Consider the following 57,671-nt stretch of genomic DNA (forward strand, 5'->3'; position numbering starts at 1 on the left):
CTAAAGTAAGAGCGCCACCTTCATATGACACTTTATTCTAGACATTAAAAAGCCCGAGACTAAGCTCGGGCTTTTTGATAACAATTAGCTAGGCTAATAATTACGCTTTGGACGTTACTACAACGCACCTACGCCTAAAGTAAGAGCGCCACCTTCATATGACACTTTATTATAGACATTAAAAAGCCCGAGACTAAGCTCGGGCTTTTTGGTAACAATTAGCTAGGCTAATAATTACGCTTTGAACGTTACTACAAAGCACCTACGCCTAAAGTAAGAGCGCCACCTTCATATGACACTTTATTCTAGACATTAAAAAGCCCGAGACTAAGCTCGGGCTTTTTGGTAACAATTAGCTAGGCTAATAATTACGCTACGATAGTTGCTACAACACCAGCACCTACAGTACGACCACCTTCACGGATAGCAAAACGAAGACCTTCATCCATCGCGATTGGTGCGATTAGAGTTACTGTCATCTTGATGTTATCACCAGGCATTACCATTTCTACGCCATCTGGTAACTGTACGTCACCAGTTACGTCAGTTGTACGGAAGTAGAACTGTGGACGGTAACCTTTGAAGAATGGAGTATGACGACCACCTTCATCTTTCGAAAGTACGTATACTTCTGAAGTGAATGTAGTATGTGGGTTGATTGAACCAGGCTTAGCTAGTACTTGACCACGTTCAACGTCTTCACGTTTAGTACCACGTAGAAGTGCGCCGATGTTTTCGCCAGCACGACCTTCGTCTAGAAGCTTACGGAACATTTCAACACCAGTACAAGTAGAACGAGTTGTATCATTGATACCAACAATTTCTACTTCGTCATTGATGCGGATGATACCAGCTTCAACACGACCAGTTACAACAGTACCACGACCCTGGATTGAGAAAACGTCTTCGATAGGCATGATGAATGGCTTATCGATGTCACGCTCTGGCTCTGGGATGTAAGTATCAAGTGCGTTTGCAAGCTCAACAATCTTATCTTCCCACTCTTTCTCGCCTTCTAACGCTTTAAGCGCAGAACCAGCAATTAGAGGTAAGTCATCACCTGGGAAATCGTATTCTGAAAGAAGTTCACGAACTTCCATTTCTACTAGTTCAAGTAGCTCTTCGTCATCTACCATGTCACATTTGTTCATGAACACGATGATGTAAGGAACGCCAACTTGACGAGAAAGAAGGATGTGCTCACGCGTTTGTGGCATAGGGCCATCAGTCGCAGCAACTACTAAGATCGCGCCGTCCATTTGAGCAGCACCAGTGATCATGTTTTTAACATAATCGGCGTGACCAGGACAATCTACGTGTGCGTAGTGACGTGAAGGAGTATCGTATTCAACGTGAGACGTTGAAATAGTGATACCACGTTCGCGCTCTTCAGGAGCGTTGTCGATTGATGCGAAATCTTTAGCAACACCGCCGTATACTTTTGCAAGTACGTTAGTGATTGCTGCAGTTAGTGTAGTTTTACCGTGGTCAACGTGGCCGATTGTACCAACGTTTACGTGCGGTTTTACGCGTTCAAACTTTTCTTTTGCCATCTTAAAAAATTCCTAATAAAGAAATTAAAGCCTGACTCACTATTGAGCCAGACAAGCTAAAATTATATAACAGCGCGAGCTGAAATTATTGTATCTGCAACGTTTTTAGAGGCTTCAGCGTACTTCACAAACTCCATAGAGTATGAGGCACGGCCCTGTGTTGCAGATCGTAAAGCAGTTGCATAACCAAACATTTCAGAAAGAGGAACCTGCGCATTAATTTGCTTAAGTCCACCTAATGCATCTTCCATGCCTTCGATTATGCCGCGGCGACGGTTTAAGTCGCCAACTACATCACCCATATTTGAATCAGGAGTGAGTACTTCAACCTTCATTACTGGCTCTAGTAGTACAGGGTTAGCTTTAAGCGCCCCATCTCTCATTGCCAGTGAACCTGCTATTTTAAATGCCATTTCATTCGAATCTACATCATGGAATGAACCATCATATAAAGTCGCTTTAACGCCAAGTAATGGGTAGCCTGCCAGTACACCTTGAGACATTTGCTCTTGGATACCTTTGTCTACCGCAGGGACGAACTCTTTAGGAACAGAACCACCTACGGTTTCGTTAACGAACTCGTAAATTGGTGACTCATCATCCGTAATATCCATCGGTTCAAGTTTAATCCAAACGTGACCATATTGACCACGACCACCTGACTGACGTATAAACTTCCCTTCAACCTTAACAGTTGAACGAATAGCTTCTCGGTATGAGACCTGCGGCTTACCAACGTTACATTCAACACTGAATTCACGTTTCATACGGTCGACGATGATATCTAGGTGAAGTTCACCCATGCCAGAGATTATAACCTGGCCTGATTCTTCGTCAGTTTGTACTCGAAAAGAAGGGTCTTCAGCAGCTAGTTTACCCAGCGCGATACCCATCTTATCTTGGTCAGCTATAGTGCGAGGCTCAACCGCAATAGAGATTACTGGTTCAGGGAATTCCATACGCTCAAGCGTAATAATAGAACTCGGATCACACAGTGTTTCACCTGTTGTTACGTCTTTAAGACCAATAGCTGCCGCGATGTCGCCTGCGAAAACTTCTTTGATCTCTTCACGAGAGTTTGAATGCATCTGTACGATACGGCCAAGTCGCTCACGCTTACTTTTTACTGGATTATATACCGTGTCACCCTGTTTAACAGTACCAGAGTAAACACGGAAAAAGGTCAAGGTTCCAACAAACGGGTCTGTTGCAATCTTAAAAGCGAGTGCAGCAAACGGCGCCTTATCATTAGCTGGACGTTCTTCCTCAGTACCATTTTCTAAGATACCTTGGATTTGTTTCACTTGCTCTGGTGAGGGCATATATTCAACAACGCAATCAAGCACAGCTTGAACACCTTTGTTTTTAAATGCGCTACCACAAGTAACTGGAACAATCTCATTAGCTAATGTTCGTTGGCGTAAAGCATTTTTAATTTCTGCTTCACTTAACTCTTCACCTTCTAAGTATTTATCCATTAGTTCTTCTGTTGCTTCAGCAGCGCTTTCAACTAAGTGAGAGCGCCATTCTTCAGCTAATTCCAGAAGTTCTGCCGGTATTGCCTCATAAGAGAAAGTCATACCCTGGTCCGCTTCGTTCCAGTTAATCACTTTCATTTTTATAAGGTCAATAACACCTTTAAAGTCGTCCTCAGCGCCTACAGGCAACTGAATTGGAACAGGCGTTGCTCCAAGACGAGATTTCACCTGGCTAACCACAGCTAAGAAGTCAGCGCCCGTGCGATCCATTTTATTTACGAAGATCATTCTCGGAACTTCGTATTTGTTCGCTTGACGCCAAACTGTCTCAGTTTGCGGCTGTACACCAGATGAAGCACAAAGAACAACTACCGCACCATCTAATACGCGTAAAGAACGCTCTACTTCGATAGTGAAATCTACGTGTCCTGGAGTATCAATAATATTGATACGATGGGCGTCAAATTGAGCGTCCATCCCTTTCCAAAAACACGTTGTTGCAGCAGAAGTGATTGTGATACCACGCTCTTGTTCCTGCTCCATCCAATCCATAGTTGCAGCGCCATCATGTACTTCACCGATCTTATGAGAAAGACCCGTGTAGAACAGAACACGTTCTGTTGTGGTGGTTTTGCCTGCATCTACGTGAGCGACAATACCTATATTACGATAGCGCTCAAGTGGAGTTGTACGTGCCATATGATCCTCTTAAAGGTTAAAGACAGATTACCAACGGTAATGAGCGAATGCTTTATTCGCTTCAGCCATACGGTGAACGTCTTCACGTTTCTTAACCGCAGTGCCTTTATTATCAGAAGCGTCAACGATTTCTTGAGCTAAACGTAAGCCCATAGATTTTTCGCCACGCTTACGTGCAGCGTCTACTAACCAACGCATACCTAATGCGTTACGACGAACTGGACGTACTTCAACTGGTACTTGATAAGTTGAACCACCAACACGGCGAGATTTAACTTCTACCTGTGGGCGGATGTTATCAAGTGCAGTTTCAAAGATTTCTAGGTGCGACTTGCCTGATTTCTCAGCAGCCACGTCTAGCGCACCATAAACAATTTTTTCAGCAGTAGATTTCTTGCCGTCTAACATCACGATGTTAACGAATTTAGCAAGAAGTTCCGATCCGAACTTAGGATCTGGAAGAATTTTACGTTGACCGATTACGCGTCTTCTAGGCATTTTGTATCTCCGGTTTATTCAGGTTTGCTCTTTCGAGTCAATCACCCAAAACAATAATTATAAATATTTAGTGCTTGGCCTTACTAACGGAAAACAATTAGCCTTTAGGGCGTTTTGCACCGTATTTAGAACGAGCTTGACGACGATCGCTAACGCCTGCACAGTCAAGTGCACCACGAACAGTGTGAAAACGCACACCTGGTAAATCTTTAACACGACCACCACGGATTAGGATTACACTATGCTCTTGAAGGTTATGACCTTCACCGCCAATGTATGAAGTTACTTCGAAACCGTTAGTTAAACGTACACGTGCTACTTTACGTAACGCCGAGTTTGGTTTCTTAGGTGTAGTTGTATATACGCGAGTACATACACCGCGCTTTTGCGGACACGCTTTTAGTGCAGCTGAGTTACTTTTCGTAACCTTGCTACGGCGTGGCTTACGCACTAGCTGGTTAATAGTTGCCATTTAAATAGCTCCTGAAATTAAAATTACTACTGAAAAAAATAAAAAATCCGCCCTTTATTTACGAGCCTGCATTAAGCACACAAGTAAATGGGTGGCGGAATTTTAATGAGCAAAGTTTAACCTGTCAACCTAAACTAACCGCAAGACAGCATATAACTGACTTGCGATCACTTAATCTATTGATTAAGAACAGTTTATTGATTTCCAGACAAATCAGCATTTAGAGCGTCTGTAAGTGCTTGAGTTGCCTCTTCTGCACTTACTGTTTGCTCTTCTACTACTACTTTGCTTTGTTTACGGCGAGCCATACGTTCTTGATGATACGCAAAACCGGTACCGGCTGGGATCAAACGACCCACAATTACGTTTTCTTTAAGACCGCGAAGCTCATCGCTCTTACCATTCACTGCCGCATCTGTAAGAACACGTGTTGTCTCTTGGAAAGACGCTGCAGAGATGAAAGATTCTGTTGCTAGTGATGCTTTTGTGATACCCATTAACTGGATTTCAAACTTAGCTGGTATCTTACCTTGTTTTTCAAGGTCACGGTTTGCGATATTAACGCGCGCCACTTCGATTTGTTCACCGGCTAAGAAGTCAGTATCACCGCCGTGCATAATGGTACATTTACGTAACATTTGACGGATAATTGTTTCAATGTGCTTGTCATTGATCTTAACGCCTTGCAAACGGTAAACCTCTTGCACTTCGTTAACGATATAGTTAGCAACATGAGTCACACCACGTAGGCGTAAGATGTCATGCGGTGATTCAGGACCATCGGCGATAACTTCACCTTTAGACACTTGCTCACCTTCAAACACGTTAAGTTGACGCCATTTAGGAATCATCTCTTCGTAATGATCACCTTCAGCTGGAGTAATAACTAAACGCTTCTTACCTTTAGTCTCTTTACCGAAGCTAATTGTACCAGTTACTTCAGCTAATATAGCTGGTTCTTTTGGCTTACGAGCTTCAAATAAGTCGGCTACGCGTGGTAGACCACCCGTGATATCACGAGTTTTCGAACCTTCTTGCGGAATACGTGCTAACACGTCACCTGGGTTTGCTGTAACGCCGTCAATAACTTCAATCGTCGTGAATGAAGGAAGACGTGTTTCTTGCAGACCGCGCTCTTCACTTTCGATGATAAGCTTTGGTTCTTTCGTATTTACTTTAGCAAGATCTTTTACAACTACACGGGTTAAACCAGTTAGCTCATCAGTCTGTGCTTCAGTATTTGAATCATCGATATCGCTGAACGATACTTTTGATTTATGCTCAAGAACGATTGGGTGACTATGCGGGTCCCAAGTAGCAACGATATCGTTACCTAGAACTTCAGCATTGTCTTGCACTGTTAATACCGCACCGTAAGGTACTTTATAACGCTCTTTCTCACGACCATGACTATCAATGATAGTAATTTCCGTAGAACGAGAGGTAATAACAATCTTACCGTCTGTGTTTAATACGTACTTAGAGTTATGAAGTTTTAATGTACCGTTAGTTTTAACTTGTACATTATTTTCTGCAGATGCTCTAGATGCCGCACCACCGATGTGGAAGGTACGCATTGTTAACTGTGTACCCGGCTCACCAATTGACTGTGCCGCGATAACACCCACTGATTCACCAGCGTTGATGATATGACCACGTGCTAGGTCACGACCATAACAGTTAGCACAAACACCAAAGTCATTATCACAAGTGATAACAGAACGTACACGAACTTCATCTACTGAATGCTCTTCTAAAAGATCACACAGTTTTTCGTCTAGCATGATATTACGTTCAACAAGCACTGTATTAGTACCTGGAATCACAATATCTTCAGCAACAACACGACCTAGAACACGTTCACGAAGTGCTTCTACAACATCACCACCTTCAATAAGCGGTTTCATTGTTAAGCCATCTTCTGTGCCACAGTCATCTTCATTGATTACCAAATCTTGTGCAACGTCTACTAGACGACGCGTTAGGTAACCCGAGTTTGCTGTTTTAAGTGCTGTATCGGCAAGACCTTTACGCGCACCATGCGTTGAGATGAAGTACTGAAGTACGTTTAGACCTTCACGGAAGTTAGCTGTGATTGGAGTCTCGATGATTGAACCATCTGGACGTGCCATTAGACCACGCATACCCGCCAACTGACGAATCTGTGCAGCACTACCACGAGCACCTGAGTCGGCCATCATAAACACTGAGTTAAATGACGGTTGCTCTACTTCTTCACCTTGTGCATTGATAACTGTGTCTTTCGACAAGTTAGACATCATCTCACGTGATAAGTTTTCGTTTACACGTGACCAGATATCGATAACTTTGTTGTACTTTTCACCAGCCGTTACAAGACCTGATTGGAATTGTTGGTTGATTTCAGTAACTTCAGCTTCAGCTGATTCAATTATCTGTGCTTTAACCGGTGGGATAACTAAGTCATCAATACCGATAGAAACACCTGACTTCATTGCATAATGGAAACCGGTGTACATAACTTGGTCAGCAAAGATAACTGTATCTTTAAGACCTAGACGACGGTAACACTCATTCAATAAGCCAGAAATCTGCTTTTTACCTAGCGGCTGGTTGATTGACGCAAACGGCATGCCTTTAGGTAAAATTAGAGACAGAATCGCACGACCAACAGTTGTATCGATAACAGTAATAGTATCTTCTACTACGCCGTCTTCGTTTTTAACTGATTGGCTAATACGTACTTTCACAATTGCGTGAAGGTCTGCATTGCCACTGCGGTATGCTTTTTCTGCTTCTTTTGGATCTTTAAATATCGCGCCTTCGCCTTTAGCGTTAATGCGGTCACGAGTCATGTAATAAAGACCCAATACAACATCCTGTGAAGGAACGATGATTGGCTCACCATTCGCAGGAGATAGAATGTTGTTTGTTGACATCATCAATGCACGAGCTTCAAGCTGCGCTTCGATTGTTAACGGTACGTGTACCGCCATTTGGTCACCATCGAAATCGGCGTTGTAAGCCGCACATACTAATGGATGCAAATGAATCGCTTTACCTTCGATAAGCACAGGCTCAAACGCTTGGATACCCAAACGGTGAAGTGTTGGTGCACGGTTAAGTAATACTGGATGTTCACGAATTACTTCGTCAAGTACATCCCATACTTCCGGAACTTCACGTTCAACCATCTTCTTAGCAGCTTTGATTGTCGTAGCCATGCCGCGACGTTCTAATTTGCCATAGATGAATGGTTTGAATAGCTCTAGTGCCATCTTCTTAGGAAGACCACATTGGTGAAGCTTAAGTGTAGGACCAACTGTGATTACAGAACGGCCTGAATAATCTACACGCTTACCAAGTAAGTTCTGACGGAAACGACCTTGCTTACCCTTGATCATATCAGCAAGAGATTTAAGAGGACGTTTGTTAGAACCTGTAATTGCACGACCACGACGACCGTTATCAAGTAGCGCATCTACCGCTTCTTGTAACATACGTTTTTCGTTACGTACAATAATGTCTGGTGCTGCTAAATCTAGTAGACGCTTAAGACGGTTATTACGGTTAATAACACGACGGTAAAGGTCATTTAGATCAGATGTCGCAAAACGACCACCGTCTAATGGTACTAATGGGCGTAGATCAGGTGGCAATACTGGAAGTACTGTCATGATCATCCACTCAGGGTTATTACCTGATTGGTGGAACGATTCCATTAACTTAAGACGTTTAGTGATTTTTTTACGCTTAGTTTCAGAATTAATTGTTGGTAACTCTTCACGCATCTCAGCAATTAATTGAGCAAGATCAAGTTCACGAAGCAAGTCTAAAACTGCTTCAGCACCCATCTTAGCTTCAAACTCATCACCGTGCTCTTCTAGTGAATCTAAGTATTCTTCTTCACCTAATAACTGACCACGCTCAAGCGTTGTCATACCAGGTTCAGTTACTACGAATGATTCGAAGTAAAGAACACGTTCAATATCACGAAGCGTCATATCTAGCATTAAGCCAATACGTGACGGTAATGATTTTAAAAACCATATATGTGCAACTGGGCTCGCAAGGTCGATATGACCCATACGATCGCGTCGCACTTTAGTGAGTGTTACTTCAACGCCACACTTTTCACAGATCACACCACGGTGTTTAAGGCGTTTATATTTACCACATAAACACTCATAATCTTTCACTGGGCCGAAAATACGGGCACAGAATAAGCCATCGCGCTCAGGCTTGAAAGTACGGTAGTTAATAGTCTCAGGTTTCTTTACTTCACCGTATGACCATGAACGAACCATGTCTGGTGAAGCAAGACCAATGCGAATTGCATCGAATTCTTCGGTCTTATTTTGTTGCTTCAGAAACTTAAGTAAGTCTTTCACCTTAGCTCTCCTGTCGGAGTTAATCTTGAGGACGGATAATCTCGTCCCTACATTCTATTCAGCCGTAACAGATGCTGCAGCGTTAACTGCAGCATCTAATTGGCTTAATTTTCTTCCAACTCGATGTTGATACCCAGTGAGCGGATTTCTTTCAACAATACGTTGAACGATTCTGGCATACCTGGTTCCATTTTATGGTTACCATCAACGATGTTTTTATACATCTTAGTACGACCGTTCACGTCATCCGATTTCACTGTTAGCATTTCTTGTAGAGTGTAAGCAGCACCATAAGCTTCAAGTGCCCATACTTCCATCTCACCAAAACGCTGGCCACCGAACTGTGCTTTACCACCCAGCGGCTGCTGAGTAACAAGGCTGTAAGAACCAGTAGAACGTGCGTGCATCTTATCGTCAACCAAGTGGTTAAGTTTAAGCATGTACATGTAACCAACAGTTACTTGACGTTCAAACTGATCGCCAGTACGGCCATCATAAAGTGTAACCTGACCACTACGAGGATAGCCCGCAAGCTCAAGCATGTCTTTGATTTCGCTTTCTTTCGCGCCATCAAATGCAGGAGTAGCTATTGGTAAACCACCTTTTAAGTTTTCAGCTAGACGACGAATTTCGTCATCAGTGAAGCTAGCAATATCTACAACTTGGCGAGATTCGCCAATTTCGTATGCTTGCTTGATGAAGTCACGTAGCTCATGAAGCTCACGTTGCTCTTTCATCATCTCTTCAATACGTTCACCGATACCACGTGCAGCAAGACCCATATGTGTTTCAAGGATCTGACCGATGTTCATACGTGATGGTACACCTAGTGGATTCAATACGATATCTACCGTACGACCTTTGTCATCGTAAGGCATATCTTCTACTGGTACGATAGTCGAGATAACACCTTTGTTACCATGACGACCCGCCATTTTATCACCCGGTTGGATACGACGTTTAACAGCTAGGTATACTTTAACAATCTTAAGTACGCCTGGTGCTAAGTCATCACCTTGGGTAATTTTACGACGTTTGTTTTCAAACTTCTTATCGTATTCAGCTTTAAGTTCATCGTACTGTGCAGCTAGTTGCTCAAGCTCAGCTTGCTTGTCTTCTTCAGCAAGGCTTTGCGTAAGTACTTTTTCAGCATTTAGAGATGCAAGTTTATCTTCATCAAAACCAGCAGCTATAAGTAGCTTACGTGCACGGTCTAAAACGCCTGCTTCTAAAATACGGAACTCTTCGTTGAAGTCTTTCTTCGCTTCGCGAAGCTGCATGTCTTCAACTTCTAACGCGCGTTTATCTTTTTCAACACCATCACGGGTGAAAACTTGCACGTCAATTACAGTACCAGTTACAGAATTTGGTACACGTAAAGAGCTGTCTTTAACGTCAGACGCTTTTTCGCCGAAGATAGCACGCAGTAGCTTCTCTTCAGGTGTAAGCTGTGTCTCGCCTTTAGGAGTCACTTTACCTACTAGGATATCGCCGCCTTTAACTTCAGCACCAATATATACAACGCCTGATTCATCAAGCTTGCCTAGCGCAGACTCACCCACATTCGGGATATCTGCAGTGATCTCTTCTGGACCTAATTTAGTATCACGGGCAACACACTGTAGTTCTTGAATATGGATAGTCGTTAGACGATCTTCTTCAACTACGCGCTCTGATAACAAGATTGAATCTTCGAAGTTATAACCGTTCCATGGCATGAATGCCACGCGAAGGTTTTGACCAAGGGCTAAGTCACCTAAGTCAGTCGAAGGACCATCTGCTAACACGTCACCACGAGTAACCGGTTCGCCAACCATACAAGTTGGTTTTTGGTTAATACATGTATTTTGGTTTGAACGTGTGTATTTGGTTAAGTTGTAGATGTCGATGCCCGCTTCACCAGGAATGCGTTCTTCTTCATGTACATTTACAACGATGCGACTTGCGTCAGCATACATTACTTCACCACCACGTTTAGCAACGATAGTTACACCAGAATCTTTCGCTAGTGTTAACTCAATACCAGTACCTACTAACGGCTTATCCGCTTTCAATGTTGGTACTGCTTGACGTTGCATGTTTGAACCCATCAATGCACGGTTAGCATCATCGTGTTCTAGGAACGGGATAAGTGCTGCCGCTACAGAGATCACCTGTTGTGGTGATACATCCATATACTGCTGGTCCATGCGACCCATAAAGGTAGATTCACCTTTGTGACGACATGGGATAAGTTCATCAACAAACTCATTGGTTTCAGTTAAGTTTGAGTTCGCCTGTGCGATAACAAACTGACCTTCTTCAATGGCTGATAAATAATCAACTTCATCAGTTACAACACCGTCTACCACTTTGCGGTAAGGTGTTTCTAAGAAACCGTAGTCATTTGTACGTGCGTACGTAGACAACGAGTTAATTAGACCGATATTTGGACCCTCAGGAGTCTCGATTGGACATACGCGACCATAGTGAGTTACGTGAACGTCACGTACTTCAAAGCCTGCGCGTTCACGAGTTAGACCGCCCGGACCTAATGCAGAGATACGACGTTTATGCGTAACTTCTGATAGTGGGTTATTTTGGTCCATAAACTGTGATAACTGAGACGAGCCGAAGAACTCTTTAACAGCTGCCGAAATAGGCTTAGCGTTAATAAGATCTTGTGGCATTATTGCGTCAAGGTCACCTAAGCTTAAACGCTCACGTACAGCACGTTCAACACGTACTAGACCAACACGGAATTGGTTCTCAGCCATTTCGCCAACACTACGTATACGACGGTTGCCTAAGTGATCGATATCATCAACATCGCCTTGACCGTTACGAATAGCAATTAATACTTTCATAACAGACACAATGTCTTCTTTGCTTAATGTGCCAGGGCCTGTGTCTGTATCGTAACCAACACGGCTATTGAACTTCATACGACCTACAGTAGATAAGTCATAACGTTCTTCAGAGAAGAACAAGTTCTGGAATAAGGCTTCAGCCGCGTCTTTCGTCGGTGGCTCGCCTGGGCGCATCATGCGGTAAATTTCTACTAGTGCTTCTAAACGGCTGCTTGCAGAGTCAATGTTTAATGTATTTGACATGTAAGCACCGCTGTCCACTTCATTGATATATAACGTATCAATTTTAGTGTAACCGGCTTTAACCAATTCAGCCATTAGCTCTAGAGTTAGCTCGTCATTTGCATTTGCAATAACTTCACCAGTTGACTCATCAACATAGTTTTTAGCTACAATACGGCCAATGATGTACTCATGTGGTACTTCTAATTGCTTAATGCCTTTCTTTTCGATGCTCTTGATGTGGCGAGCCGTAACACGACGACCGCTTTCAACAAATACTTCACCGTCTTCGCTCTTGATATCAAAAGCGGCAGTTTCACCACGTAAACGCGAAGGTACAAGTTCCATAAGAACTTTGCCATTCGTTACTTCAAACGTAGTGTTATCGAAGAACATATCTAGGATTTGTTCGCTAGAATACTCTAGTGCACGTAGGATGATAGACGCCGGTAATTTACGACGACGGTCAATACGTACATATAAGTTATCTTTTGCATCAAATTCGAAGTCTAACCATGAACCACGGTAAGGTATAACGCGTGCGTTATATAATACTTTACCCGATGAATGGGTTTTACCGCGGTCGTTATCAAAGAATACACCAGGGCTACGGTGTAGCTGAGAAACGATAACACGCTCTGTACCATTGATTACAAAAGTACCGGTATCTGTCATGAGCGGAATTTCGCCCATGTAAACTTCTTGCTCTTTAATGTCTTTAACTGTGCCTGGTGCTTCTTTGTCCATAACAACAAGACGCAGTTTCACGCGAAGTGGAGCAGAATAAGTCACACCGCGAATTTGACATTCTTTTACATCGAAAACTGGCTCACCAATACGGTAACTTACGTATTGAAGCTCAGAATTTCCCGAGTAGCTTTTAATAGGGAACACAGAACGGAAGGCAGCTTCCAAACCATGATCGCCATCAGCGTCCGGCACTAAGAATTTTTTAAACGATTCTAACTGTGTAGACAGTAAAAAAGGTATATCCAAAACTTGTGGACGTTTACCAAAATCCTTACGGATACGTTTCTTTTCAGAATAAGAGTAAGCCATGGGGTTCCTCAGCTTGCTGATCTTTGACCCGACCTGTTCTTGTAAGAACAGACTTAACTGGCAGCTATGCCAAGATTTTACAACATTTAACTGTTGTTCTAATTAGATCCCACTTTAACACTAGCAAACTATAAAGCGTTGAAAGTAAAGAAAAAATCAGATTTTATTTGAGCTAAAAGAGTGCATCACTCTATAGCGCAAAAAGGCCGGTGATTAAATAATCACCAGCCCTTGCCTGATTTCTCAGGCAGCGAACTTAGCAAAAGCTAAATTACTTAACCTCAACTTCAGCACCAGCTTCAGTAAGATCTTTTGCAAGTGCTTCAGCTTCTTCTTTAGATACACCTTCTTTAACAGGTGTAGGAGCAGCTTCAACAAGAGCTTTCGCTTCTTTAAGGCCAAGGCCAGTTGCGCTACGAACAGCTTTGATTGCAGAAACCTTGTTAGCGCCAGCGCCAGTAAGGATTACGTCAAATTCTGTTTTCTCTTCAGCAGCTTCAGCAGCTGGACCAGCTACCATTGCAGCTGCAGCAGTTACGCCGAATTTTTCTTCCATTGCTTCGATAAGAGCAACAACGTCCATTACTGACATTTCAGCAATTGCGTCAAGGATTTGGTCTTTAGATACAGACATTACAAATTTCCTAATAATTAACGGACATTACGTCCAAATAAATTTTACACCGAAAGTGAGATTAAACAGCTTAAAATTAAGCAGCTTGCTCTTCTTTCTGTACACGTACTGCTTCAATTGTTTTACACAATTTGCCAGCAGACGCTTCTTTCATAGCACTCATTAAGCGTGCAACAGCTTCGTCGTATGTAGGTAATGTAGCAAGCATTGCTGCATCAACAACATTTCCTTCAAAAGCGGCCGTTTTAAGCTCGAATTTCTCATTCTTTTTCGCGAAATCTGAAAAGATACGCGCAGCAGCACCTGGGTGCTCTGATGAGAAAGCGATTAAGCTTGGACCAACAAATGAATCAGAAAGACACTCAAAATCTGTTCCTTCAAGAGCACGTTTTGCTAAAGTGTTACGGACAACTTTCATCCAAACACCATTTGCACGAGCTTCTTTACGAAGGGCAGTGATTGCGCCAACTGTTACACCACGAGAATCTGCAACAACTGCAGATAGAGCACCATTGGCTGCTTCGTTGACTTCAGCAACTATTGCTTTTTTGCCTTGAAGATTTAAAGCCATGGGTGTTACTCCTGGTTTAATGGGGATACCGATTATCGGATTCCCCTGTTCTACTCTTCCCTACCAAACAAGGTAGAGATGCTTTTTACGGCGAGAGCCAGAAGGATTAGGAAAAATCTATCTGGGGTCTACACCGTCTACGTAGGTGAATATTAAGGCCGAAGCCACCTACGGTCTTGGACGGAAGCCCAATTTATCGTTAACCCCGAAGGCTTAACGAAATTATGGACTTCAACCCGAATTCTTTACTTTGCCAATTAATAAATTAATCAACAAAATGGCGCGAAATTATAGTACAAATTTCACGCCATGTAAACACTGATTAAGCTACAGTTGTGCTTAAAGTGTTTTGGTCAACAGAAACGCCTGCGCCCATTGTTGTAGAGATAGTTACTTTCTTCAAGTAAACACCTTTAGCTTGAGAAGGTTTAGCCTTCTTAAGCGCAACAATTAGAGACTCAAGGTTTTGTTGTAATTGCTCTGCAGTGAAATCAACCTTACCAATAGTAGTATGGATGATGCCATTTTTGTCATTACGGTAACGTACTTGACCTGCTTTAGCATTTTTAACTGCTTCTGCAACGTTAGGCGTTACAGTACCAGTTTTAGGGTTTGGCATTAGACCACGTGGGCCTAAGATTTGACCTAGTTGACCAACAACACGCATAGCGTCTGGTGATGCAACAACAACGTCAAAGTTCATCTCGCCTTTTTTAACTAGTTCAGCAAGATCTTCCATGCCTACTAATTCAGCACCGGCTTCTTTTGCAGCTTCTGCATTAGCGCCTTGTGTGAATACAGCAACACGAACGTCACGACCAGTACCGTTAGGTAGTACAGTAGCACCACGAACGTTTTGATCAGATTTACGAGCATCGATACCAAGGTTAACGGCAACGTCAACACTTTCTACGAATTTAGCTGTCGCTAACTCTTTTAAAAGAGCAACTGCTTCATTGATTTCGTAATCTTTTGTTACTTCCACTTTTTCGCGGATAGTACGCATACGTTTAGTTAATTTAGCCATTTCTTAGTCCTCTACGTTCAAGCCCATCGCACGCGCAGAACCTGCGATAGTGCGAACCGCTGCGTCCATATCGGCAGCTGTAAGGTCAGTTCGTTTTGTCTCAACAATTTCTTCAAGTTGAGCACGAGTTACTGTGCCTACTTTATCAGTGTTAGGACGGCCTGAGCCTGACTTGATACCAGCAGCTTTCTTAAGTAAGTAAGCAGCAGGTGGCGTTTTCATGTCGAACGTAAATGAACGGTCACCGTAAACAGAGATCACTACAGGAACTGGAGCGCCTTTTTCGATAGACTCTGTACGTGCGTTAAACGCTTTACAGAATTCCATGATGTTTACACCGTGTTGACCTAGTGCAGGACCTACTGGAGGACTAGGATTAGCCATACCAGCGGCAACTTGTAGCTTGATTAGAGCTTCAACTTTTTTAGCCATTATAAATACCTCATTTGGTGGGTCTCAGCCTTGTGCGCGCGAGGACGCGTACTCTAACGGCTTCCCAGTTTAAAAATTGGTTTCGTACTTTTTGCACAGTAAAAATAAATTTTACCTTAATACAAAAAGGCCGCTGATTATAAGTTAATCAGCGGCCTTTTTCAAGCTTCATGCCAAAATTTAAATAAAAATTAGCGAAGCTTTTTTAATCAATTACTTATCTTGCTCAACTTGACCGAATTCAAGCTCAACTGGCGTAGAACGACCAAAAATAAGTACAGATACTTTTACGCGGCTCTTTTCGTAGTCAACTTCTTCAACTACACCACTGAAATCTGCAAATGGTCCGTCTGTAACGCGAACAACTTCACCTGGTTCAAATAATGTAGCAGGTTTAGGTGCTTCAGCATTTTCTTGAAGGCGATTAAGAATGCGTTCTGCTTCTTTAGGAGTTATTGGAGCAGGACGATCAGACGTTCCACCAATAAAGCCCATTACACGTTCAGTGCTGTTCACTAAGTGCCAGCTTGCGTCATTCATATCCATTTGTACTAATACATAACCTGGAAAGAATTTACGCTCAGATTTACGCTTTTGGCCAGCGCGCATCTCAACAACTTCTTCAGTTGGTACTAGTATCTCACCAAAGCTCGATTCAAGACCTTCGATTTTAATGTGTTCAGTTAACGTTTGAGCTACACGCTTTTCGTAACCAGAAAAGGCTTGTACTACATACCAACGTAACTTAATTTCTTTGTTCTCGTTCTCATCCGACATGGGATCAGATCTCCAATCCAGTTAAAAAGCCTACAGCGCGGAATAAAATGCCATCTAATCCCCAAAGGATAAGTGCCATAATCACTGTTGCAACCATTACAATTAATGTCGTGTGGGTAGTTTCTTGGCGCGTTGGCCAAATAACTTTGCGTACTTCAATTCGAGCTTCTTTAGCGAAAGCAAGAAAGTTACGTCCCTTAAATGTTTGCGAGGCAATTGCTAATCCGGCCGCTATTGCAACAACAACGCCGATAGCACGTAGTAGTACAGATTGATCTGCATACATGTGATTACCAACAACTGCGCCTGCAAGTAGCGCGATTGCTACTAACCACTTTACTGACTCCATCGCACTTGATGGTGTTTCTACATTCGTGCTCATAATATTATTACCTTAACTACAGACACAACAACCCTACACTACGGTAAGGTTAATCCATTAAAATCTAAACTTAAAAACAGACTTAATTTAAACCGGTTTTTAATCTCAGACTACTCAAACCACAAGTAAAACTGGCAGGGGCGGAGAGATTCGAACTCCCAACCATCGGTTTTGGAGACCGCTGTTCTACCAATTGGAACTACGCCCCTGCAAAGTGGATGCCTATTATACTTACGCAGTCCATTAACACAAGCCTAAAAGATACCCACATTGGAAAATCTCGGCATTGCATTAAAAAATCAATCTTAACATTGATTAAAAAGCAGTTTATGATTGTCCAAATTATAGGGACTCACAATTAGATAGGAAGTCTGTGAAAGCAATAAAAACAATCATAAGATATAAAATTATTAGCTTTTTATTATTATTTCATATTAGTTCTTATGCCCTGCCATTGTACTTAGATACATATACAAATGAACAAGGTTTATCACAAAATTCAATTACCTGCAGTACCACTGATGAAAAAGGGTTTCATTGGTTTGCTACCCAAGGTGGCTTAAACCGATTTGATGGGTATGAATTTAAGCACTATAAATTCAATCCTTCACAACCTAGTATTTCGGGAAATTGGATTACGGACTGCCTGAATTTAGGAAACGGCCACATTTGGTTTGCTACAACAAGTAATGGACTTAACTTATTAAATACTGAAACAGGAAGTTTTAGTGTTTTTAACCAGTACTCAACCCCTCCTATTACAAACGAACGTATTTCATCAATTTCTTCTAATTCGCCACAAATCATTTGGATTGGTCACGATAAAGGGCAACTTACTCGTTTAGATACATACACAGGTACTACCGAATTATTTTCTTATCAGGGCACGAATCACTTAAATGTTGTTTTTAAGGATGTGCTTTTTGATGATCAAAAAAACCTTTGGTTAGCAAGTAGTATCGGGCTGATTAAGTTCGATACACAAACACATCGGTTCGAACATATATCTAATAGCCCTGAACAGCTCTGGCAATTAAAAAAAGCAGCAAACGGCAAATTTATTATAGGAGGCAAGACTGGTCTAAGTGTTTTTGACTCAAACACACTCGCATTTTATAACTTTGAGCAACTCAAAAATGTTTGGGTCACAGATATACTTTTTGATGATGAAAAAAAATTATGGGTAAGCACTTATGGTCATGGTCTTTATTACCAAGCTACAGATAATTTATTAAGTAGCGAGTTTCGTCAACTTACTCACTCTCCAGATTTAAAACATGGCTTAGCTAACGATCACCTATTATCACTTTACCAAGACCCTCAAGGCATTATTTGGATTGGTACAGACGGCTATGGATTACATCGCTATGATAAAAGGCAGACTCAGTTTGGTCATCAAAAACATCAAAGCAATAACCCAGTTTCTATCTCGAATGACTTTGTAAGAGCAATACTTAAAGACAGTAACAACTTACTTTGGGTGGGTACGCGCGACGGACTTAACAAACAAACTGACACAGGATTTAAACGCTATAAAACAGAAAAAAATCAAGATATAGGCTTAACTAATAACAATATATTTAGTCTTTATGAAGATGCCAATAAACGCGTATGGATAGGCACATACGGAGGTGGTTTACTGCTTTACAACCCAATTAATGATAACTTTTCGGCTTTTACTGTGCAAAGCCATCAACTCAGTAGTAACCGTATTTATGCAATCGAAGGTGATCTAAGTGGTAATTTATGGCTGGGCAGTAACGAAGGCTTAACGCGATTTAATCCCGATACTTCACAGGTTACAAATTTTAAATACACCGCAGATAAAAATAGTATCTCAAATAATACTGTTTTTAGTATTACTTATGACAGCGACAATAACGCTATATGGACAGGAACCCGCGCAGGGTTAAATAAACTTTCTTTACATGATGAAACATTCACTCATTACCAAAGCGATCTTAAAAAGCCTAATAGTTTAACGCATGACATGGTTACATCCTTGCATTTACAAGATAAAAACACTTTATGGGTAGGTACTTTTGGCGGGCTCAATAAATTAAATATCCAAACAAACAAAGTAATAAACATTACAGAGTTTGATGGCTTACTTAACGATAATATTTTTGCAATTAAACAAGATAGCAGCGGTTACTTGTGGCTAAGCAGCAACCAAGGCCTAACCCGTTACGCTCCTCAAACCCAACAAATACAGCATTTTTTACCCGCAAACGGTATACAGCATCATTCTTTTATTTTAGGTGCCGCTTTTCAAGCAGATGACGGCGAGCTATTTTTTGGTGGTATTAACGGTTTTAATCAATTTGATCCGTTAAAACTAACCCTAGCAACTCAACCCCCAGAACCCGTTATTACAGACTTACTTATTTATAACCAGTCAGTCGCGACGCAGCAATATATAAAAAACAAGACCCAAACGGCTAAGCTTATAAGCTATACAGACAGACTCTTTTTTAAAGAAGAAGATGGTGTTATCGGCTTTAAATTTTCTGCTTTAAACAGTGCAGAGCCCCCTTCTCAATACCAATATGCTTACAAGTTAGCTGGGTTAGATAAGCAGTTTTTATACGCAAACAAAAACCAGAGGCAAGTTAGTTATTCTCAACTTCCCGCTGGAAGCTATCACTTTATTGTAAAAGTTAAAGATCAATACGGTCAATGGAGTGATGATAAAACAATGGTTGCGCTTAAAGTTACTCCACCTTGGTGGAAGAACAATGTTGCCTATGTCACTTACATCATTATCGTATTATTTATAATGTGGTTAATTATAACAGCAAGGTATAGAGCTAACGTTGCAGAGCAAGCAAACTTAAAAGAGAAAGAACTTAGCAACTTAAAAACCCAACTATTAGATAATGTTAGCCATGAACTTAAAACACCATTGAGCTTAATATTAGCGCCACTTGAGAGTTTACAAAAAAGCCATAAGGATTCAGACACCCAACAAAAACTAGCGATGATTCAACGTAATAGCTATAAGCTATTGGATCAAATAAACCAACTTTTACAGCTCAGTCAGCGCCCAAGCACAGCAGTGAAACACGTCACACCCTATGCTATAAAGCCGGTAGTTGAACAATTAATTGAAGATTTCACCCCTTTATTTAAACAAAAAAATATTACGTTCGAGTTTGAAGATTTAACACAAAAAACTATTCCCATTAAATTAGAGCTAAATCATACAATTTCTATTATCAGTAACTTATTGAGTAACGCCCAAAAATACACTCCAAACACTGGCAAAGTATTACTTCAGCTATTAACTCAAAAACAAACATTAATCATCACAGTCTCAGATACTGGTGTTGGTATAGATAAAGAGCACCTTGAAACCGTTTTTCAACGATTCACACGTATAGATACGAGTAATCAAAGCGGTAGCGGTATTGGCTTAGCGCTGGTGAAGCAGCTAGTTGAGCAATATGGAGGAACTATTGAACTTAAAAGTGAATTAAACAAAGGCAGTTGTTTTACTGTTTCACTCCCAACAACTCAAATAGACGAAACCTCTAACCTTACTGCTCTTGCTGTGTCTAAAAACAATAATTTATGTGCAGTAAAAAGTAATAAGATTCTTATTATTGAAGACAACGATGAAATGCGTGATTTAATAACGTCACTATTTATTAGTAGCTTCACGTGTATAAGTGCAGCTAACGGAGAGCTAGGTTTAGCTTTATGTAAAAACGAAATGCCTGACTTGGTAATAAGTGATGTAATGATGCCTGTTATGGATGGCTATCAGTTTATTAAAGCACTGCGCAGCGACACGGCTATTAGCCATATTCCGGTGTTATTACTTTCAGCAAAGGCAGATACGCATAGTAAATTAAAGGGCCTAGACTTACTTGCTGATGACTATTTGAGTAAACCTTTTGAGCCGCAGCTGTTACTCAGCCGCGTTCAAGGATTATTAACGATTAGAGAAGTACTTAATCAACATTTAAAACAACAACTACCTGCTTTATCACAAACAGCCCAGCTCGACCCACAAATGGCGCAAAGTAAAGATTATGTATTTACCGAGCGTGTAAAAACAACAGTAAAAGAGCATTACCAAGACGAAGCATTTAGCGTAGAAGAATTTGCAGCATCGCTCTACCTTAGCCCTCGCGCTTTACAATTAAAAATGAAAGCCTTGTACAACCTAACACCAAGCGATTACATTCGAAATATTCGTTTAGAATTTGCACAAGAGCTTTTAAAAAATAGTGAGCTTGCAATTGGTCTAGTAGCACAGCAAGTTGGCTTTAATTCACAAAGCTACTTTGCCCGGTGCTTTAAAGCAAAATATGATATGTCCCCAAAACAGTTTCGTGAACAATCCTGATAAATTTCGCCTGTGTGACTAAATATTTCGCACCAGTACTATTATTAACCTACTGATTTAACTAAATTAACATGAATTTAAATATTAAAGGAAATGCACCATATTTCCCTTGAGCGTATTAATTAAGGACAGTCATATGTTAAAAGCACCACAAAAACTATTATTAACGGCACTATTAACTACCACTCTGAGCGCTTGTCAAAGCACCTCCACAAATGTTACCTCAGGTCAAAATTCACCAGACATAAACACTGTCGCCCAAGAACAATACAATGGGCCTAAAGCTCGTATTGCTGTTGCACGCTTTACCGACAAATCAAACAACTCAAAATGGTGGCGTAAAGAAATAGGCGACGGTATGGCTGATCAATTAACTACGGCACTCGTATCAACAAATCGCTTTATTGTTTTAGAGCGCCAAGCGCTTGATGCTGTTTTATCAGAACAAGACCTAGCAGCCTCAGGTCGCGTTAGTGCATCATCGGGTGCCGCTTATGGTGAGATTGAAGGCGCTGAAATAGTCGTTATTGCAGCCGTAACTGAATTTGATGACGATAGCTCTGGTGCAAGTGTTGGCAGTGGCGGCTTTATGGGCGATGTATTTAGCTCTGTATCAGCTGGTTTTTCAGGTTCTCATATGGCAATTGACCTACGCCTTATCGACACACGCACATCACGAATTTTAGCAGCAACAAGTGTTGAAGGGGGCAGTAAAGATTTTGACTTTACTGGAGCCGCAACCAACTTTGGTGGCGCACTTGTTGGCGGTAATATTAGTGGATGGTCTGATACCCCTAAAGAAAAAGCCCTTCGTGAAGTTATTATTAAAGCGGTTGAGTTTTTAAAAACTAAAATTCCAGATACTTACTATCGCTATAACAGTAACAACACTTTAGCATCGGGTTACACTGCGCCGCCACCGGCAGCTGTACAAGCAAAAACAGCCAGCAAGAGTGCTGTAACAGTCGATGTACCAACCCATAGAATGCCACATTATGAAAAGATGGATTTAGCAATGTCGCGTCTAAGCTTAGTATGTTTGGGTTACCTAAGAAACCAGCCTGATTACGAAGAATTTGAAACACAGGATGTTGAGTACGATCGTAAAACAGTTATCGCACTTCGTGAGTACCAACAAGACAAAAAACTAAAGGTAACGGGTTTGGCTGATGAAACAACTAAAAAGTCACTTGATGATAGTGGTTGTATTGCTAAAACGAACAAATCAAGCCTCGAAAGTATAGGCAACATGTTTAAGTTTAATTAATGGCTTTGACTTGGGTAGCTAATAAAAAGAGCTACCCAAGTACTCACTATCTAGTTAGCGCCTTTAACAAGTGGCACTCCGTTATTACCTACCGGAATATAAACAGTTGTATGATTAGGTGACTCAGCCATTTTTATTTGTGCATTAATAGCTTCATGTTGAATGTAATTAGCTGTTAGTGTTGCGTTAATGATCTTCTGAGCTTGAGCAATCCCTTTGGCTTCTTCAACCCTAATTTCAGCGTCTTTTTTGGCAATCTCTTTTTGTGTTTCTTTTTCCGATAATAGCTGCTGAGCTGCCAACTTTTTCTCAACTGCATTAGCAACAATATCGGGGTAATTAATATTGCCTACTACAACGTTTGCAAGTTTAAACGGCGTTGTCGATAAATAACTTTGCAGGCGCAGAGTCACTTCCTTCGCAATTTTCTCACGATTTGTTTTAAGCTCGCCACTATCGTATTTTTGTACTGTATCGCGCACATACGTTCTAAAAGTTTCACGTACAAAGCGTTTATACCAATTTTCGGCGCCGTACTGCTCTACCACGGTTTTAACAGAGCCACTCTCAATAGCAATAACAGCATGAAAATCAAATTTAATATTTAAATCATCATTCGCTAAGATTCTAAATGTCTCGGTATATGTATTAGGTCGCATATCGATGTTTACCACTTCATTTCGCAGTAATGACATACCGTAATTAGATGGGCCCTTCATTGTTCCTTGATAACCACCTTCACCAAATACACGCGGCTTTTCGAATACGTAGCCTTCTTCACCTGCGGGTGTGCTTGGGTTAGTACATGCAGTTAATCCAAAACCAACGACTCCTACAACCAATGCACCTTTAAATAGGTTATTAAACAATGTTTGTGTCCCGGAGTTTCTTGCTCTCATCATCTTTCCTTTAATTACTTTTTAATATTGTATAAACGTCACTTAACAAGCTTGAAGCACCAAATCTAAATGTATTTGCTTGCAAATAATCATCACCCATTATTGCGTGTGCTAGCGCTAAATAATCACTGGCATCGGCAACAGTTTTAACACCGCCGGCAGCTTTAAAGCCCACACGTTTATCCGAGTTTTTAATGGCTGTTAGCATAATTTTTGTTGATTCAAGGGTTGCATTAATGGCCACTTTACCCGTACTGGTTTTTACAAAATCGGCACCACCTTCAATTGCCAATTGAGTAGCCTGCGTTATTAGCGCTTTGGTTTTTAGCTCACCGCTTTCTATTATTACTTTTAGTTGCGCGCGCGACCCACATGCTTTTTTACTTTCGCTTACATAGCTAAGTACTGTTTGAACATCGCCCGCTATGAGTTTTTTGTAAGGAATAACCAAATCAATTTCGTCAGCGCCGCGCTCTATTGCAATAAGTGTTTCGTTAATTACATCACTCAGTGGCGCATCACCTGTTGGAAAGTTAGTGACCGTTGCAACTTTTACGTGGTTAAGCTCACGTGCTGCGAGTGCTATTTTTGCATCATCAACAAAGTCGCTATAAACACATACTGCGGCAGGCGTGCCCAGCGTCGGGTTTATACTATCAACAAGCGCTTGAATGCTTTTGGTGGTATCGCTGGTGTTTAAGCTTGTTAAATCCATCAGTGCGACTGCTAATGCGGCATCTTTTTGGTGTTGTGTCATTAGAGCTCCGTTGCTTATGTAATACCAATTTTATTAAAAACATGATCATTTTAGCGTATTAAATAACTCACTAACTACGTTAAAAATTATTTATATAGAACAACTATGTATCATAATTTTAGCCTTGTTATTGAGCTATTTTCTCGTCGCTATAATAGATCACTAATTTAATGCAATTGGTATAAGTACAAAATTTGATATGCCTCCATATTAACAAATTAAACCAAACTCGCTATAGCTCATAACCAAACACTATAAGCTGTTTATTTTACTTGTAACTCGGCGCAATCCCTTGTTAACTAACTCTTAGGCCTAAAAAGCCCACCTATTATAACTTTTGGTTATATCAACTTGGTTTTAATTATTTTTTACTTATTGATAGCCGCTATATTCTGCTTATCAGAATAAAGCGTTTTCTTATATTTGAATTTGTTTAGGGGTCTTATTAACGTGCAGTATTTACCTATCTTTACCAAACTCGACAACAAACCAGTATTGGTTGTTGGCGGTGGAGAGGTCGCATTACGCAAATGTCGCGCGTTTTTAAAAGCGAGAGCGAGCGTTACTTTAGTAGCGCCTTGGTTTTGCGACGAACTAAAAGAACATGCATATAATAATGAAGTAACGCTTATTGATGCTTATTTTGATGAATCGCATCTCGATGGCAAAATGCTTGTTATTGCAGCAACCGACCGCGATGAAGTAAACAACAACGTATTTGAACTTGCCAATGCCCGCAATGTATTTGTAAACGTGGTTGATGACCAACCTAAATGTACGTTTATATTCCCATCCATTGTTGACCGCGATCCAATTACGATTGCTATATCAAGTGCAGGCACAGCGCCGGTACTTGCACGTCGCTTACGCGAAAAGCTCGAAACCCTTATTCCGCATCATATTGGCCCTCTTGCAACACTTGTCGGTGGCTTTAGAGACAAAGTAAAAAAACGCTTTAAACATTTTTCAGACCGCCGCCAATTTTGGGAAGGCGTGTTCGACTCATCTGTCGTGAGTAAAGTGCAAACCGGTGATACTCAAGCCGCACAGCAGCAATTAGAGCAAATGCTAGATGCAAAAGCAGAACCTGAAGGCGAAGTATATGTAGTAGGTGCAGGCCCAGGCGATCCAGAGCTTTTAACACTTAAAGCACTGCAACTTATGCAACAAGCCGATGTGGTTGTATACGACTTTTTAGTGTCTGACGAAATTATGGAATTAGTGCGTCGTGATGCTGACCTTATTTGTGTAGGCAAACGTTTAGGCGATCATAGTGTTGTTCAAGACGACACCAACCAAATGCTGGTCGACCTTGCTAAACAAGGCAAAAAAGTGTGCCGCATTAAAGGTGGCGACCCGTTTATTTATGGTCGTGGTGGCGAAGAAGTACAAGTACTGGCTGCTAACAACGTAAATTATCAAATTGTACCGGGTATTACAGCCGCTGCAGGTTGTAGTGCGTATGCGGGTATTCCGCTTACGCATCGTGACCATGCACAAGCTATTCAATTTGTAACTGGCCACTGTAAAAAAGACGGCCAAGAACTTGATTGGCAATCGCTAGCAAAAGCAAATCAAACGCTTGCTATTTACATGGGCGTAATTAAATCGCCGCACATACAAAGCGAGCTTTTAAAACATGGCCGCAAAGCCGACACACCTGTTGCCATTATCGAAAACGGTACACGCAAAAATCAGCGTGTAGTAACAGGCCAACTAGGCGAACTTGCCGACTTAATCCAGCGCAACAGCATTATATCGCCTGCGCTACTCATTATTGGTGAAGTAGCCGCCCTGCACTCGCAACTAGCGTGGTTTGGGAAAAACGAACAAACAAGCAGCTTTGCACAGCCGCTAACAGATGTATCAAATACATAACCGAATTTTAAATTTGTAACTTTTAATCATTTTAGTAGGACGACTAACAATGGCTTTAACTCACCTTCAGCAACTAGAAGCTGAAAGTATCAAAATCATGCGCGAAGTCGCCGCTGAGTTTGAGAACCCAGTAATGCTTTACTCTATTGGTAAAGATTCGTCGGTACTTTTGCACTTAGCGCGTAAAGCATTTTACCCTGCAAAAATTCCGTTTCCGTTATTACACGTAGACACCAATTGGAAGTTTCGTGAAATGATTGAGTTTCGCGACCGTATAGCTAAAGAATACGGTTTTGACCTACTGGTACACAAAAATCCAGAAGGCATTGAAATGGGTGTAGGCCCGTTTACGCATGGCTCGGGTAAACATACCGACATAATGAAAACCCAAGGCTTAAAGCAAGCACTTAACAAATATGGTTTTGATGCTGCATTTGGTGGCGCACGCCGCGACGAAGAAAAGTCACGCGCAAAAGAACGTGTTTACTCGTTTCGCGACAAACACCATCGCTGGGACCCTAAAAACCAACGTCCTGAGCTTTGGAACACTTATAACAGCCAAGTTAATCCGGGCGAAAGCATTCGTGTTTTCCCGTTATCTAACTGGACTGAGCTTGATATTTGGCAATACATTTACCAAGAAAACATCGACATGGTGCCGCTTTACCTAGCAAAAGAGCGCCCTGTTGTTGATCGCGATGGCACCCTAATTATGGTTGACGATGAGCGTATGCCACTTAACGAGGGTGAAGTACCGCAAATGAAATCTGTACGTTTTCGTACACTAGGCTGCTACCCACTTACCGGTGCAGTTGAGTCAACAGCAAGTAACCTAACCGAAATTATTGAAGAAATGCTGCTATCTACGTCATCTGAACGTGAAGGTCGTGTTATTGACCATGATTCAGCAGGCTCAATGGAGAAGAAAAAACGTGAGGGGTATTTTTAATGTCTAGCCAAAATAACGATACATTTAACGAAGTAAAAGAAATAGGCATAGACGCCTACCTAGCACGCCAACAAGACAAAAGCTTATTGCGTATGCTTACGTGTGGCAGCGTAGATGACGGTAAATCAACATTGATTGGCCGCCTACTGCACGACAGCCACCAAATTTATGAAGATCAGCTAGCTGCCCTTCATAAAGATAACGAAAAAGTAGGTAATGCAGGTGAAGATCTTGACCTTGCATTATTGGTCGATGGCCTACAAGCTGAGCGTGAGCAAGGTATTACCATTGACGTAGCGTACCGTTACTTTTCAACGGCTAAGCGTAAATTTATTATTGCCGACACACCTGGGCACGAGCAATACACGCGTAACATGGTAACAGGTGCATCAACAAGCGATGTCGCCATTATTTTGGTTGATGCGCGTTACGGCGTGCAAGTACAAACCAAGCGCCATAGCTTTATTTGTGACTCGCTTGGCATTAAGCAGTTTGTTGTTGCCGTTAATAAAATGGATATCGTTGATTTTGACGAAACCGTGTATGAAAAAATTAAGGCCGATTACCTTAAATTTGCTGAGCAACTTAACGTATCAAACATTAAGTTTGTGCCTATGTCGGCGCTTAAAGGCGACAACGTAGTAACGCGATCTGCTCATACACCGTATTACACCGACAAGCCGCTACTTGAATTACTAGAAGATTCGCCAGCAGCCGAAACAGATACAGGCTTTGAAGCGCGCCTACCGGTGCAATATGTAGTGCGTCCTAACTTAAACTTCCGTGGTTTTCAGGGCACACTTACGTCGGGCAAGATACACGTAGGCGATGCAATAAAAGTATTACCGTCGGGTAAAACATCAAGCATTAAAGAAATTGTTACTTTTGATGGCAATTTAGATAGTGCTGAAGCAGGCCAAGCAATTACCGTTACCCTAAATAACGAAATTGATATTAGCCGAGGCGACGTAATAGTACCTGCAAATTCAACGGCCGTTGTTACTAACCAGCTGCAAGCTAAAATTGTGTGGATGCATGAGTCGCCATTAGTATTAGGTAAAAGCTATAACCTAAAGCTAGGCAGCAAAAACACTTCAGCTATTGTTACAAAAATTGATTACACAATTGATGTGAACACGCTTGAACATGGCACTAGCGACTCACTGCAGTTAAACGAAATTGCGATTGTAACACTTGAACTAACCGAAACTATTTTGGCAGACGAGTACCACAGCAATCACGAAACAGGCTCGTTTATACTAATCGATCGCTTATCAAACCTAACGGTTGCTGCGGGCATGATTGAACAAGTACTGCAAAGCCAAGCACAGCAAAGTAACTTTAGCGAATTTGAAGTTGAATTTAACAGCTTAGTACGCAAGCACTTTCCGCATTGGCAAGCGCTTGATATTTCTAAGTTATAAGTTAACTTTAGCCTGTTAGGAATTTAAAAGCATGGTAGAACAGCTCGTTTTAACAGGCATTATGCTTACCTTAGTCGGGTGCCTTTTTGGCACCCGTATTAATCCAGCATGGTTATTTGTAAGCGCAATTGGCACCAGCTACTTAGCAGGGCTAATCGATCTTGAAAGCATGTTGATTAATTATGCTAACCCGTCGCTTATCACCTTAGTACTATTGGTGTTAGTGTCGACCGCAATAGAAAAAACCACCCTAATTCAAAAGTTAGCGCAATCGCTATCTAAAGGTAGTTTAGTAAAATCGGTAACAAAATTGGGGTTATCAACCGCCTTTTTATCGTCGTTTACTAACAATACCGCCGTTGTTGCATCGCTTATTACCGCGATAAAAGACAACCCTAATCACTCCCCTTCAAAGCTATTATTACCGCTGTCGTACACTGCTATTTTGGGCGGCACTATTACGCTTATTGGTACATCAACCAACTTAATCGTCAATGGCTTTGCAGTTGATGCGGGCATGGAACCGCTGGGCTTTTTTGACTTTACCTTAGTGGGTTTAGGCGCGTTAAGCGTAGGCCTAATTACCATTTTAGTGATGCTTAAATACTTACCCGACAACGGTAAAAGCGACCAAGAAGTCGTGCCTTTTTACCTAGAAGGCAAAGTACAAGCAAACTCAAAATTAATAGGCCAGACCGTTGAAGAAAACGGCCTGCGTGATTTAAAAGACTTATTCCTCGCTGAAATCATTCGCGATGGCAGCCGCATTTGCGCAGTCACCCCGCAGCAAATTATTCAAAAAGATGACGTGCTGCTGTTTGTAGGTGACATAAAATCGGTGCCATTACTTACCCGTTTCGACGGCCTAAAAGTAGTGCACGAGAATCATCAAAAAGACATAGAACACTTAGTAGAAGTAGTAGTAAGTCAGTCTTCAAAATTTATTGGCAAAACCGTAAAAGAAGCCCGCTTTAGAGAGCAATTTCATGCTGCTGTTATTGCCATTCGCCGTGGTCACGACCGCTTACAAGGTGGCCTTGGGCAAGTGCAACTACAAGCTGGCGACTCACTTATACTCGCACCAGGCAAAAACTTTTACACCTTGCCTAACTTAAAGCGCGAATTTGTGTATATTTCAGGGTTTGACTTACAAGCCCACCTTGCACCTAAGCAATCAAATATTGTGCTACTGTGCTTTGCCGCAGTACTGGGTTTAAGTATTATTGGCATAGTGCCGCTGGTTAAAGGCTTATTAGTATTACTGATTGGCTTAATGCTCAGTGGCACCATAAAACTTAACGAAGTAAAACGCCGTTTTCCTATCGAGTTATTAGTGGTAGTAGGCAGCGCCATTGGCCTTGCCAAGTTAATGATAGGCACCGGACTTGCCGGGCAAATATCCAGCGCCCTATTTATGGTACTTGGAGATTTTGGCCCATACGGCGCATTTATTGCCATATTTTTAATGACCGTATTATTTACCGAGCTTATAACTAATAACGCAGCAGCTGCCTTGTCGTTTCCTGTTGCTTACTCACTCGCGGTTGGTTTTAATGTAGACCCGCTACCGTTTATTATGGCGGTTGCCTTTGGCGCATCAGCCAGCTTTATATCGCCATTTGGGTATCAAACTAATCTAATGGTTTATAGCGCGGGTAACTATCGCTTAAAAGATTACATAGTGATGGGCTTACCCCTTTCTATTATTTATTCAATCACGGTATTAACCTTGATCCCGCTGGTATTTCCGTTTTAATACCTGCGCTCACAGCATAAGAGACATTCACTATGGATGAAAATATAGTTTGGCATAACTACGCAACTACAAAAGCACAGCGTAGTGAGCAAAAAAAACATAAGCCCGCTATTTTATGGTTTACCGGCTTTTCAGGCTCTGGCAAAAGTACTGTAGCAAACGCATTAGAAGCAGCGCTTAACCAACAAGGTACGCACACTTACCTGCTTGATGGCGACAACGTACGCCACGGTTTATGTAAAGACCTAGGCTTTAGCGACGAAGACCGCATTGAAAACATACGCCGCGTAGGCGAAACCGCTAAATTAATGACCGACGCAGGCTTGTTAGTGCTTACTGCGTTTATATCGCCCTTTAGAGCAGAACGCGACATGGTGCGCAGCCTAGTAGACGAAGGCGAATTTATTGAAGTATTTATCGATACCCCACTGGATGTATGCGAAAGCCGCGATCCAAAAGGCTTATACAAAAAAGCCCGCGCAGGGGAGATAAAACACTTCACGGGTATCGATTCAAGCTACGAAGTGCCAAACAATCCAGAAATAATTTTAGATACAAGTAAAAACACCCTAGACCAATCGGTTACACAACTGATAACGTATCTAAAACAAAAGCACATAATATAGGTTAACCCCATGAATCAAACCGAACTGCTAGAAGAAACCCTCATCCTTGCCCGCAAAGCAGGCCAAGCGATAATGGGAATTTACGAAAAGGATTTTAACGTTGAGTACAAAGCCGATGAAAGCCCCGTAACCGACGCCGATTTAGCAGCTCATAAATTGATTGTGGCAGGGCTTCAACAGCTCACACCCGACATTCCAATACTCAGTGAAGAAAACGCCGACATAAGCTGGGATGTACGCCAAACATGGAAAAGCTACTGGTTAGTTGACCCAATCGACGGCACTAAAGAATTTATTAAAAAGAACGGTGAATTTACCGTAAACATCGCCCTAATTAAAAACGGCACTCCTATTTTAGCCGTAGTAGATGCACCTGCCCTTGGCGTATCGTACTTAGCCGCCGAAGCTATTGGCGCATTTAAAGATAAAGGCGATGAGCGAATTGAGCTTAAAGTAACAACTAAACCTAACAAAGGGTTAATTCGTGTTGTAGGTAGCCGCTCGCACCCATCACCCGATTTAGCCGAGTTTGTGAAACGCTTTGATGACGTTGAAATGGTGTCTAAAGGCAGCTCACTAAAGCTGTGTTTAGTAGCTGAGGGCAGCGCCGATATTTACCCGCGCTTAGGTCCAACCTGCGAATGGGATACAGGCGCAGGCCATGCCATCGCCGAAATAGCCGGTGCTAAAGTGACTCAACTTGATGGCAGCCCGCTTATTTACAACACCAAAGATGAATATTTGAACCCGTATTTTATTGTTTCGGCTTTAGATGAATAAAAGCTGAGAGTTGCGAGCTGTTAGCTACTAGTAGCTCGATGTAAACTAAAACACCGTAGGTTGGGTTGAGTAAAACGAAACCCAACAAGTATATACTTTTCATAGGTGTACTCTTTGAATTAACACTTGAAAGCTAAACCATATGCACCACAGAAGCGGAACTTACCTTATAAATCATTCGACTTCCTAACTTTTATCAGCCAAATCTCAATCAACTATGTAATCAATATTCTATTGTTTGTTTTCATTTAAGTTGATAAAGTCCAACTTTTTAAACAAGGATGTAAAATATGAATCATATATCTAAATACTTTTCGATACTTACTACTCTATTAATATTGTCTGGTTGCGCATCAAAATTGCCAACAAAAATCATCAGTGATGTATCAACAATTAACCTTCCGGCTCTTAATCAAGAGGCTGAAGTTGAAATTGGAGACACGTTACTCGAAAAAAGTATTGCATATACTTACGATGGGCTAGAGTTATTTTCAACGATTTCTGATGGCGGATATGCGAGAGAATATATAATGACTCCACATAAACTGCCTTACATTAAAAAAGACAAAAATGGCGATAAATATTTTGAAGCATCTTCAAATAACTATTACGTAGATGACAAAACCTTCGGTCAAAGAGTCCCGCTCTATAATGAATTTTTGATATTAAAAACCGATGGCTCCTTGGATTTAACAGGGTATTTTGACCTTACCAGCGCAGACCCCGTTGCAACACCAAACCCTAGTTTTAGAGTTGGTAAACTTGTAGATATCTCACAACCAAGCTTTAAACAAGAGTTAATTTATAATGGTAAATCTGGAAGTACATTAAAATTTATGTATCGTGAGTTTTCTAAAGATCTTGCTCGTCCTAGTTTCTCTCAAGAAGTTAACTATGACCTTGCTGAAAGCAATATAGTAGGCTTTAAAGGCGCACGCATTGAAATATTAAATGCCACTAACACTAAGATTGAGTATAAAGTCCTTAAATCTTTTCCAAATTAATAGCCTATAGACCGATCAACGCGGTAATTTTTGAAATTGCCGCGTTGACTTAGAGCGTAACAAATTTGTAGTCGATAGTATCTAGCCCCTTATATTAACTTTTTGGTAACTCAAAATTAAATCCAGCATAATGATTAAACAACTTTAAGATAGCTTCAGCTTCCTCCCAACCATCACAACATCCAGGACTTAAACAAATAGTGATACATACAGAGCCAGAGGTACTCAAAACACCAACAGCCTCTGCAATACTCTTTAAGCTACGAGTTGGGTTATTATCCTTAAAATTTTGTTTAGCAAAGTAGTCCAGATCAATATTTATAATTACAGAGCCTGAAAAGTTAGCTAATTGATATAAAGAGTTAGTAACATTATCTGCACTTAGTTCCACTGCAACAGATTCATCAGGTAAATTTGCACCGTACCCATGTGTAACACATAGTAACGAGTTAATTTTGTCCCTATGAATACCTTCAAAAATATATAAATATGTATCCCAAGTAATTACTGGTGTTTTACATAAGTGCTCTGGAGATGAACGATTTATCTTATCTATATACTCAATAACTGAGCTTGATTTTGGATCTGGTAGCCGCATTACATCTTTAGCTTCAACCATTCCAGCATCATAATGAGCATCAATATGAACGAGAGCTATATTCGAGCATTCACTAATACTGTTTTCCCAACACCATGAAGCTGTTCGGTGATTATCCATAAAGAAAACATTTTCCTGTTGGTATAAAAAGTTTACTTTAGTCGCTCCCGATGCATTGCGCCCTTTAAAAGGGATAATCCACTTTCCTGTTTCCACTTATTTACCTCGCTAATAACTCTGTATGCAAAAACTAAATAGAGTCAAAATTAAAATCTGAGCTTTGGAATTTTTTTTGCGTTTTCTATTTGCGAAATACCCTTCAGTGTTAGGCCTTGTTTTTAGTTTAGGACGAAAGCCAAAAAGAATGATCTAATCCAATTTACTAAGTACTTACCCCTCATTGAACGCTTTTTAAAAGCGACAACCCTTAACGATTTTGCTGGGCGATAAAAGCAAGCGAGTGCTGATTAAATAAGTCAGGGCGCTCTACGTTACAAACATGGCCGCAATGGTGAATAGTTTGCAGTACGCTATTTTTATGACGCTTAACCATTTCTTTAACAGGGCCAAGGAACATATGATCTTCTTTGCCCATAATGTACAGAATGGGAATATCAATGTCTTTTTCTTTGAAGTACTGCATTAAGGGGTTTACGTCCATGGCTAATTTAAACCATTTTATAAACTCTTTTTGGCACAAGCGTTTTGCTTCACGAACAAACAAAAGTCGAGATTCTTTATGGCGCTTTTTAGGCATCATAATAAAAGCAAATAAGCGATACAGCCACATATAAGGCAAGAAGTGTTTAAAAGTATTACCTAAATAAACCAATGTATTACTGCGAGTATTAAAACGAGTGACCGCTCCACCTAGCACCATGCTAGAAACATATTGCGGCGCAATTTCAGCAATATTTCGAATAATAATTGTGCCCAATGAAATGCCAACAAAGTGTGCGCTGGTGATATTGTTATGATCTAACACATCGATAATGTCTTTAGAGACATTATTAAATGAATAATTATTATCAACAAAGTTTTGTACTAAGTTATTCGATTTACCGTGACCACGAAGATCAAGCAACAACACATTATATTCTTTTTTATAGGCTTTAAGCTGACGAAACCAAATTGCCGAACTACCACCGGCTCCATGGACAAATACAACCCATGTTTTACTGGTTTCGTGCGCAAAAGTAGTATGGAAGAGAATGTCTTTGCTCATTGCAGTTAGTGGCCTATTTACTTCGTTTGGCATATTCAATTGCAGGAAGTATAACGGAGTTTAATAAAAATCTCTTATGAAGTTGAGATCAATGGCTTCTACTTAATAGCTTTTGGCAGCAGATTTTGATTTTTAAATGAAAACCAATAAAAATGACCTTCCCCTATTTTTACGTTATGAAAACCGCCTTCCTCGGCTTTTCTGCTAGCATGACGCTATAGCGTGTTGGGTTTCGCTCCAACTAACCAACCTACCCCGTACAGTAACTCTATAATGTGGCTTGCCATTTAAGGCTTTTGCTCACTTTTACACCACTGTTTCGTATTCATGACACTTACCCTCCAATTGAGTCTAATTAATTAGTCTAAAAATCTCTTCAAAACATGAAAAATGTCTCTAAAAACTATACCCTTCGGCGCAGTTATTATTTAAATAATGGATGAGCACACACACATGACAACATCTCAAGATGCAACGCTTTCAAATGCATCACCAAACACACACACAAATTCAAGCAAAAATTCAAATACAAAAACTAAATGGAACCTGCACGATACGCAGTGGACATTAAGTTTATTTGGTACCGCCGTTGGTGCGGGTATTTTATTTTTACCTATTAACATTGGTATTGGCGGTTTTTGGCCGTTAATTATTATGGCGTGTTTAGCGTTCCCAATGACCTTTTTTGCGCACCGTGGATTAGCGCGCTTTGTACTTTCATCAAAAAATAAAGATGCCGATTTTACCGACGTAGTTGAAGAGCACTTTGGTGTGACTGCGGGGCGGTTAATTTCCTTGTTGTACTTTTTATCTATATTCCCAATTTTGCTTATTTACGGTGTAGGTTTAACCAATACCGTTGATAGTTTTATGGTTAATCAAATGGGGATGGAATCACCTTCTCGCGTGCTACTTTCGGGCGTATTAGTTGCAGGCATGATTAGCTTAATGATGGGCGGCGAGCGCTTAATGCTACGTGCCTTTGCTATTTTAGTGTATCCGCTTGTGGGCATATTGTTCTTTTTATCACTTTATTTAATCCCTAGCTGGCAGATGCCAGATATGACGGTGCCTGAAATAGGCAGCTTTGGTAAAACGTTGTGGTTATCGATTCCTATTATTGTGTTTTCGTTTAGCCACGCAGCGGCTATCTCAAGCTTTGTAAATGTGCAACGCGGTCATTACGGCGAACAAGCTACACGTAAGTCTGAGGCGATTTTAAAGCGCACTAGCTTGCTACTTATTACTTTCGTACTGTTATTTGTGTTCTCTTGCGTGCTGTCGCTTACAGGCGAGCAAATGGCAGCAGCTAAAGCGGCTAACGTATCGGTTTTATCCTACCTTGCTAATATTACTGATAACTCGTTTATTGCCACACTTGGGCCACTTGTTGCCTTTATTGCTATTACATCGTCGTTTTTGGGTCATTTTTTAGGTGCACGCGAAAGCTTTACAGGTTTAGTAACTAAACAAACAGGCTTAAGCTCTGGCGTTACCGATAAAATTGGTGTGTTAATCATGTTTTTAGCTATTTGGTTTTGTGCTGTTAAAAACCCAAGTATTTTAGACATGATGGATCAGTTATCGGGCCCTATCATTGCGATGATTTTATTCATTATGCCAATGATTGCAGTTTATAAAGTACCTGCACTTAATAAATACCGAAATCGCTTTAGCACGCTATTTATATTAGCGGTTGGCTCGCTTGCTGTATTTGCACTTTTATACAGCATGCTTAAGTAATAAAACTGTTTATACAAAAGCCCGGCTACTTTTTAGCCGGGCTTTTTTGTGTGCTGTTTATCTCAAATTGTTTTTTTATAGTCGCTCTTCAGGCATGTTATAAATTAACTAGCTTAAAAATAAAACAATTATGCACTTTACTAAACAACTCCTACTTTACATAAGCTTGCTAACTACGCTTGTTTTAAGCCTCTTTGTTAAAGCCGATGACGCTCCCACTATTTTATCGATGAAAGAGCGCGCTACGTTTATAGATAAAATAACTGAGCTTAGAGTTAATACCTTAATGCCCTCGCTAATGAAGCAGCACAACACTGATATGTGGCTACTTATAAGTCGAGAATATAACGAAGATCCAATATTAAAAACAATGCTGCCTGCAACATGGCTTTCAGCCAGACGCACCACTATTTTGCTATTTGCACTTAATAAACAAGGTGGTGTTGATGCTTACGCTATTGCGCCTTATAAAATAGGTAACGTATTTAGAAAAGGGTGGGATAAACAAACACAACCAAGCCAGTGGGAAGCACTCAATACACTTATTGAGCAATACAAACCTCGCAACATTGCGCTTAATACTTCTACCGACTGGGCACATGCCGATGGCCTTGTGCTAGGCGATTACAAAACCTTAATGGCTAACTTGCCCGCCGCTTATCACAATAAAATAATTTCTGCAGAGCCGCTTGCTGTTGCGTGGTTAGAGCAACGCATTCCTGAAGAAGTTAAAATGTATAAACATATTGTGGCTATTGCCCATCATATTATTGCAGAGGGGTTTTCGGGTAAAACAATTACGGTTGGTGAAACAACTAGCGATGACTTGGTATGGTGGTTTAGAGAGCGCGTAAAAGAGCTAAAACTACAAACATGGTTTCACCCAAGTATTGCTATTCAGCGCGCCGATGCGAAATCGTTTAATCATGAAGAAAGCTTTGCCAATGGCTACGATGATAACGTTATACAAGCCGGTGACTTACTTCATGTAGATTTTGGGATTACTTATTTACGCTTAAATACCGACACGCAGCAGCATGCGTATGTGCTCAAAGAAAACGAAACGAGTGCGCCTAGTTACTTAGTTGAAGCACTAAAAAGCGGTAATAAACTACAAGACATATTTACCAATCAATTTGCGATAGGTAAAACCGGTAATGAGGTTTTAGCTGCAGCACGAAAAGCCGCTATTGATCAGGGATTAAAACCCACTATTTATACTCACCCTATTGGCTATCATGGCCACGCTGCTGGCACTACATTAGGTATGTGGGATTCTCAGCAAGGTGTACCGGGAGATGGTGACTATCCGCTACATTTAAATACGGCTTACTCAATTGAGCTTAACAATGCTGTGTTTATAAAACAGTGGAATAAAGAAATAAGAATAATGCTAGAGGAAGATGCTATTTTTGATAAAAGCGGTGTCTGGTATTTAAATGGCCGACAAACACAGCTATTGCTTGTAAAATAAAGCATAAAAAAAATGGCGCTCACTGAGCGCCATTTTTAGTTTAATTCGTTGCTATTATTCTGTATCTGGCAGGTTACGGCCATAGAATATTTCTTGCATTTCGCGAGTCAGTTTTGAGCGAATTTGTTCTTCTTCGCCCTCTGATAAATCTGCTGTCGAAATACCGAATAGGTACGTGTTTAAATCGGTTTCTTTTAACATCATTTTGGTGTGAAACAGGTTTTCTTGATACACGTTCACGTCCATCATTTGGTACGCTTCTTTTGTATCTTCTGTCATGAAGTTTTGAATCGAGCTAATAGCATGATCAATGTAGTGCTTAACACCGTTTATGTCGCGGGTAAAACCACGAACGCGGTAGTCAATTGTTACTACGTCTGATTCAAGGCTATGAATTAAGAAATTTAACGCTTTAAGTGGCGAAATAATGCCACAAGTAGACACTTCAATATCAGCACGGAATGTACAAATACCATCATCAGGGTGAGCTTCTGGGTATGTGTGTACACAAATGTGGCTTTTATCTAGGTGCGCAACAACTGAATCAGGTAATGGGCCTGGTGCTTCGTCAGCATCGTAATTTTGCTGCTCTTCTACTGGTTCTTCTGAAACCAAAATAGTTACACTTGCGCCTTGCGGTTCATAATCTTGGCGCGCTACATTTAAAATGTTAGCACCAATAATATCAACAACTTCACCTAAAATGTCGGTTAGTCTATCTGCACTGTACTGCTCATCGATATATTCAATATATTCTTTACGTTGTTGCTCGGTCTTTGCGTAACAAATATCATAAATACTAAAGCTTAAACTTTTGGTTAAATTGTTAAAGCCATGAAGTTTAAGTTTATCGAAGGGTTTGTTCATAATAAACCAACCTATAAATTAGTGGGTTCTGCACCTGCAGAATGAAAAGTTCGCGGATTTTATACGAATTTCCCTCGTGGAAAAAGCGTTATTTTGCTTGATCTTGCACAACTTCGTGGCTATGCGTAATTTCTACTGTTTTATCAAGCATTAATGCAACCGAGCAATACTTTTCAGCAGAGAGTGAAACCGCGCGTGCAAGGTGCTTTTCAGACACATTATTGCCTTTAACAACAAAGTGTAAGTTGATTTTGGTAAACACACGTGGGGCTGTTTCGGCGCGCTCTGCACTTAGTTGTACTTGTACATCTGAAAAATCTTGTTTGGCTTTTTTTAAAATACTAACCACATCAACTGATGAACAACAGCCAACTGACATTAAAACCATTTCCATTGGGCTTGGTGCTGCACTATCGCTGCCGCCATCAAACACAACATTGTGGTTAGAATTAGAACGACCAATAAACGTATCGCCTTCAACCCATTTTACATTTGCTTGCATTGTTATATCTCAAAAAAATATTTTCTTGATTGTAAGCAAGTTAGCCGTAGTTGCAAATGAAAATGCAACGCAGGGCTATAAAATGGCTAAGATTGTTGTGTTAAAGCGCTATCAAAGAGGTTTTTTACTAAACCTGCAAATTCATCTATAAAGGCATGCTGTTCAACCGTGACAGGCTGTGAGGTGATGCTGCTGAGGACTTCTTCTAAATCGTAAACTATGCCATCAACTTCGCGTACAATTTGACTACGCTGCTCTGTGTTGAGGTTTGTGTGCTGCTCGCAAATAAGCATCACATTTTGTGCAATAACGTCTTCGATTAATTCCATTACTGTTGGGGCACCTGGTTTTATTTCGCCTGGCTTCTCAAACAATGCTAAATTTTGAGTTAGATACATGATCAAATCATCGTACCCTTGCCTATCTAAAACCATTTTTGTACCACCTTTGTATAATTAATTATTTTTGATTTAAGCAGAAAGCGCTGTTGATTGCTAGCTTTGCGCGTTAGCAATACAAAAAAAGCAGCCGAAGCTGCTTTTATAATAATTAAGTAGTATTACTACTTAATCTATTTTTAAGCCTGGGCTTAGTGTTGCTGGCATAGCTACTTTTTCAAGCTCTACCGAAGCAACTGGATATGCACAGTAATCAGCTGCGTAATACGCACTTGCTCTGTGGTTGCCCGATGCGCCAATACCACCAAACGGTGCTGCGCTTGATGCGCCAGTAATTGGGCGATTCCAGTTAACAATACCTGCACGAATACGACGTAAGAAATGGTCGTAATCTGCAGCACTATCACTTAATAAACCAGCCGATAAACCAAAGGTTGTATCGTTTGCTTTATCAATGGCTTGGTCAAAGTCGTCAAAGCGGAATACTTTTAAAAGTGGTCCAAAATGCTCTTCATCTGGGAAGTCACTAATATTTGTACACTCAATAATACCTGGTGTTACAAAACCGGTATTAGCTGTGTGCTCAAGTTCTACTAATACTTCACCACCAAGCTCAACAAGCTCGTTTTGCGCTTTAACCATGCCTGCAGCTGCAGCTGATGAAATCATAGAGCCCATAAATGGCTGGTCTGCATCGTCATAATTACCTACTTTAATCGCTTTAGTTGCTGTGATTAAACGCTCCAGTATCACATCGCCTTTGCTACCAGTTGGTAAAAATAGTTTACGTGCACACGTACAACGCTGGCCACTTGAGATAAACGCAGATTGAATAATATCGTGAACAACCGCTTTAGTGTCTTCAACGTCAGTAATAATAAGTGGGTTATTACCACCCATTTCTAGCGCTAAAATTTTGCCAGGTTGACCCGCAAACTGTTCATGTAAAATATGACCAGTACGCGAAGACCCCGTGAAGAACAAGCCATCAATCCCTTTGTGAGCAGCAAGGGCTTTACCCGTTTCTACTTCACCTTGTACAAGGTTAATGACACCGGCTGGTAAACCTGCTTTTTCCCACAGTTTAAGCGTAAGCTCAGCTACTTTAGGAGTAAGTTCAGACGGTTTAAACACAACCGTGTTACCTGCTAAAAGCGCTGGCACAATGTGGCCATTAGGTAAGTGACCCGGAAAGTTATACGGACCAAATACGGCTACAACACCATGTGGCTTATGACGAATCATCGCACGGCCAAGTGGCATTGCGTTTTCTACGTCGCCAGTGCGCTCTAAAAATGCTTTTTCAGAAATGGCAATTTTACCAACCATAGCACCCGCTTCTGTGCGAGTTTCCCACAGTGGCTTACCTGTTTCTTGTGCAATAGTAATAGCGAGCTCTTCGCTGTTTTCTTTTAATTGCGCTGCAAATGCTTTAATTATTTCTAAACGCTCAGTAAAGCTTTTATCAGCCCATGCATAAAACGCTTCGCGCGCTGCATTTACTGCGGTGTCTACTTGCGCCGCAGTTGCCGATGAAGCCTGCCAAATAACGTCGTTATTTGCAGGGTTTACTGAATTAAATTCTGTGCCTTGGCCTTGTGACCATTGACCATTTATAAATTGTGCAGGATGAGTCATATACTTTCTCCTAAATTAAATCGTGGTTGCACTAACAATATCGCCAGTTTGCAAATGCAGTGCATCTGCTATTTCTTGCGATAAAATAAGGCTTTTTGCGCGCTCGTCAAATGTCATTGGTGCAACGGTTGCTCTAAAGTCATTAAGCTTTTCGTTAGCTAGTAACACCATGGTGTCGCCAGTCATTTCGCCAATTTCAACGTTAAAGTTACGTGCATTACGAATAGTCGCAATGTTATCTACTTTTGCTTCAACCGTTGGGCCGCCGTCAAAAATGTCTACGTAGCCATTAAACGTAAAGCCTTCGCTTTTTAATAACTCGATTGCTGGGCGAGTGTTGTCGTGTACTTTACCTATTACGGCTTGCGCATCTTTACTTAGCAAGTTTACGTAAATTGGGTATTTAGGCATTAATTCAGCAATGAAAACCTTTTGGCCAATACCTGTTAGGTAATCGGCTGTTGGAAAATCCATTGAGAAAAAGTGCTCTTCAAGCCACTGCCAAAAAGGGCTGCTGCCGTTTTCGTCAGACACACCGCGCATTTCTGCGATTACTGTTTGCGCAAAACGCTCTTGATGCTGTTTTATAAACATAAAGCGCGCTTTTGAAAGTAGCTTACCGTTACAATTTTTACGATAACCATCTTTTAAAAACAATGTGCAAAGCTCTGTAGCACCTGTGTAGTCGTTACATAGCGTTAGAATATCAACCGCTTTGTATACGTCTAATGTGCGCGAAGAGTGAATCACTTTACTTAAGTGATAATGATAAAATGCATCATCAAGCCCTACCGCAGCTTCAATTGCAGATGTTCCTACAACGTCACCGGTTTCGCTATCTTCAAGAACAAACAGGTAGCCTTCGTCACCAGGTTGTGACGTTTGTTTAGCAAAAGAGCTTACTGAATGGTCGATCTTTTTTTGCAATAGTTCTTCGTTTAATGGCAAAGACGTAAAACCATGCCCTGATTCGTGGGCAATTTTCAGTAATGCTGAATAATCATTTTGCTGGATTGGGCGAAGGATCATCATGAGTCCGCTTGCTCCCTTATAAATAACGGTAAATAGGAATTGCAGGGCAAGCAGTGCTTGCCCTTAATTGGTTGGCTTAAGTCGCTTATGCGTTTACTACGCTTGCTACTGCTTTTTCAAAGCGTGCCATACCTTCGCGAATGTCCGCTTCAGGAATTACTAAAGATGGAGTGAAACGTATTACGTCTGCACCCGCAACTAATGACATAAGGCCTTGCTCAGTCCCTGCCACTAAAAACTCTTTTGCACGACCTTTATATTGCTCGTTCACTACTGCACCAATTAATAAACCTTGGCCACGGATTTCGCTAAATACGTTGTATTTTTCGTTAACCGCAGTAAGTAGTTCATTAAATAATGCTGCTTTAGCTTTTACGCCAGCAAGTACTTCTGGGGTATTTACTGTATCAAATGCAGCTTCTGCAACAGCACACGCAAGCGGGTTGCCGCCATAAGTAGAACCATGAGTACCTACTTTAAGATGCTGTGCAATTTCAGTTGTTGTGATCATAGCGCCAATAGGGAAACCGCCGCCAAGTGCTTTAGCTGAAGTTAAAATATCAGGTACTATGTTTAAGCCTTGGTATGCGTATAAATCGCCAGTACGGCCAACACCTGTTTGAACTTCATCAAAAATAAGCAGTGCGTTATGTTTAGTACATAAATCGCGAACGCCTTGAGCAAACTCGTCAGTTGGTGAAACAATACCGCCTTCACCTTGAAGAGGTTCCATCATTACGGCACATGTTTTGTCGCTGATAAGCGCTTCAAAAGCAGCTAGGTCGTTGTAATCACAATGTACAATGTCGCCAGGCTTAGGACCAAAACCATCTGAATATGCAGCTTGGCCACCAACAGTTACGGTAAAGAATGTACGACCGTGGAAACCTTTGTTGAACGCGATGATTTGTGATTTTTCTGCGCCAAACTTATCAAGTGCAAAACGACGCGCTAATTTAAGCGCTGCTTCGTTTGCTTCTGCGCCTGAGTTGGCAAAGTAAACTTTTTCAGCAAATGTAGCATCAACCATTTTTTTAGCTAGGCGAAGTGCCGGCTCATTGGTCATTACATTTGATAGATGCCAGATTTTTTCGCCTTGCTCTTTTAATGCGCCTACTAATGCAGGGTGGCAATGGCCAAGACAGTTAACTGCAATACCACCAGCAAAGTCGATAAACTCTCGACCTTGTTGATCCCATACGCGAGAACCTTCGCCTCGAACAGGAATTACGCTTGAAGGTGCGTAGTTAGGAACCATTACGTGATCAAATAATTCGCGATTGACTGTCATTTTATTTCCTCTTAATTGTGAGCAACACAAAACATCAAAATAGGTGTTTGGTTAATATTTGTAACCAACTTTATAGGCAAGATCAGTAACCTGATAATTGCGCAAAATTGCTTTGTGGTTCAATTTTCAGACGCACATTATTTCAGAATTACTTATATCTGTCTCGTTAAAAACTTTCATGTATCCCTTGAAAATAAAGGGCTAAAGATATTATTTCATAGATAGTGAATAACTATTTGCATAGCTATTTATGCTTATTTTTAAACAACTAACCGCATGAGCACCAAGGCGCGCATGCTTTAATCGGCAAATATGCAATATAACAATAGAGTGAGAATGAATGGTTAGTCGCAAAAAAATTAACAAAAAATTCAGATTTTTAGTCAATTTGAATAGCTAAATTGGTAAAATTACTCGATTGGAGGGTTTTTAGTTCCGTTTTAGTGAACTTAAAGTACGAAAACCAGCTTAGAGTTTCATCAGGCTCAATAAGTTGATGCTCTTTTAAATTAAGATATTGAGAGTAGCAACGTGCCTTTAGCATTACTTCTGTTAACGGCAGTAATGTATCGCCTTTATCTATCCCATTTACTAGCTGCTGCATTACACCTTTAAACGGTAAATATTTAAAAGCCATTTTGTCTATTACTTTGGCGCTTACTTCTATCGACTTATTGCTAAGTAGAGTGGTTAAAAATAGCGGGTCGGGCTGTAGCTCTAATAATGCGGTGTGTAAATCTTTTTGGTTTTCATTTCGGGCTAACTGCACTTTGCGTTGCCATACTTTCTCAAACGTTTTTAAGTACAAGCGCACTAATGCAATTCGCCCTACATCTAAAAGCATTCCAAGGGTAAATGCATGTACGTCATTCACATTATTAATTTGTGCAATTTTTTGCGCAGCAATCGCGTTTGCCATTGCGCTGTCGCGTAGCCGGCGTTTTAATAATGAAAATGGTTCGGTGCTATGTGGCATCCAATGACGCGCAGCAAATGTAGGAATCACTAGCTGTAAGTTATCAAGGCCAATATAACGAAGGGCAAGCGATGGTTTATCTACTTTTACAGACGTGTTTTTACTACGTTGATTACGATAGTAAGGTAAATTAACAAGCGTTACTAATTCTCTACCCAACCAGCTTATATCATTAACCAGTGGCTCTAAACGCCCTACCGACGCCGACTTTACAGCTAATATATCGAGTATATTGGCAATGCCATCTTCAATACCTATAGTGCTGTGAATTACGCCATCTATATCTTCAAGCTGCTTATATATAGCTGTTTCAATTGTTTTGTGCAGTTGCTCACTCGCTTGAGCGCGGTACTTATGATGTGCAGTACTGCTTTGCTGGCGTTTATTCTGTGCGGCCACTTCAACCTGAAGCAAAGTGCGTTGCTTCATGGGTTCGCCGTAATCTATATCTAATGTATGGATGAAACCAATTTGCTGATGCGCAAAGCTGTGCCCAAGCAATAAGTCATGAGCCCGTTGGCTTAGTATTTTGGCAGTACGCTGCTGGGCTACAAGTTCAGTCATGACATCCATTAATAAAGTATTAAATGCTCTGTGTATTATAACATTAGAAGCGAGTTAAAAAGTTATCAAGCAGTTCTAAGCCTTGATCAGTTAAAATAGCTTCGGGGTGAAACTGCACACCTTCGATTGCTAGTTCTTTATGAAGTAACCCCATAATTTCGTCAAACTCGCCTTGCTCAGTCTGAGTCCATGCGGTTACTTCAAGTTCTTTAGGCAGCGTTTGTGCTTTAACCACCAAAGAATGATAACGACACACTGTTAACGGGTTAGCTAAACCTTTAAACACCCCTTTATTAGTGTGAACTATAGGTGATGTTTTACCGTGCATTACTTTTTTAGCACGTATTACATCTCCCCCTAAAGCTTGCGCGATAGTTTGATGTCCCAAGCAAATCCCTAAAATAGGATATTGCCCTTTTAGTTGCTCAACAACATTTAACGAAATACCCGCTTCGTTAGGCGTGCATGGCCCCGGCGATAACACGATGTGTTTCGGGTTCAACTGTTTTATTTGTGCAATGCTTAGCTCGTCATTACGTTTCACTAAAACGTCTTGATCTAAACGCTGAAAATATTGCACTAAGTTGTAAGTAAACGAGTCGTAGTTGTCGATCATCAACAGCATTACACAACAAACCTTATAAATTATTGACCACTTACTTCACACAAGTGGTACTAAGCGCTGCATTCTACCACTATTAATTAACCAACATAAATTAGCAAAAAGCGTTAAAAATTAACTATTTTAGCTAAAATGCTTAAAAGCCTTTAGCAGGTAATGGTTTACTTAACCTGAACTTTGGTTAAGAGATTTACTAACGTATTGAATCATGATGATGTTTAAATTTATTTTCTCTAGCCAGAGATTCCTTGCAGCTTGAGCAATAATATCGAACCCTAAGCTTTTCACGAGTAGTTAATACAACTATTTAAACTGTATACCCCAACAATAAATTATTGACTCCTAAAGTACGTGCGTTTATTGATCGCTCTATTAAATACTTTGGTGAAATACCTTACTGAGCAAAATAAACAGATTGTTTGCGCTACATCAAATTAGCGGCTCAATGGTTGAATTATATCTATGTAAGCCCCAGTGTATTATATGAAAGGCAGTAATTCACTTATACAACTCACTTACTTGTGAGCTCATTTATATCCTATTAAGGAGCGAATATGTTAGGCGAAGACCACTCATTAACTAATGACTTTCCAGAGTACTTAAAGACCATTGCCGAGTTAAATGAAAGCGATACTGAATTTGCAAAAAAAGCAGATAAGTACGACAAGCTAGATAAAGAGATTAGAGTGTTAGAACTCAAAGATGCGCCCATAAGCGATGAGCAAATGCATCAACTAAAGCACGAACGTACAGAATTAAAAGATTGGCTATACGAGCGTTTGCAGCAAGAGCAGTAATGCCACTAAAAAAAGAGCTCACTGATGAGGTGAGCTCTTTAGATCAACAATGGGTATTTTTTCTAAAACTTTACAAAACCACCTACTGGTTTCATAAATACAGTGCTTGGGCCTGCAAAGGCTTGCGCAAACTCTTTTGATAGTTGACTAAATACCGTTATTTTATCCATATCAACTACGCTTAAAAATAGTGGGCCACTTTTGTCCCAACCAGCAAGGTGCACTTTAGCAGCATCTTCATCTTGGTAACGCTCGTAAATATGTACACTGCGTTTGTCTTCACTTACTGTCCACTCATACATTAAAGTGCCCGCTTCACTTTTAGCCAAAGTAACTAATTGCGCCATTACCAATAAAAATTCATCGTATTTACCTTCTTTAATTTGGCCTTGTACTGTCCAGGTAACATGATTTTTCATTATGCTTTACCTAATTTAAACTGCGTTAAAATACTGTCTAACGTATCTACTAGTTGTTGATTTTTAGCATTATTAAGTGCATCAACATGAGGAGGCGCAAAGCGTCCTGTATCGTTATCAAAATACAGGCCTGCGGCATCTTTAAATTCATCACTGAGCGCTGCGCGACAAAAAATATTTGCGCCAATTTTTAAATCCCCACCATCTATACCGTAAGCGTCTTTTACCATTTTGCTTCCCAGTAACGATTTAGGGTTTACCGATACAACTAATGGCCCAGTATCTTTAAGCTCAAGCCCTAAATGACGCGACCACATAGTAATAGCCAATTTACTTTGTGCATAAGCCGCACTATCAGAAAGCTCAGTGTTACCTGTAAGTGCATTTAAGTTAACGCTTGATTGCGCAGCTGATGAGACATTAACCACTCGCGAATCATGACCAAGGACAGGTAATAATAGTTTTGTAAGAAGATATGGCGCAATCGTGTTTACAACAAAGCGAGCATCAAGGCCGTCAATTGTTGTAGCATCAACTAATTGATAAACGCCTGCATTATTAATAAGTACGTCGAGCTGGTTATTATTTTCGGCCAAGTCGGTTAATACAGTTTGTGCCAAAGTTTGAACTTGGCTCATATCGCTTAAATCAGCAATATAAGTGTGTGTACTCGCATTTGGGTATTGTTCGGTTAAAGCTACTTGTAGCGCGCTGAGCTTTGCTTGGCTGCGGCCATGTAATAATACGGTGTGACCTTGTGCTAATAACATCTTTGCAGTTTCTAGCCCAATGCCATCGGTAGCACCGGTAAGTAAAATTGTTTTGTTCATGTTGATCTCTCCTTACTTTATTTTCGCTATATTAGCACCCCGACTTACTGCTGATAATTAGGCCAATAGTTGAATCAGTTTATAGAATTAATTGATAAAGCTAAGCCTATGTTAGTTAATATAAAAGCATTCCTTTAAAAGGCAGGTGAGTGTTTAAGCTGAATGTTTTTTATGCTTTTATTTGAATTACCCAGTAATCATAACTATTGTTTTTAAACCCCCTTAATAGTAGTATTTATCATATAAATACACTTTTCGAGAAATAACATGAAAGTTTTAGTTACTGGCGGCATGGGTTACATAGGTAGCCACACATGTATTGCATTGCATGAAGCAGGTATTACACCTGTTATTTATGATAACTTGTCTAATGCAAGTGCGCGGGTACTTGACCAACTCGAAAAGATTACAGGTACTCGGTTTGAGTTTATTTTGGGTGACATTCAAGACGAGCAACAATTTAAACTCGCCCTAAAACATACTAAAGCCGAAGCTGTTTTTCACTTTGCGGCTTTAAAAGCCGTTGGCGAATCAACTGAGCAACCACTGCGTTATTATCAAAATAATGTGTCGGGCACATTAAGCATGTTACAAAGCATGCAAGAGGCAGGCGTTAACCATATTATATTTAGCTCATCGGCTACGGTGTACGGCGAACCAGACTACCTCCCTATTGACGAAAAGCACCCTATACGAGCAACTAACCCTTATGGTTGGACTAAAGTCATGGTTGAACAAGCCATGCAAGATGTATGTAATGCCAACAGTCAATTTATGGGTATTGCGCTTCGTTACTTTAACCCAGTAGGTGCACACCCAAGTGGTTTATTAGGTGAAAGCCCTAATGGTATTCCTAATAACTTAATGCCATTTATTGCTCAAACTGCAGTAGGCAAACGCGACGTGGTTAATATTTTTGGTGACGACTACGACACCGAAGATGGCACAGGCGTGCGCGACTATATTCATGTTTTAGATTTAGCGAAAGGTCATGTTGCGGCATTTATGCAACATAAAACAGATACCGCCTTCCATGCTTACAACCTAGGTACAGGGCAAGGTTATTCTGTGCTTGATATGATTAAGGCATTTAGCGCATCAGCCAATAAAGATATTCCGTATAAGATTGCACCACGCCGTGCAGGTGATATTGCCTGTAACTACGCCGATGCCACAAAAGCGCAAAACACACTTAACTGGCACGCAGAACTAACACTTAGCGACATGACAAACGACACATGGCGCTGGCAAACTAATTACCCAAGTGGGTTGGAGAGTTAATATGGCTTTATTAGAAAGTACTCACAGACGTAAAAATCCGCTAACGGGTCGTTGGGTATTAGTGTCACCACATCGTAATAACCGTCCATGGTTAGGCGCAACAGAAGCCGTTAACGAAAACGCACTACCAAAACACGATGACAGCTGCCCACTTTGCCCAAGTAATACCCGTGCAAATGGCGACAGTAACCCTGATTACAAATACACACACGTATTTAGAAATGACTTTGGCGCATTAACACCTAATGCAAGCGAGCAATTACAAAGCTTAGAATCAGACAGCGATTTATTTATTGCCGACGAAGCCAGCGGCGAATGCCGCGTAATTTGTTTTTCTCCAGAGCATAATAAAACACTACCAGAGCTTAGCCAAAACGCATTGCACGAAGTAGTAAAAACCTGGAAACAAAATTACACAGAGCTTGCACAGCAGTACGAATGCGTACAAGTTTTTGAAAATAAAGGCGAGATCATGGGTTGTTCGCAACCTCATCCTCACGGCCAAGTATGGGCTCACTCGCATTTATCAACCGAAATAGAAGCCGAAGATAACCAGCAGCTTGCCTATTATAAAAAGCATGGCACAGCCATGCTTGCCGATTACGCGCAAAAAGAGCAAGCAGATCAAACACGTGTTGTATTTGAAAACGAACATTGGCTTGTTGTTGTGCCATTTTGGGCTGCATGGCCGTTTGAAACAATGCTAGTAACTAAAGACAATATTCAAAACTTTAGCCAGCTAAACGATGCGCAAACCGACTCTTTGGCTCAGGCACTTAAAGTATTAACCACTAAGTACGACAACGTATTTAATTGCAGCTTCCCATACTCAATGGGATGGCACAATGCACCGGCTAACAGAGGCTCTGATGAGCAACATTGGCGTTTGCATGCACACTTTTATCCGCCGCTACTTCGCTCTGCTACTGTTAAAAAACACATGGTAGGCTACGAAATGCTAGGCGAAAGCCAACGCGATTTAAGCGCAGAAACCGCTGCTTCTATTTTAAAAGCAGCCAGTACAACACACTATAAAGATACAGCAGGACACACAGATGAAGCTTAACGAATTCCAACAACAATTTTTGTCACTGTATGGCGCGCCTGCTCAAGGTATTGCAGCAGCACCGGGGCGTGTAAACCTCATTGGCGAATTTACCGACTACAACGACGGTTTTGTTTTACCGTGTTCGTTAGAGTTTCGTACCCAAGTAATGTTTAAAGAGCGCGACGACAATATTATCACTGTGCATTCTTTAAATTACCCAGGCGAAAAAGACAGCTTTAGCGTTGATGAAGAAATCACTGAAGGCCAATCGCAATGGGGTAACTACATTCGTGCTGTTACTTACGTTCTTAAAAGAGCGGGCTACACACTGCGCGGCGCCGACCTACTAATTGACAGTAACTTACCGCAAGGTAGTGGCTTGTCATCATCGGCAGCACTAGAAGTTGCTGTAGGCGGTATGTTTAACCATATTGCACAGCTTGGTTTACCGCCAGAGCAAATTGCGCTATTTGGCCAAGAAGCCGAAAATGACTTTATGCATTGCCAATGCGGCATTATGGATCAGCTTATTTCAGCTAAAGGCGAAAATGGGCATGCACTATTAATCGACTGTGAAAACCTAGCAACTAAATCAGTTAAAGTTCCTGATGATTTAAATATTGTTATTGTTAACTCTAACTACCCGCGTAAGTTGGTTGATAGCGAATACAACCAGCGCCGTATTGACTGCGAACAAGCTGCTGTAAAAATGGGTGTAGAAACACTTCGCCAAGCAACCATGACTGGCTTGCAAGCAGTAAAAGCGACATTAAGCGAAAACGAATATAAACGTGCACACCACGTAATTAGCGAAAACGACCGTGTAATTGCAGCAACTACTGCACTACAAAATAACGATATGGATGCGCTTCGTACGCTAATGGCTGCATCGCATCAATCGCTTAAACACGACTTTGAAGTAACCGTACCAGCAACCGATGGCCTAGTAGTAATTTGTAAAGAAGCGATGGGCGATCGCGGCGCAGTACGTATGACAGGTGGCGGCTTTGGTGGCGCAATTGTATGTTTGTGTCGTGATGCTGAAGTACCACTAATTAAAGCAGCGGTAGAAAAGCATTACTTTGAACGCTTTAATTTAAATGCTGATATTTACGTATGTTCAGCAGGTTCAGGATTACAAATTACGTCTTTTTAAATAAACTTAAGGAATAAGCATGGCAAAGGTTAATTGGGGAATTATTGGGTGTGGCAATATAGCTCACACCTTTGCTAAAAGCATTGCGCATTGTAGTGATGCACAGCTTATTGGCGCGGCTTCAACGAGTATGCAGCGCGCTAAAGAATTTGCCACACCGTACAATATTCAAGGCTACGAGAGCTATCAAGCTCTTATGCAGTGCCCAAATATAGACGCTATTTATATTGCCAATACGCACGATCAACACTTTAAAACTATCGCCCAATGCTTAAAACACAATAAGCACGTGCTAAGCGAAAAACCAATTACCGTTAATGCTAAGCAGTTACAAAGCCTCACTAAGCTTGCCAAGCAACAAAACTGCTTTTTAATGGAAGGCGTTTGGATGCGGTTTTTACCAGCTATAGTAAAATTACAACAGCTCCTAAGTGAAGGTGTTATTGGTAATGTGCACAGTGTTAATGCCAACTTTAGTTTACCTGGCAGCTTTGCCGACACTCACCGATTAATGAACCCTGCAACAGCGGGTGGCGCCCTGCTCGATTTAGGTATTTATCCTATTTCGATTGCTGATGTGGTATTTAATAAAGCCCCAGAACACATCAAATCCTTTGTACATAAAAGCACAACCGGCGTTGATGAGCGAAGCACTGCCATAGTTGATTACGGTAACGGGCAATTTGCATCTCTTGCCAGCGCACTGCAGCAAAATGGCCCAACAGAAGCATGTATTAATGGTGAGCTTGGCTATATTCGAATACCTCAGTTTGTAGGTGCAAAAACGCTAGAGCTACACATAAACGACCAAGACCCTCAGTACTTTAAATACGATTTTAGCGACGATGAAAACTTTAAGTTTGAAATTGCACATGTCACGCAGTGTATATTACAAAAACAAACCCAAAGCTGTGTATTACCACTGGGTACTAGCTTACGAGTTATGAACATAATGGATACCTTACGAGCACAATGGCAGTTGCAATATAGCAATGCCATCGAGTCGGCTGAACTGACAAATTAAAAAATAAAAATACACAACAAGGACACACAATGACACACACACTCAAGGCGCTTTCAAAAGCCATATTACTTGCTACGTGCAGTTTATCTGCCAGTGTAGCTGTTGCTGAATCTAATAAACCAGAGCAGCTATACCCGCCAATCACTAGCGAAGTACTCCCAGAGCTTGCAGCTAAAGGTAGCTACAATGTAGGTGTGCAAACACTTGATTTAGTTAACCCTGCGCAATTTGACCCCGCTACACAAGGTCAAAAAGATCGCCCTTTAAAAGTAGAAGTGTGGTATCCGGCTGCAAATACAGCAAAAGCGCCACTTAGCAGCTACACAGATGAAACTCGCTCAGGTAAAGAGTTTACTCTGCAAGCCGATGCAATGCGTGATGTCGCCATTAATAATAAAGAACACTACCCTGTGATAGTGCTTTCGCACGGTTATACCGGTTACCGTACAATTATGTACTACCTTGGCGAGCATTTAGCGTCGCACGGTTACATTGTGGTAGCTATTGATCATACTGACTCAACCAATGCCGATGTTGATTTTAAAAATGCGCCGTTCTCTGGCTTTTTTAGCACGCTTATAAATCGCTCACGCGATCAGCAGTTTGTTATTAATTACTTTAATGAGCAAAACAACTTTGCAAGCAAGCAAGTAGATAAGAAAAGCGCAGGCGTAATTGGTTACTCAATGGGTGGTTATGGCGCGGTAAATACGATAGGTGGTTGTTACGCTTTTAATGAGCAAACTACAGCTATGTTTACGGGTATGAAAGACCCTGCTCAAATTGAAAAAGTACAGCAATTACTCAACAGCTGCGCTGGTGGGCAATACCAAAACCCAAAAGTAGACCCACGTATAAAAGCGATGGTGGCCTTTGCACCATGGGGCGGACAGCACGCTATATTTGATGCCAAAGCAATGGAAAATATTAAAGTACCTTCGCTTTATATAGCCGGTAACTTAGATGACATTTCAGGCTATGAAGGCATTAAAAGTCTTTATGAACAAACAGGCAGCAAAGATAAGTACATGCTTACTTACAAAAATGCACGCCACAATATTGCACCACACCCAGCCCCTGCTATTGCACAAAGCAGCAGTGAGCTAGATATAGGCCATTACTACGAGCCTTCGTGGTCTATGCGTACACTAAACGAAATCAACAAACACTTTGTACTTGCCATGATGGATTGCCACGTAAAAGGCATAGCCAGCGAGTGTAAATACTTAGATTTACCACAAAACGGCGACCAAGCTGTTGTTGATGGTAAACCGCTGCCACAGTGGCGCGGGTTTGATAATCGCTTTTCTACCGGTATGGATTGGCAACAAGCTAAACCTCACACCAAGTAATAATAAACTTTAAGCGGCTGTTTTAATCAATAGCCGCGTACGCCCTTAAAATAATGCAAAAATAAAACGCCTTTTATATAAAAGAGTTACCAGAAAATATTAGCGTGTTTATTTTTTAATCTGCTATTTTAAGAAAAAACCATTGCCATTAACTTCGGTTAAAGGCAATCTAGTCATATATAAGATAAGATAAATAACACAAATATCATGTCCAAATACATACTCTCAATTGATCAAGGAACCACAAGCTCTCGGGCCATCTTGTTTACAAAAGATGCAGACGTTTTTGGTACAGCACAACAAGAATTTTCGCAGCATTTTCCACAAAATGGTTGGGTAGAACACGACCCTAACGATATTTGGCAAACAGTGCTTAGCACTAGTCGCGAAGTGTTAACTAAAAACGATGTAAAGCCTGAAGAAATTATTGCCATTGGCATCACCAACCAACGCGAAACCACTTTGGTGTGGAACAAAAAAACAGGCAAAACAATTTATAACGCTATTGTATGGCAAGACCGTCGCACCAGTGACTATTGCGAAAGCCTAACAACTGATGAGCTTTGCCAAACGATAAGCGATAAAACAGGTTTATTGCTCGACCCTTATTTTTCGGCCACTAAAATTCGTTGGATTTTAGATAACGTTGAAGGCGCACGCGAACAAGCCCTTGCAGGTGAGCTCGCCTTCGGTACGGTTGACACTTACCTACTTTGGCAGCTAACAGGCGGCAAAGAGCACCGCACCGATGCAACCAATGCATCGCGCACCATGTTATTTAATATTCACACCCAGCAGTGGGATCAAGAGCTTCTAGAGTTATTCGATATTCCAGAATCTATGCTGCCAGAAGTAATGGATTCAGCTGACGAGTTTGGTTCAACCAGCGCTGATATTTTTGGCGCGCCAATTCGCGTATGTGGTATTGCAGGCGATCAGCAAGCTGCGCTTGTAGGACACGCATGTTTTGAACAAGGCATGGCTAAAAGTACATATGGTACTGGCTGTTTTTTAATGCTTAACACTGGCGAAAAAGCACTGACCTCAGAAAACCGCTTATTAACCACTGTTGCTTATAGATTAAACGGCAAGCCAACTTACGCCATTGAAGGCAGTATATTTATGGCTGGCGCAACTATGCAGTGGATTGTTGAAGGCTTAAAACTACTTAGCCATGCTGGCGAAAGTGAATCGATGGTTAAAGATGTCCCCCTCGATCATGGTGTATTTTTAGTGCCTTCGTTTACGGGTTTAGGCGCTCCTTATTGGGACCCTAATGCACGTGGCGCTATTTTAGGCTTAACACGCGATTCGGGTATTAGCACCATAGTTGCTGCAGCGCTGCAATCAGTTGGTTACCAGACCAAAGATTTACAAAAAGCGATGGAGCGTGATGGTCTTCGCCCAAGTGTGCTTCGTGTAGATGGCGGTATGGTAAAAAATAATTGGGTTATGACCTTTTTATCAAACATTTTAGGCGCAACAGTTGAGCGCCCAACTGTGACCGAAACCACTTCTTTAGGCGTAGCATATTTAGCTGGCTTACAAACAGGTGTGTACGAGTCGACTGAGCAGTTATCTAAAATGTGGACATGCGACCGTCGCTTTGAGCCAACCATGAGTGCCGACGAGCGTAACGACCTATACGCAAAATGGCAGCACTGCGTAGCTCAAGTATGCTTAACGAATAAAAACTGCCCATAGTAAATACTAAGTGGTTAAGGCTAATACTTTAACCACTTTGCTTTTTTAACTTAGCTAAATGCTAGATTTAAAAAGCATGCTTTACTGCTTTAAATTGAAAATGGATTGGCGTCAAAATTAACGAATAAAAATCTGGGTTTTCTATTGTCAAATGAAAACAGCAGCTTTATGATGCTTATGTCTTATTTATATTACAAATAAAAAGGTTAGCTCGGTGGAATTAGCAGATAACGAATATGACTTACTAGTCATCGGTGGCGGTGTAAACGGCACTGGAATAGCAGCTGATGCAGCAGGCAGAGGATTAAAAGTACTCTTGTGCGAACAATCAGACCTTGCCTGTGCAACATCTTCAAACAGTTCTAAGCTGATCCACGGTGGTCTGCGCTACCTTGAGCATTACGAATTTAGATTAGTAAAAGAAGCCCTAGCAGAGCGAGAAGTGCTACTTAAGAACGCACCTCATATTATGTGGCCACTTACTTTTAGATTGCCGCATCAAAAGCATTTACGCCCTGCGTGGATGATTCGCATTGGTTTGTTTATGTATGACAACCTAGCGAAACGCGAAACACTAGCGGGTTCTCGAAGCATTAAATTTGGCGAAAATAGCGTTTTAGAACCCTCTATTACCAAAGGGTTTGAATACTCTGATGGCTGGGTTGATGATTCTCGCTTAGTCGTTTTAAACGCCCTTGCAGCGCAGGAAAAAGGCGCCGTTATTACCACACAAACTAAGTGTATAAATGCTAAACGTGAGCAAGGTAAATGGCAGGTAACGCTTGAGCAGCAAAAGGGCAAAGCTAAATACACTATTTCTGCCAAAGGCATTGTTAATGCTGCGGGTCCTTGGGTAGCTAAATTATTTGATGAAGCCCTAACAGAAAAATCACCACAAAATATTCGCCTTGTAAAAGGTAGCCACATTGTAGTGCCTCGCATTCACGATGAGAAACAAGCTTATATTTTACAAAATAAAGATCAGCGTATTGTGTTTGTTATTCCGTTTGAAGATGACTTCTCACTTATTGGCACAACCGATGTAGAACACAAAGGTGAAGCACAAGACGTTAAAATTAGTGATGAAGAAATTGATTACTTAATTGATATTACTAATACCTACTTTAAACAACCGATTAAACGCGAAGACATAGTACATACCTTTTCAGGTGTACGCCCATTACTTGATGACGAATCAGTTAATGCACAAGCCGTTACTCGCGATTATAAATTAGAGCTTTCGAGTGATGCTAAGCAAACACCTCTACTGAGTGTGTTTGGTGGAAAAATTACAACTTATCGCAAACTTGCCGAAGCTGCGGTTAATAAGCTTGAAGACTTTTACCCACAAATGAGCAAAGCGTGGACCAAGCATAGTCCGCTCCCTGGTGGTGATTTTAGCTCTGTAGAAGCACTTAAATCAGAGCTAAACGCAAAATATGAATGGTTACCTGAAATAACACTTAAACGCTTTGTACGCACTTATGGTACTCGTGCTAAAAATATATTAGGTAGTGCAACTGGGTTGAGTGATTTAGGCCAAGATTTTGGCCATGGTTTATTTGCAGCAGAAGTAGATTACTTGCTAAATGAAGAGTGGGCAGAAAACGCATACAATATTTTATGGCGCCGCAGCAAATTAGGACTACGTTTTAATGAGGCACAAGTTGCTGCGCTCAATGATTACATTGAGCATAACCAAGCAGCTAAAAGCGCTTAACTATTAAGTTATAATAGCTTCCTGTTAACCCCTTTATAATTTAATTTTTATAGAGGGGTTTATTTTTTTGACTCTAAATTAAATAAATAATTAAAACCGCTAAGCGTCGCTGTTTTAATATCAAACTCAACACACTTCACACCTATTTGATTAAGCGCCGTAGTAAAACACTTATTCAGCTGCTTTGTGCCAATCACTACAACTTGTGTATCACTCAATAATTGCCATTCGCTAGCATGGCGAGCTGCTCGTACATCGCTGCCAATTAATACACCCGACAAATAGGCTTTGGCTTGTACTGGCGTTAACTCCTTTGAAAGCTGGCGTGTACGCACACTAAAAATACCATGTGCCAAGTTACCGCTATCACTACCTAAAGTTAGCTCACAGCCTTGCTCAAATGCTTTAAAATCAAACTCACCTTCTGCACAGTCGTTAGGAATTAAAACACTTTGATGACATAACAAATCATATAACTCGCCGGTCATGGCTGTTTTAAAGCAAATGATTTCGCCGTTGTTTATAAGCACCCATTTAGTATGTGTACCAGGTAAACATAATAATATTTTACCTTGTTGATACTCTGGATTTTGTTTTAAAAACCCTAAAATTTGCAGCTCTTCGCCGCGCATTACATCAAATAAGCTATTTTGCAGCGTACACTTTGTGCCTGGTAGCGCTTTAATTGTATGC

At 41.0% G+C, this 57,671-nt stretch carries 46 protein-coding genes and 1 tRNA gene (1 of these 47 running past the window's edge); 19 read left to right on the forward strand and 28 right to left on the reverse strand.

The window, feature by feature from the left end:
• Positions 1-368 precede the first annotated feature (368 nt).
• The 13 genes from tuf to AAEY68_RS10905 all read right to left on the reverse strand — a co-directional run bounded on the left by tuf (position 369) and on the right by AAEY68_RS10905 (position 17,232).
• Positions 369-1,553: an elongation factor Tu gene (tuf, locus tag AAEY68_RS10845; protein WP_024589451.1), complete on the reverse strand. Its 1,185-nt coding sequence runs from the start codon at positions 1,551-1,553 to the stop codon at positions 369-371.
• Positions 1,554-1,615: 62 nt separating this feature from the next.
• The gene (gene fusA, locus AAEY68_RS10850; RefSeq protein ID WP_024593793.1) at positions 1,616-3,730 is read right to left on the reverse strand and encodes an elongation factor G; all 2,115 of its coding nucleotides are present in this window, start codon (positions 3,728-3,730) and stop codon (positions 1,616-1,618) included.
• Positions 3,731-3,757: 27 nt separating this feature from the next.
• The gene (gene rpsG, locus AAEY68_RS10855; RefSeq protein WP_010555004.1) at positions 3,758-4,228 is read right to left on the reverse strand and encodes a 30S ribosomal protein S7; all 471 of its coding nucleotides are present in this window, start codon (positions 4,226-4,228) and stop codon (positions 3,758-3,760) included.
• A 97-nt stretch (positions 4,229-4,325) separates the two neighbouring features.
• On the reverse strand, positions 4,326-4,700 hold the full coding sequence (gene rpsL / locus AAEY68_RS10860) for a 30S ribosomal protein S12 (protein ID WP_002958885.1): 375 nt from the start codon (positions 4,698-4,700) through the stop codon (positions 4,326-4,328).
• Between the two features lie 194 nt (positions 4,701-4,894).
• Positions 4,895-9,070 (reverse strand): DNA-directed RNA polymerase subunit beta', encoded by a 4,176-nt coding sequence (gene rpoC, locus AAEY68_RS10865; protein ID WP_007580130.1) that lies wholly within the window; start codon positions 9,068-9,070, stop codon positions 4,895-4,897.
• A 104-nt stretch (positions 9,071-9,174) separates the two neighbouring features.
• Positions 9,175-13,200, reverse strand: coding sequence for a DNA-directed RNA polymerase subunit beta (rpoB, locus tag AAEY68_RS10870; RefSeq protein WP_007580127.1), 4,026 nt, complete (start codon positions 13,198-13,200; stop codon positions 9,175-9,177).
• A 271-nt stretch (positions 13,201-13,471) separates the two neighbouring features.
• The gene (gene rplL / locus AAEY68_RS10875; protein WP_002958882.1) at positions 13,472-13,834 is read right to left on the reverse strand and encodes a 50S ribosomal protein L7/L12; all 363 of its coding nucleotides are present in this window, start codon (positions 13,832-13,834) and stop codon (positions 13,472-13,474) included.
• 76 nt (positions 13,835-13,910) lie between these two features.
• Complete coding sequence (gene rplJ, locus AAEY68_RS10880) at positions 13,911-14,405, reverse strand: 50S ribosomal protein L10 (RefSeq protein ID WP_002958881.1); 495 nt, start codon at positions 14,403-14,405, stop codon at positions 13,911-13,913.
• Positions 14,406-14,727: 322 nt separating this feature from the next.
• Positions 14,728-15,432 carry a 50S ribosomal protein L1 gene (rplA, locus tag AAEY68_RS10885; protein ID WP_007580124.1) on the reverse strand — a complete coding sequence of 235 codons (705 nt, stop codon included), beginning with the start codon at positions 15,430-15,432 and terminating at the stop codon, positions 14,728-14,730.
• Positions 15,433-15,435: 3 nt separating this feature from the next.
• Complete coding sequence (rplK, locus tag AAEY68_RS10890; protein ID WP_002958879.1) at positions 15,436-15,864, reverse strand: 50S ribosomal protein L11; 429 nt, start codon at positions 15,862-15,864, stop codon at positions 15,436-15,438.
• 213 nt (positions 15,865-16,077) lie between these two features.
• Entirely contained in the window at positions 16,078-16,641 is a 564-nt protein-coding gene (gene nusG / locus AAEY68_RS10895) for a transcription termination/antitermination protein NusG (RefSeq protein ID WP_007580122.1), read from the reverse strand.
• A 4-nt stretch (positions 16,642-16,645) separates the two neighbouring features.
• Complete coding sequence (gene secE / locus AAEY68_RS10900; RefSeq protein ID WP_002958877.1) at positions 16,646-17,023, reverse strand: preprotein translocase subunit SecE; 378 nt, start codon at positions 17,021-17,023, stop codon at positions 16,646-16,648.
• Positions 17,024-17,155: 132 nt separating this feature from the next.
• Positions 17,156-17,232, reverse strand: a tRNA-Trp gene (locus AAEY68_RS10905).
• 164 nt (positions 17,233-17,396) lie between these two features.
• Between AAEY68_RS10905 and AAEY68_RS10910 the strand changes: the two genes are divergently transcribed.
• The gene (locus AAEY68_RS10910; protein ID WP_350585913.1) at positions 17,397-21,377 is read left to right on the forward strand and encodes a hybrid sensor histidine kinase/response regulator transcription factor; all 3,981 of its coding nucleotides are present in this window, start codon (positions 17,397-17,399) and stop codon (positions 21,375-21,377) included.
• Between the two features lie 136 nt (positions 21,378-21,513).
• Positions 21,514-22,644: a CsgG/HfaB family protein gene (locus AAEY68_RS10915; RefSeq protein ID WP_350585914.1), complete on the forward strand. Its 1,131-nt coding sequence runs from the start codon at positions 21,514-21,516 to the stop codon at positions 22,642-22,644.
• A gap of 50 nt (positions 22,645-22,694) precedes the next feature.
• Here the strand turns inward: AAEY68_RS10915 and AAEY68_RS10920 are convergent, their stop codons facing one another.
• Positions 22,695-23,543: an SPFH domain-containing protein gene (locus tag AAEY68_RS10920; RefSeq protein ID WP_007580116.1), complete on the reverse strand. Its 849-nt coding sequence runs from the start codon at positions 23,541-23,543 to the stop codon at positions 22,695-22,697.
• A gap of 10 nt (positions 23,544-23,553) precedes the next feature.
• Positions 23,554-24,300, reverse strand: coding sequence for a deoxyribose-phosphate aldolase (gene deoC / locus AAEY68_RS10925; RefSeq protein ID WP_350585915.1), 747 nt, complete (start codon positions 24,298-24,300; stop codon positions 23,554-23,556).
• 450 nt (positions 24,301-24,750) lie between these two features.
• Here deoC and cysG point away from each other — a divergent pair, with 450 nt between their 5' ends.
• The 7 genes from cysG (at position 24,751) to AAEY68_RS10960 (ending at position 32,717) form a co-directional block, all read left to right on the forward strand.
• Positions 24,751-26,178: a siroheme synthase CysG gene (gene cysG / locus AAEY68_RS10930; RefSeq protein WP_350585916.1), complete on the forward strand. Its 1,428-nt coding sequence runs from the start codon at positions 24,751-24,753 to the stop codon at positions 26,176-26,178.
• A gap of 49 nt (positions 26,179-26,227) precedes the next feature.
• Complete coding sequence (cysD, locus tag AAEY68_RS10935; protein WP_138586364.1) at positions 26,228-27,127, forward strand: sulfate adenylyltransferase subunit CysD; 900 nt, start codon at positions 26,228-26,230, stop codon at positions 27,125-27,127.
• Complete coding sequence (gene cysN / locus AAEY68_RS10940) at positions 27,127-28,551, forward strand: sulfate adenylyltransferase subunit CysN (protein WP_007580108.1); 1,425 nt, start codon at positions 27,127-27,129, stop codon at positions 28,549-28,551. Before cysD ends, cysN begins: the two co-directional genes overlap by 1 nt.
• Positions 28,552-28,582: 31 nt before the next feature.
• Complete coding sequence (locus tag AAEY68_RS10945) at positions 28,583-30,307, forward strand: SLC13 family permease (protein ID WP_197119362.1); 1,725 nt, start codon at positions 28,583-28,585, stop codon at positions 30,305-30,307.
• A gap of 32 nt (positions 30,308-30,339) precedes the next feature.
• Positions 30,340-30,933, forward strand: coding sequence for an adenylyl-sulfate kinase (cysC, locus tag AAEY68_RS10950; protein WP_007378439.1), 594 nt, complete (start codon positions 30,340-30,342; stop codon positions 30,931-30,933).
• Positions 30,934-30,942: 9 nt separating this feature from the next.
• A complete protein-coding gene (gene cysQ / locus AAEY68_RS10955) occupies positions 30,943-31,713 on the forward strand; it encodes a 3'(2'),5'-bisphosphate nucleotidase CysQ (RefSeq protein ID WP_350585917.1) in 771 nt (256 codons plus the stop codon).
• Positions 31,714-32,003: 290 nt separating this feature from the next.
• Positions 32,004-32,717, forward strand: coding sequence for a hypothetical protein (locus AAEY68_RS10960; RefSeq protein WP_350585918.1), 714 nt, complete (start codon positions 32,004-32,006; stop codon positions 32,715-32,717).
• 94 nt (positions 32,718-32,811) lie between these two features.
• Here AAEY68_RS10960 and AAEY68_RS10965 read toward each other — a convergent pair whose 3' ends face one another.
• Together AAEY68_RS10965 and AAEY68_RS10970 are read right to left on the reverse strand one after the other, a co-directional pair.
• The gene (locus AAEY68_RS10965) at positions 32,812-33,531 is read right to left on the reverse strand and encodes a peptide arginase family protein (RefSeq protein ID WP_350585919.1); all 720 of its coding nucleotides are present in this window, start codon (positions 33,529-33,531) and stop codon (positions 32,812-32,814) included.
• Positions 33,532-33,742: 211 nt separating this feature from the next.
• Positions 33,743-34,540 (reverse strand): alpha/beta fold hydrolase, encoded by a 798-nt coding sequence (locus AAEY68_RS10970; RefSeq protein ID WP_024589582.1) that lies wholly within the window; start codon positions 34,538-34,540, stop codon positions 33,743-33,745.
• A 453-nt stretch (positions 34,541-34,993) separates the two neighbouring features.
• On the opposite strand from AAEY68_RS10970, the gene AAEY68_RS10975 reads away from it, so the two are divergent.
• Entirely contained in the window at positions 34,994-36,283 is a 1,290-nt protein-coding gene (locus AAEY68_RS10975) for an SLC5/6 family protein (RefSeq protein WP_197118288.1), read from the forward strand.
• A gap of 130 nt (positions 36,284-36,413) precedes the next feature.
• Positions 36,414-37,757: a M24 family metallopeptidase gene (locus AAEY68_RS10980; protein ID WP_350585921.1), complete on the forward strand. Its 1,344-nt coding sequence runs from the start codon at positions 36,414-36,416 to the stop codon at positions 37,755-37,757.
• A gap of 54 nt (positions 37,758-37,811) precedes the next feature.
• Here AAEY68_RS10980 and speD read toward each other — a convergent pair whose 3' ends face one another.
• From speD to AAEY68_RS11020, 8 genes are all read right to left on the reverse strand, one after another.
• Positions 37,812-38,624: an adenosylmethionine decarboxylase gene (gene speD / locus AAEY68_RS10985; RefSeq protein WP_024593800.1), complete on the reverse strand. Its 813-nt coding sequence runs from the start codon at positions 38,622-38,624 to the stop codon at positions 37,812-37,814.
• Positions 38,625-38,712: 88 nt separating this feature from the next.
• The gene (locus AAEY68_RS10990; protein WP_002958863.1) at positions 38,713-39,126 is read right to left on the reverse strand and encodes an OsmC family protein; all 414 of its coding nucleotides are present in this window, start codon (positions 39,124-39,126) and stop codon (positions 38,713-38,715) included.
• Between the two features lie 86 nt (positions 39,127-39,212).
• On the reverse strand, positions 39,213-39,560 hold the full coding sequence (locus AAEY68_RS10995; protein ID WP_007580087.1) for a DUF3802 family protein: 348 nt from the start codon (positions 39,558-39,560) through the stop codon (positions 39,213-39,215).
• A 132-nt stretch (positions 39,561-39,692) separates the two neighbouring features.
• Positions 39,693-41,162 carry a succinylglutamate-semialdehyde dehydrogenase gene (gene astD / locus AAEY68_RS11000; protein WP_007580085.1) on the reverse strand — a complete coding sequence of 490 codons (1,470 nt, stop codon included), beginning with the start codon at positions 41,160-41,162 and terminating at the stop codon, positions 39,693-39,695.
• A 15-nt stretch (positions 41,163-41,177) separates the two neighbouring features.
• Positions 41,178-42,194, reverse strand: coding sequence for an arginine N-succinyltransferase (gene astA, locus AAEY68_RS11005; RefSeq protein WP_010555013.1), 1,017 nt, complete (start codon positions 42,192-42,194; stop codon positions 41,178-41,180).
• 85 nt (positions 42,195-42,279) lie between these two features.
• Positions 42,280-43,485: an aspartate aminotransferase family protein gene (locus AAEY68_RS11010; protein ID WP_169044608.1), complete on the reverse strand. Its 1,206-nt coding sequence runs from the start codon at positions 43,483-43,485 to the stop codon at positions 42,280-42,282.
• A 379-nt stretch (positions 43,486-43,864) separates the two neighbouring features.
• The gene (locus tag AAEY68_RS11015) at positions 43,865-45,025 is read right to left on the reverse strand and encodes an HDOD domain-containing protein (RefSeq protein ID WP_166378351.1); all 1,161 of its coding nucleotides are present in this window, start codon (positions 45,023-45,025) and stop codon (positions 43,865-43,867) included.
• Positions 45,026-45,068: 43 nt separating this feature from the next.
• Positions 45,069-45,650, reverse strand: a complete 582-nt coding sequence (locus AAEY68_RS11020) for an anthranilate synthase component II (protein WP_101164425.1) — start codon at positions 45,648-45,650, stop codon at positions 45,069-45,071.
• Positions 45,651-46,201: 551 nt separating this feature from the next.
• Between AAEY68_RS11020 and AAEY68_RS11025 the strand changes: the two genes are divergently transcribed.
• A complete protein-coding gene (locus AAEY68_RS11025) occupies positions 46,202-46,444 on the forward strand; it encodes an HP1242/YdcH family protein (protein ID WP_007580070.1) in 243 nt (80 codons plus the stop codon).
• A 62-nt stretch (positions 46,445-46,506) separates the two neighbouring features.
• Here AAEY68_RS11025 and AAEY68_RS11030 read toward each other — a convergent pair whose 3' ends face one another.
• Together AAEY68_RS11030 and AAEY68_RS11035 are read right to left on the reverse strand one after the other, a co-directional pair.
• On the reverse strand, positions 46,507-46,863 hold the full coding sequence (locus tag AAEY68_RS11030; protein ID WP_024593403.1) for a putative quinol monooxygenase: 357 nt from the start codon (positions 46,861-46,863) through the stop codon (positions 46,507-46,509).
• Positions 46,863-47,693, reverse strand: a complete 831-nt coding sequence (locus AAEY68_RS11035) for an SDR family NAD(P)-dependent oxidoreductase (RefSeq protein ID WP_024593404.1) — start codon at positions 47,691-47,693, stop codon at positions 46,863-46,865. The genes AAEY68_RS11030 and AAEY68_RS11035 overlap by 1 nt, the downstream gene beginning before the upstream one ends.
• Before the next feature lie 267 nt (positions 47,694-47,960).
• Here AAEY68_RS11035 and galE point away from each other — a divergent pair, with 267 nt between their 5' ends.
• From galE to glpD, 7 genes are all read left to right on the forward strand, one after another.
• A complete protein-coding gene (gene galE / locus AAEY68_RS11040; RefSeq protein WP_024593405.1) occupies positions 47,961-48,974 on the forward strand; it encodes a UDP-glucose 4-epimerase GalE in 1,014 nt (337 codons plus the stop codon).
• Between the two features lies 1 nt (position 48,975).
• Entirely contained in the window at positions 48,976-50,040 is a 1,065-nt protein-coding gene (locus tag AAEY68_RS11045) for a UDP-glucose--hexose-1-phosphate uridylyltransferase (protein ID WP_024593406.1), read from the forward strand.
• Complete coding sequence (gene galK / locus AAEY68_RS11050) at positions 50,030-51,178, forward strand: galactokinase (RefSeq protein ID WP_024593407.1); 1,149 nt, start codon at positions 50,030-50,032, stop codon at positions 51,176-51,178. Before AAEY68_RS11045 ends, galK begins: the two co-directional genes overlap by 11 nt.
• A 19-nt stretch (positions 51,179-51,197) precedes the next feature.
• A complete protein-coding gene (locus AAEY68_RS11055; protein ID WP_024593408.1) occupies positions 51,198-52,202 on the forward strand; it encodes a Gfo/Idh/MocA family protein in 1,005 nt (334 codons plus the stop codon).
• A gap of 29 nt (positions 52,203-52,231) precedes the next feature.
• Entirely contained in the window at positions 52,232-53,554 is a 1,323-nt protein-coding gene (locus AAEY68_RS11060) for an alpha/beta hydrolase family protein (RefSeq protein WP_024593409.1), read from the forward strand.
• Positions 53,555-53,761: 207 nt separating this feature from the next.
• Entirely contained in the window at positions 53,762-55,258 is a 1,497-nt protein-coding gene (glpK, locus tag AAEY68_RS11065) for a glycerol kinase GlpK (RefSeq protein ID WP_033010428.1), read from the forward strand.
• A 214-nt stretch (positions 55,259-55,472) separates the two neighbouring features.
• The gene (glpD, locus tag AAEY68_RS11070; protein WP_024593411.1) at positions 55,473-56,978 is read left to right on the forward strand and encodes a glycerol-3-phosphate dehydrogenase; all 1,506 of its coding nucleotides are present in this window, start codon (positions 55,473-55,475) and stop codon (positions 56,976-56,978) included.
• Positions 56,979-57,037: 59 nt separating this feature from the next.
• Here the strand turns inward: glpD and AAEY68_RS11075 are convergent, their stop codons facing one another.
• Positions 57,038-57,671, reverse strand: partial view of a 2-dehydro-3-deoxygalactonokinase gene (locus tag AAEY68_RS11075; RefSeq protein WP_024593412.1) — the 3' portion only. It continues 317 nt past the right edge of the window; only the last 634 of its 951 coding nucleotides appear in the window; its start codon lies off the right edge, out of view — the gene reads right to left on this strand; the stop codon is at positions 57,038-57,040.

The sequence above is a fragment of the Pseudoalteromonas sp. RB2-MNA-CIBAN-0110 genome, assembly GCF_040309305.1.
In the GTDB taxonomy this organism is placed as follows: domain Bacteria; phylum Pseudomonadota; class Gammaproteobacteria; order Enterobacterales; family Alteromonadaceae; genus Pseudoalteromonas; species Pseudoalteromonas arctica.

Excerpts from the sequence above, each read along its gene's own strand:
- tuf (WP_024589451.1), bottom strand. The coding sequence starts at position 1,553 with ATGGCAAAAGAAAAGTTTGAACGCGTAAAACCGCACGTAAACGTTGGT.
- fusA (WP_024593793.1), bottom strand. The coding sequence starts at position 3,730 with ATGGCACGTACAACTCCACTTGAGCGCTATCGTAATATAGGTATTGTC.
- rpsG (WP_010555004.1), bottom strand. The coding sequence starts at position 4,228 with ATGCCTAGAAGACGCGTAATCGGTCAACGTAAAATTCTTCCAGATCCT.
- rpsL (WP_002958885.1), bottom strand. The coding sequence starts at position 4,700 with ATGGCAACTATTAACCAGCTAGTGCGTAAGCCACGCCGTAGCAAGGTT.
- rpoB (WP_007580127.1), bottom strand. The coding sequence starts at position 13,200 with ATGGCTTACTCTTATTCTGAAAAGAAACGTATCCGTAAGGATTTTGGT.
- rplL (WP_002958882.1), bottom strand. The coding sequence starts at position 13,834 with ATGTCTGTATCTAAAGACCAAATCCTTGACGCAATTGCTGAAATGTCA.
- rplJ (WP_002958881.1), bottom strand. The coding sequence starts at position 14,405 with ATGGCTTTAAATCTTCAAGGCAAAAAAGCAATAGTTGCTGAAGTCAAC.
- rplA (WP_007580124.1), bottom strand. The coding sequence starts at position 15,432 with ATGGCTAAATTAACTAAACGTATGCGTACTATCCGCGAAAAAGTGGAA.
- rplK (WP_002958879.1), bottom strand. The coding sequence starts at position 15,864 with ATGGCTAAAAAAGTTGAAGCTCTAATCAAGCTACAAGTTGCCGCTGGT.
- nusG (WP_007580122.1), bottom strand. The coding sequence starts at position 16,641 with ATGTCGGATGAGAACGAGAACAAAGAAATTAAGTTACGTTGGTATGTA.
- secE (WP_002958877.1), bottom strand. The coding sequence starts at position 17,023 with ATGAGCACGAATGTAGAAACACCATCAAGTGCGATGGAGTCAGTAAAG.
- AAEY68_RS10915 (WP_350585914.1), top strand. The coding sequence starts at position 21,514 with ATGTTAAAAGCACCACAAAAACTATTATTAACGGCACTATTAACTACC.
- AAEY68_RS10920 (WP_007580116.1), bottom strand. The coding sequence starts at position 23,543 with ATGAGAGCAAGAAACTCCGGGACACAAACATTGTTTAATAACCTATTT.
- deoC (WP_350585915.1), bottom strand. The coding sequence starts at position 24,300 with ATGACACAACACCAAAAAGATGCCGCATTAGCAGTCGCACTGATGGAT.
- cysD (WP_138586364.1), top strand. The coding sequence starts at position 26,228 with ATGGCTTTAACTCACCTTCAGCAACTAGAAGCTGAAAGTATCAAAATC.
- cysN (WP_007580108.1), top strand. The coding sequence starts at position 27,127 with ATGTCTAGCCAAAATAACGATACATTTAACGAAGTAAAAGAAATAGGC.
- AAEY68_RS10945 (WP_197119362.1), top strand. The coding sequence starts at position 28,583 with ATGGTAGAACAGCTCGTTTTAACAGGCATTATGCTTACCTTAGTCGGG.
- cysC (WP_007378439.1), top strand. The coding sequence starts at position 30,340 with ATGGATGAAAATATAGTTTGGCATAACTACGCAACTACAAAAGCACAG.
- cysQ (WP_350585917.1), top strand. The coding sequence starts at position 30,943 with ATGAATCAAACCGAACTGCTAGAAGAAACCCTCATCCTTGCCCGCAAA.
- AAEY68_RS10960 (WP_350585918.1), top strand. The coding sequence starts at position 32,004 with ATGAATCATATATCTAAATACTTTTCGATACTTACTACTCTATTAATA.
- AAEY68_RS10970 (WP_024589582.1), bottom strand. The coding sequence starts at position 34,540 with ATGAGCAAAGACATTCTCTTCCATACTACTTTTGCGCACGAAACCAGT.
- AAEY68_RS10975 (WP_197118288.1), top strand. The coding sequence starts at position 34,994 with ATGACAACATCTCAAGATGCAACGCTTTCAAATGCATCACCAAACACA.
- AAEY68_RS10980 (WP_350585921.1), top strand. The coding sequence starts at position 36,414 with ATGCACTTTACTAAACAACTCCTACTTTACATAAGCTTGCTAACTACG.
- speD (WP_024593800.1), bottom strand. The coding sequence starts at position 38,624 with ATGAACAAACCCTTCGATAAACTTAAACTTCATGGCTTTAACAATTTA.
- AAEY68_RS10990 (WP_002958863.1), bottom strand. The coding sequence starts at position 39,126 with ATGCAAGCAAATGTAAAATGGGTTGAAGGCGATACGTTTATTGGTCGT.
- AAEY68_RS10995 (WP_007580087.1), bottom strand. The coding sequence starts at position 39,560 with ATGGTTTTAGATAGGCAAGGGTACGATGATTTGATCATGTATCTAACT.
- astD (WP_007580085.1), bottom strand. The coding sequence starts at position 41,162 with ATGACTCATCCTGCACAATTTATAAATGGTCAATGGTCACAAGGCCAA.
- astA (WP_010555013.1), bottom strand. The coding sequence starts at position 42,194 with ATGATGATCCTTCGCCCAATCCAGCAAAATGATTATTCAGCATTACTG.
- AAEY68_RS11010 (WP_169044608.1), bottom strand. The coding sequence starts at position 43,485 with ATGACAGTCAATCGCGAATTATTTGATCACGTAATGGTTCCTAACTAC.
- AAEY68_RS11015 (WP_166378351.1), bottom strand. The coding sequence starts at position 45,025 with ATGACTGAACTTGTAGCCCAGCAGCGTACTGCCAAAATACTAAGCCAA.
- AAEY68_RS11020 (WP_101164425.1), bottom strand. The coding sequence starts at position 45,650 with ATGCTGTTGATGATCGACAACTACGACTCGTTTACTTACAACTTAGTG.
- AAEY68_RS11025 (WP_007580070.1), top strand. The coding sequence starts at position 46,202 with ATGTTAGGCGAAGACCACTCATTAACTAATGACTTTCCAGAGTACTTA.
- AAEY68_RS11030 (WP_024593403.1), bottom strand. The coding sequence starts at position 46,863 with ATGAAAAATCATGTTACCTGGACAGTACAAGGCCAAATTAAAGAAGGT.
- AAEY68_RS11035 (WP_024593404.1), bottom strand. The coding sequence starts at position 47,693 with ATGAACAAAACAATTTTACTTACCGGTGCTACCGATGGCATTGGGCTA.
- galE (WP_024593405.1), top strand. The coding sequence starts at position 47,961 with ATGAAAGTTTTAGTTACTGGCGGCATGGGTTACATAGGTAGCCACACA.
- AAEY68_RS11045 (WP_024593406.1), top strand. The coding sequence starts at position 48,976 with ATGGCTTTATTAGAAAGTACTCACAGACGTAAAAATCCGCTAACGGGT.
- galK (WP_024593407.1), top strand. The coding sequence starts at position 50,030 with ATGAAGCTTAACGAATTCCAACAACAATTTTTGTCACTGTATGGCGCG.
- AAEY68_RS11055 (WP_024593408.1), top strand. The coding sequence starts at position 51,198 with ATGGCAAAGGTTAATTGGGGAATTATTGGGTGTGGCAATATAGCTCAC.
- AAEY68_RS11060 (WP_024593409.1), top strand. The coding sequence starts at position 52,232 with ATGACACACACACTCAAGGCGCTTTCAAAAGCCATATTACTTGCTACG.
- glpK (WP_033010428.1), top strand. The coding sequence starts at position 53,762 with ATGTCCAAATACATACTCTCAATTGATCAAGGAACCACAAGCTCTCGG.